The following is a 57671-nucleotide window of genomic DNA, read 5'->3' on the forward strand; positions in this document are numbered from 1 at the left end:
ACTCATCCCTTCACTCCCCCTTGAAATGCACACAGATACCCTTATATATGTAATATCTCGCGAGCGAATAAAAAGGTTTATAACGTGACTACGATTGTATCTGTACGCCGAAATAATAAAGTTGTCATCGCCGGTGACGGTCAGGTCTCCCTGGGCAACACTGTAATGAAAGGCAACGCTAAAAAAGTGCGTCGTCTTTATAACAATCAAGTTCTAGCAGGTTTCGCTGGCAGCACTGCCGACGCATTTACGCTATTTGAGCGATTCGAAAGCAAACTGCAAATGCATCAAGGCCATTTAACCAAGGCCGCTGTTGAACTGGCAAAAGATTGGCGTAGCGATCGCGCTCTGCGCAAACTCGAAGCTTTGTTGGCCGTTGCCGATGAAACCGCTTCACTTATCATTACTGGCAACGGCGACGTCGTTCAACCAGAACATGACCTCATAGCTATCGGATCGGGCGGCAACTTTGCGCAAGCTGCAGCCACTGCTATGCTAGAAAACACAGAATTAGATGCTCGTGAAATCGCCGAAAAGTCACTGAAGATTGCTGGTGATATTTGCGTATTTACCAATCACCACCATACGGTGGAAGAGCTTGATATCACAGCTAAGTAACGAAAGGAATTATCATGTCTGAAATGACTCCTCGTGAAATTGTTCACGAACTGAACCGCCACATCATTGGTCAAGATAAAGCCAAACGAGCTGTTGCTATCGCTCTGCGTAATCGCTGGCGTCGAATGCAATTAGAAGAAAGCTTGCGTGTGGAAGTGTCACCAAAAAATATCCTAATGATTGGCCCTACCGGTGTCGGAAAAACTGAAATTGCTCGCAGGTTAGCTAAATTGGCTAATGCACCATTCATGAAAGTGGAAGCAACTAAATTTACCGAAGTGGGTTACGTTGGCAAAGAAGTTGAAACCATTATTCGTGATCTCACGGATGTTGCGATTAAAATGACTCACCAGCAAGCAATGGAAAAAGTAAAATTCCGCGCTGAAGAGCAAGCAGAAGAGCGAATCCTCGATGCCTTGCTGCCCCCGCCGCGTGAAGGCTGGAGCCAAAACGATACCGGTGAAGAAAAATCCAATACGCGCCAGATTTTCCGAAAAAAACTACGCGAAGGTAAGCTAGACGATAAAGACATCGAAATTGATGTTGCCGCACCGCAAATGGGTGTTGAGATCATGGCGCCTCCTGGCATGGAAGAAATGACGAATCAACTGCAAGGTATGTTCCAGAACCTTGCTGGCGACACAAAGAAAAGTCGCAAAATGAAAATCAAAGATGCTTTCAAAGCCCTTGCGGAAGAAGAAGCCGCTAAGTTGGTTAATCAAGAAGAACTGAAAGAGCAAGCCATCTTCAACGTAGAAAATAACGGCATTGTTTTCTTAGATGAGATAGACAAGATCTGTAAGCGCGGTGAAAGCTCCGGTCCTGATGTTTCTCGTGAAGGTGTACAGCGTGATTTGCTCCCTCTGATCGAAGGCAGCACAGTATCAACGAAGCATGGCATGGTTAAGACTGACCATATCTTGTTTATTGCTTCTGGCGCATTCCAAGTGGCTAGACCTTCCGATCTCATTCCTGAGCTACAAGGTCGTTTGCCTATTCGTGTTGAACTTGAAGCATTAACCAGTGACGATTTTAAACGCATTCTTACTGAACCAAAAGCCTCGCTTACTGAGCAATACCAAGCGCTAATGGCAACGGAAGAAGTAAGTGTATCTTTCTCCGAAGATGGCATTTCTCAAATTGCCGATGCGGCATGGCGTGTTAATGAAACCACTGAAAATATTGGTGCTCGTCGACTGCATACCGTAATGGAACGTTTGATGGAAGAAGTCTCATTTGATGCAAGCGAAAAACCAGGCTCAAGCATCGAAATTGATGCCACCTTCGTCAATGACAAGTTAGGTGAGTTTATTGAAGATGAAGACTTAAGCCGCTTTATCTTATAACCGTATGCCTCTAGCCCACTTCTGTGGGCTTTTTTATACCAATATCTATTGTGATTGATATACTGATTCATAACGTTATTAACGAAATGAATAAACATGAGAGAATCCCTAGCCATTTGGCTTGATGCCGCGAGACCAAAAACACTTCCCCTCGCTTTAGCTTCTATTGCAACCGGCAGTAGCATGGCCTTTTTAACTGGTCATTTTTCCCTCCCCGTCATGCTGTTAGCACTACTGACGGCGGTATTACTGCAAATTCTCTCCAATCTAGCCAACGATTACGGTGATGCCTTAAAAGGAACCGATAATGAAGAACGCATCGGTCCGACAAGAGCGATTCAGTCTGGGGCAGTATCCACTTCAGCAATGAAGCACGCCATCATTATTAATATCGCTCTGACGCTCATTTCCGGGCTAGCACTTATTTTATATTCTTTACAATCTCCAACCAGTATTGCTGCCTTTCTTGGATTAGGGCTTCTCGCCATTTTCAGCGCTATCGCTTATACCGTTGGTAATAAACCCTATGGGTACGTAGGTCTTGGCGATTTATCCGTGTTTATTTTCTTTGGCTTACTTGGCGTAGCCGGCACCTACTTTCTTCATACTGGCACCATCAGCAGCGATGTATTCCTACCCGCCATTGGTTGCGGATTGCTCGCGGTGGCTGTTCTTAATATCAATAACATGCGAGACATCGACAACGATAAAGCCTGTGGTAAGAAAACCGTCGCAGTTCGACTTGGTTCCAATAAAGCCAAGCTTTATCACGTCGCTCTGTTAATTGGAGGAATTCTACCTTTCATCGCCTATTTAGCCTTAGTTCAAACACCGCTTACTTTAGAGGCCGCAATGCTGGTGGCTGGCTTGCTGCTATTTAAACACGGTCGGGATGTTCTACTCGCCCGTCAACCAATAGAGTTAGCCCCTATGATGCCGGTCATTGTAAAGTGTGCGCTTATCACCAACTTACTGTTTGCAATCGTGGTTACTGGTCAAACTCTCGTCAGTTAATTGCGCCTTGTCATTGCAATGACTTACAGGCGTTATATACTCGAAGACAGACCTCTGAATTAGAAGATGATGCGTATGGAATACAACACCTCAGCCTTATGTGATATTTACTTAGACCAAGTTGATGTCGTCGAGCCAATGTTTAGTAACTTTGGTGGCAGTGCCTCATTTGCAGGCCAAATCACAACCGTTAAGTGCTTTGAAGATAATGGCTTGATTCGCTCTGTTCTCGAACAAGAGGGAACTGGACGCATTCTACTGATCGATGGTGGGGGTTCACTTCGTCGCGCATTGATTGATTCTGAGTTAGCGACACTTGCTGAAGAAAATGAGTGGGAAGGCCTGGTTGTTTATGGCTGCGTTCGTGAAGTCGACGATCTTGAAGACATGAATATCGGCATTCAAGCACTCGCTTCCATCCCTGTCGGCGCAGCGTCACAAGATATCGGTGAAATCGATGTCGCGGTTAATTTTGGTGGCGTTACCTTCCTACCAGAAGATTACATCTACGCAGACAATACTGGCATCATCCTGTCTCAAGAGCCTCTTGAAGCAGAAATGGAAGATGATACAGGCGAAGAAGAGTTCATTGACGAAGAGTAACGAACATTCTGACCAATTTAAAAAAAGACAGCTAAGGCTGTCTTTTTTGTTTCCGGTACTTTGGTTACCCGCATAAAAAAAGGAGCTAACGCTCCTTTCTAAAACAGGTAATAAGAAGATTAAGCGCAAGTATGATTAGGTTCCTCTAGGAGAAACGAATCGTAACCAGCTTAAGTTCTTATTACTCTACGTCGTCCATTTTGCCGAGTAGATTGCGGATACGCTCCTGCCATGCAGTGTGCTCTTCACGCATTTGCTGGTTTTGCTGCTCTAGCTCTTCGCTATTGCCTTTTAGGCCGTTTGCTTCTGTTGCTAGCGTTTCGTTACGCTCTTTCAGCTCTTCCACTTCCATTTGAAGTAGCGCGATCGTGTCAACGGCTGTTTGTACTTTTGCTTCTAATTGTTCTAAAACTTCTAATGACATCTTTGGCCACCTTAATTTGATTCAGTGTGCGTGAAGGATTTCACAAAATATAACTCATTCTACTGGTCATGCTGGCTAGACTCACGCTCAATATTTACCTTATTTGTTCATTTGGTTAAAAAAAGTGCGATTTGTGGCAAGTTTTGACATATCGGTGCCGTAAAACCGCTCTTACGCCTTTTGAACATTGACGTTATTCGTGGTTGAGGCAAAAAAGCAAACGTTTACTCTGAACTATGATAGAATCGCGCCGAATTTATTCTTACCCATTCATTAGTTCTGGAGTCAGCATGAAACGCGATTTAGCGATGGCATTTTCTCGTGTCACCGAGGGTGCCGCATTAGCAGGTTACAAGTGGTTAGGACGTGGCGATAAAAACGCAGCCGATGGCGCTGCCGTTGAAGTAATGCGCTGCCTACTTAACAAAACCGATATTAGCGGTGAAATCGTAATTGGCGAAGGCGAGATTGATGACGCTCCGATGCTCTACATCGGCGAGCAAGTTGGTGTTGGTGGTGATGCTGTAGATATCGCAGTTGACCCAATTGAAGGAACTCGCATGACGGCTATGGGCCAGTCAAACGCACTTGCTGTTCTTGCTGCAGGTGAAAAAGGCAGTTTCCTTAAAGCACCAGATATGTACATGGAAAAATTAGTGGTTGGCCCAGGTGCTAAAGGGGCAATCGACCTTGAAAAACCGCTAAAAGAGAATTTAGAAAATGTCGCTAAAGCGCTAGGAAAAACACTCGATACCCTAGTCGTTACTACGCTTGCTAAGCCACGTCACGATAAGGTAATTGCAGAGATGCAAGCCATGGGCGTTCGTGTCTTTGCAGTGCCAGATGGCGACGTTGCTGCGTCTATCTTAACTTGCATGCCAGACAGCGAAGTAGACATGATGTACTGCATCGGTGGCGCACCTGAAGGTGTGGTTTCTGCGGCGGTTATTCGCGCACTTGATGGTGACATGCATGGTCGTTTACTTCCTCGTCATGAAGTAAAAGAAGACTCTGCGGAAAACCGCGCTCACGGCGAGCTTGAATTAGCACGTTGTAAAGAGATGGGCGTAGAAGCCGGTGTTGTACTAGCGATGGGTGACATGGCTCGTAGCGACAACGTCGTTTTCTCTGCAACAGGCATCACGAAAGGTGATTTACTTGAAGGCATCACTCGCACTGGTGATATCGCCACGTCAGAAACCTTACTGATTCGTGGACGCTGCCGTACGATCCGTCGTATTAAATCGATTCACTACCTAGAGCGTAAAGACGACGAGATACGCGATTTCATTCTGTAATCCTATCTAGCCTCCTCTTTCAAAACGCAGCTTCGGCTGCGTTTTTTGTTTTGCTTTATGATTAATCCCGCTGCAAGAAGTCACATTAATAGGTTTCTTTTATCAATATCTCATGCTTTATCAATTATTTGCTTTATTAACTCGATACTCCATAATAGTAGGGCGATAAGGATAAGGTAACGATGAAAACAACTGACCGAATATTACATAAAATCAAACGTGAAGGTGCTGTCACAGCTAAGCATCTCGCGGAAGACTTTTCTATGACCACCATGGGAGCAAGACAGCACCTACAAAGCCTAGAAGACGACGGTTATTTGGATTTTCACGATGTCCGCGTAAAAGTCGGTCGACCGACTCGCCACTGGAACTTAACAGGCAAAGGTCATGCGTTTTTTAGTGATCGCCACGGCGATCTTACCGTGCATGTTCTAGACGCCGTTGAAGATATCTTTGGTGTGCAAGGCCTTTTACAAGTTGCCAATGAGCGTGAGAAAAAAACCTTCTCTCACTACCAAAATGCCATGATCGATTGTGAATCGACCCAAGACAAATTGCAGGTTCTCACCGCATTACGTGAAGGTGAGGGCTATATGGCTGAACTTACCCAGTCTGAACAAGGCTATCTCCTGATTGAAAACCACTGCCCTATTTGCAAAGCCGCCACACGCTGCCCAAGTTTATGCCAGTCGGAGTTAAATATATTCCGCAAGCTGTTAGGTGAAACAGTCTCTGTTGAGCGTTCCGAGCATATTATTGACGGCCAGCGACGCTGTAGCTACTTAATTCAAGATTGCTAATACCGCACAGTAATACCACTTCGCCTAGTTCATCATAAGTTCTTCACCAGAAAATACGCATTTCTTCTTTTATTTGTTTACATCAAAATACGACAATAGATGCGGCATTGATTGTTCCTAATCATCTGTTCTTACTATATTTATCTATTTAAAAGCTCAATCCTTAGCATTTACAGCTCATACATGGATCTCACTGGTGCATATCTCAACATTGAGACTGCTCAAATATTGTTCGTTATTTAGTTTAAAATTGTCGTATGCTGAACATGTAAACGAAATGTAAACAATAGGAGAGTGGTATGGACCGTGCTCAAATTGACCAAACATTACCGCCATTTGATGAGCTTGTGGCGCTGGCTGAAAATGACCCAGCCGCGTTTGAAGAATACCGACGTCAGATGTGTGAAGAGATGATTACTTGTGCCTCGCAAGAGATGCAACCACGGTTGTGGGCTCAGCAAAGCCACATTGAACGAGTGATCACCAAGTGCAAAAATCCGGTACATACCAATGTGACGCTAATGAATGAATTATCGGTTCAAATGGGAAAATTTAGAGACGCTCTTGATGGCGATAATGACGCACAACCCACGGCACAAATACTGCCTTTTACTGCGCGCCAATAATTAAATGGACTTCATATTTCGGGTGCTAGTTTAAGATTGCGGTTTTCCATACCGGTTTTCCGCATCATCCCCTTTCAACAGGCCGCACTCAATAAACAACCACGCGCCACACGCTAATGCCGCCAAAGAGGCCACCGTTTGAATCATGGTCGGTTGAGCCACCATATCCGCCCCACCAACAGGCACAAACATACGGCCTAATATGAGCGGAATGTTTAACAGAAGAAACCAGTTAGATTTGTTTCTATCGTGCCAACGTTTTGCGGTAATCGCCAAGTCAGGCAACATCAAGAATGCCAGAAATGCCACACTGATGATTCCAGCTTGCGCGGGGAATAACACATTGATGCCCATGGTAAAGCCCATAATGGCAATGTAATAACACGCATTCCAAATCCAGAATACTTTACGGCCAACTCGGCCTTGAAATGAAAATAATAACTGCTTGATCGACATCTTACTGAAACTACCTTTTACTCAATTAAGAACTTTTTGAAAACACGATTTATCCATGTCTCTGATATTCACAGTTAAACTATGCACCGACATGGCCTGTTGTTGCAACACCGTAATCAATTGACGCGACAGCGCTCTTTTCTGCTCTTCACTTCGCCCAGAAAGTAATTCGAAACTAATATGGATAAAATCGACGCTGTCACCCTGATCACCCACAATCCAATGATGGCAGCGTAATGCGCGCGATTTGATCGAGTCAACATCAAACAGGCCACTCTCAACGGCAGCCTGATGTAAATCTTCCAATAGCCCCTGCACATTAACGCGCTGTTCCACTGAGTTCGAATATTCCATCACCAAATTGGGCATGCTACTTTCCTTGAATGATAAACCTCGCGCCATCGAGTCACGAGTGTTGAAATCTAGCTAACATACCTCAATTCATCACATTCGAAACCATGCTCTCGTGTTTTGGCGATCTGGATCACCTGCGACGTTTAAGCAAATAAAAACCCAATTGAAAGCAATGCAACAAATTTTGTTGCAACTCATCTGATCATTTCAGAAGAACGATGAAAGTAATGACACGAGTCATGTATTTGCCTTATTAATCTGTTATATTCTTTCGCCATAACGGAAGTTTTTTACATTAATCGACTTAAATTGGAGAGATCCTTATGCGTCATCCTGTAGTTATGGGTAACTGGAAACTGAACGGCAGCAAAGAAATGGTTACTGAGCTGTTAAATGGACTTAACGCTGAGCTTGAAGGCGTGAAAGGTGTGGACGTAGCAGTTGCTCCACCAGCACTTTACATCGACCTAGCTGAGCGCACTTTGACTGACGCGGGTAGCGCAATCATCCTTGGTGCTCAAAACACTGATGTAAACAACAAAGGTGCTTTCACTGGCGACATGTCTCCAGAAATGCTGAAAGACTTCGGTGCTACACACATCATCATCGGTCACTCTGAGCGTCGTGAATACCACGCTGAGTCTGACGAGTTCGTTGCTAAGAAATTCGCTTTCCTAAAAGAAAACGGCCTAACTCCTGTTCTATGTATCGGTGAGTCTGAAGCACAAAACGAAGCTGGCGAAACAGTAGCAGTATGTGCACGTCAACTTGACGCTGTAATCAAGACTCAAGGTGCTGAAGCTCTTAACGGCGCAATCATCGCGTACGAACCAATCTGGGCTATCGGTACTGGTAAAGCAGCAACAGCTGATGATGCACAACGCATCCACGCCGCTATCCGTGCTCACATTGCCGATCAAGATGCAGAAGTTGCTAAGAACGTTGTCATCCAATACGGCGGTTCTGTTAAGCCAGAAAATGCAGCAGCTTACTTCGCACAACCAGACATCGATGGTGCTCTAGTTGGCGGTGCAGCTCTAGACGCGAAAAGCTTTGCAGCTATCGCTAAAGCAGCAGCAGAAGCTAAAGCGTAATTTCACGCTTACCTGATTAATGAAGACCAGCCGAAAGGCTGGTCTTTTTTTTTGGGAAAAAGAAAAAGACGGAAAACGGAAACAGATGGCGCTTTGGGTTAATACATTTGTACTGGCATAAAAAAACCGCTGAACATCAGCGGCTTCTATCTCTAACTTACAATCGTTGATTTGGCTTAGAAAAGCTCTTCAGCAACTTTGTATAGGTCATTACGTACTGGACGTTTCATGTTCTCGATAGCATCAATGATGTCATGGTGAACAAGTTGCTCTTTCTGAATACCGACACAGCGACCACCGTGACCTTCTTGTAGAAGGTGTACAGCGTAGTTACCCATGCGAGAAGCGAGAACACGGTCAAACGCTGTTGGACGACCACCACGTTGAATGTGACCAAGAACCGTAGCACGAGTCTCACGACCGGTTGCTTCTTCGATATCTTTTGCTAGCTCGTTTGCATCCATCATTAGCTCAGTAAGCGCAATAATTGCGTGTTTCTTACCTTTGGTGATGCCTTCTTCGATGCTTGCAATCAACTCATCTTTGTTCAAGCCATTTTCAGGCGTGATGATGTACTCACAACCACCTGCAATCGCAGACATTAGTGTCAAATCACCACAGTGACGACCCATGATCTCTACAATAGAAATACGTTGATGTGAAGATGATGTATCACGTAAACGGTCAATCGCATCAATAACGGTGTTCAATGCTGTTAAGTAACCGATCGTGTAATCTGTACCTGCAATGTCATTATCGATTGTGCCAGGAAGTCCGATACATGGGTAACCCATCTCAGTTAACTTCTTCGCACCCATGTATGAACCATCACCACCGATAACCACAAGGGCATCGATACCGTGTTTCTGCAAGTTCTCAATGGCTTTTTCGCGCACTTCCACTTCTTTAAACTCAGGGAAACGTGCAGAACCTAGGAAAGTACCGCCTTTATTAATCACATCAGAAACACTAGAGCGATCCAGTTTTTCAATACGACCTTCATACAGACCTAAGTAACCATCATATACACCAAATACTTCAAGGCCTTGAGTAAGTGCTGTGCGAACCACACCACGTACTGCTGCATTCATACCTGGGGCATCGCCGCCACTTGTTAAAACACCGATCTTCTTAATCATGCTCACCCTCTGATCTCTGGGAATCTTAATTATTAATTCTAGCTGCCATCACTGGCGAAATCTTTTGCTTATTAACGCCGTGTTACAATTACATAATGAACAGTAAGCACGACGTATTTATGAAATTTTTTTACTTATGAAAGAGTATTACAACTATGCTAACAAACTTTGTTGATTCATATCACTAACAAATGGAGTTTATGTCATTTTAACAAAAGATGGTTAACTCTTTACCATTTATCTCAATTATTGGTGCTTTATTACGAACTACCAGTCACTTTGCTTCTGTTCTTTTTCAGTATTTAACACCACAGACAGTGGATCCTGGTGAATCAACACATCAGCCTGATCAAAATGATCCATCAAAATCACCTCAACCTGATCAGAAATACGATGAGCTTCGATCAAAGGAATCGTATCTTCAAGCTCGAGATGCAACTGAATAAAACGTACAGGGCCAGACATTCTCGTTCTCAATTGATGTACTCCGAGTACCCCGTCCACTGACAAAGAGAGCTCTTTAATTTTCGTTAGCTCTTCTTCCGGCAACTGCCTGTCCAACAATGACTGAATCGCCTCAGTGACCATTTTGTACGCGCTATAAAGAATAAATACCCCAATACCTATAGCAAAGACCGCATCCGCTTGACCAATCCCATACCAACTCAAGCCTAACGCAACCATAATGGCAACATTCATATAAAGGTCAGATTGGTAATGAAGTGAATCAGCGGCGATCGCTTGGCTGCCCGTTTTTCTAACTACGTGCTTTTGAAACGTCACTAACGCGCCGGTCAATACAATAGCGAACGCACTAACATAGATTCCGAGTTCAGGAGAATGCAGTTCATGAGGGCGGAAAAAGCGATCGATACCGTTCAATATCAAGAAGCAAGCGGATCCAGAAATAAACATCGCCTGTGCCAAAGCGGCTAACGATTCAGCTTTTCCGTGACCAAACGTATGCTCTTTATCCGCCGGTTGTAAGGCATAACGTAAAGCCAATAAGTTCACACCAGATGCTGCAATATCTAAAATAGAATCAATTAGCGATGCCAACAAACTCACTGAGCCCGTCACCCACCAAGCCATTACTTTCACTATTAACAAAATAGTTGCAACGGCTGTTGCTAGCCAAGCGGCCAATGTTACTAAGCGAGCATAAGAAGAATTCATAACGTCATAAGTTTCTAAAATTTGCAGTCATTATAACCCAAATCTTAGCGTATTTTATAGTCACGTGCGCAACAGGGCTTTAAGCGAAGCCAGCTCTAAAGGCATGCCTACTGGTAAAAATTTCACGAAATAGCACGCACTTCAAACTTGCCCGCTATAAGCCTTTATTTTCATATTGAATATTATATTTATAAGATACACTGCCAAGATCAAAAAATGAAAGAGTGTGCATATTATGTTCGTTAGTAATTTAAGCTTAAAATATAAGATCGCGCTGCCTGTCGCGCTGATCATTTCTCTATTTGCTGTCACGTTTACAGCGGCGATCATCGCTTTCAACAAACAGGCCAATTACAACCTAGACTACAGCGAACACATCAAACCGGTTCAACTCGCTCTAGACGACGCCTATCGCGATCTTTATCAGGCTGAAGTGGCCGTTTTAGGTTTAGCGAATACCACATCAGAAGACAAAGTAGCCAATTACATTGCCCTTTATAGAGACGAAACCAAAAAAACGTACAAGCGCATCGCTACCGCACAAATGGCAATCGATCGCGGATTCCTTGAGGCCTCTCATCAGACAAACCTTGATACTGCGCTCACGTTATTTAACCAATGGACAGCGTTGAATGAAAAAATTGTCACGAACCCGGCTCAGGCCAACAATACGCACCAAAAAATGAGCGACGACTTGCATCGAACATTCACACCCTTGGTGAAAAACCTAAAAACCATCAAAGACCAAATGGATGAAAATGCAAAAGCCTTAGAGGTACTGAAAATTAATGCTATTGACGATGCGAAAACCACAATGGAAGTCGGCGGTACATTAGCATTAGTCATTGCAGCAGCATTAACCATGCTATTAACTAAAAGCATCATGACACCAATCCGACGAATCAACGCGGTAATGGAAGATATTGCCAATGGTGACGGAGACCTCACAGCCCGGTTACCGATAGAGAGCAAAGATGAACTCGGCCAACTCGCAAGCACATTCAATCTGTTTACACAAAAAATCCAACACACGATCAGTGATGTGATCTCTGCATCCACGACCGTGCGTCTTGAAATGGACAAGTTCAATCAAATTACTCATCAGGTAATGGTAAAAGCCCAGAGCCAACAACATGAAAGCGATGCCGTTGCAACGGCGGTTAACGAACTCAGTGCCACCAGCGCCTTGGTCAGCGACAACGCAAATTCAGCATCCGAATCTAGCCAGCAAGCGAGTGGCGAAGCTGGGACCACCGATACGCTCATTCAACACACCATTGAATCTATTTCAGAGCAAGCTAATGAGCTTCAACAAGCATCGAACGTAGTGAACTCACTCGAAAATGACGTGACTAATATCGCTTCTATCTTAGATGTTATACGAGGGGTCGCGGAACAAACCAATTTATTGGCACTCAATGCGGCCATTGAAGCAGCACGAGCAGGTGAACAAGGCCGAGGTTTTGCGGTAGTAGCCGACGAGGTAAGAGCACTCGCCAGTAAAACACAACATAGTGCTGGCGAAATACAAAGCATGATTGAAAAGCTTCAAGTCGGCTCTCAGCAAGCAGTAAAAGTGATGGCGATTAGCCAAACCAACAGTGCTGAAATGGAAACTCAAGCTCAGGAAGTCGGCCTGTCACTGCAAACGATCATGGGTTCAATCACCACAATGAATGAGCTCAATATGCATATTGCTAGCGCGGCAGACGAACAACGCAGTGTGAGTGAAGACGTGAATAGTAACATTCAGTCTATTGCTGAAAGCAGCCACCAAATGGTAGGACTGGTCGCCAATGCGGAAACCGCCTATCACTCTTTATCTGAACAGTGTGAACGATTAGACCAACTGGTAGGGCAATTTAAAGTCTAGTGAGTAACACAAGGTGAGATCATAAATAAAAACAAGCGGCTTAATAAGCCGCTTGTTTATTACTTCGTTGTACTTTCTCGCTTACGAATCAGATTTACGATCTTGACGCTCTTCAAATCGTTCTTGGCAATCTTGCATACGCTCTGCTTGTAGCTCTTTAAACTTAGCTTTTTGCTCTGCGGTTAAAATGCTCATCGCTTTATGCTGCTTCTCTAACATGCTTACACGACGTTCAGCTTGTTTAGTGACCATTTCGTTTGCCAGCGTTTGCGCAGCTTGCTCATCAAAGGTATCCGCTAAAACAAGATCTTGTACTTTTTGTTGATGGGCTTGCATGTTGGCAAACATTTCTGAATTCTTACCTTTGCCCGCTTCACGACCTTGCTGGCGAAGTTCTTTAAACTGCTCTTTCTGATCGTCAGTTAAATCTAGTTGGCGCATTACTCGTTTATCCATACCACCACATTTTTTAGCGAAGTGGTTGCCGCCTTTGTGGTCGCCTCCTTTACCGCCACCGAAAGCAAATGCGCTTGCAGAACCGAAAGCAATAGGAAGTACAGCAGCTGCGATGACCATTTTTTTAGCTAGTTTCATAATCTTTTCCTCAGAAGTTTGATATCGACCTGCTGTCTTTACAGCGGTTGAGTATAGATTACGACTTTCAATGTAAAGTGGTGTTTAGGAATCGTAAAGATACGTAAAGAGCCCTAGAGCAGCGTTCTTTTATGAGTATTATTAATAATAGAAACGAGAAGAGGCGATTATGGCAAATATCCTATTGGTTGATGATGATGTAGAACTCACCAGCTTATTAAAAGACATTCTTAGTTATGAAGGTTTCAATGTTATGGAAGCCAATGACGGCATTGCCGGACTGGCCGCCGTCAATAATGACACCGACCTTATCTTACTTGATAACATGATGCCGAGAATGAACGGCATGGAAATGCTAAAAAAGCTGCGCGAAGATTGGCAAACTCCCGTACTCATGTTGACGGCTAAAGGCGAAGAAATCGATCGCGTTATAGGGCTAGAACTGGGAGCGGATGATTATTTGCCTAAGCCTTTTTCAGACCGAGAACTGCTGGCTCGTATACGCGCCATACTGCGCCGTACCCAGTCGATAACAGAATCAGACAAACAAACTGACCGCTTAAGCTACCAAGAAATTGTACTTTATCCAGGTAAACAAGAAGCGTACTACGCAGAAAATTTACTTGACCTCACCACCACAGAATTCGCTCTTCTGAGCCACTTCGTTGCTCACCCTGGCGAGATCATTACTAAAGAGAATCTCAGTTTAGATGTATTAGGTAAACGCCTTGCACCTTTCGATCGAGCTATTGATATGCATGTCTCCAACTTGAGAAAAAAATTGCCGCTTCGTAGTGATGACAAACCTCGTATCAAAACGTTAAGAGGCCGTGGTTATTTGTTAGTTGAGGGTGGCTAATGAAACTCCCAACGATATCTAGCTTATATGGGCGAATCTTCGCTATCTTTTGGTTTACCATGTTGCTGGTATTGTTCGCAGTGCTCGCTGTTCCACATTTAGATCCAAGGCAATCTCATCAAATAACTAAAGATCACCTACAGCGAATTGAAAAGATAACTAAAATCGTTGAACGACGTTATGGCGATGCCCCTAACCTAACCAGAACGCTTCAACAAATGAAAGAGCACAACAAGCACAAGCCTGGGCCAGAGTTCTACCTGACCGATTTGGAAGGTAATCTCATTACCCAAGAAAGAGGAAGGCAAAAACGCTACGTGCAAAACTTTATCTCTGACATCGACTTAACCAGCCAGCCCAAACAGAAGCTGTATGGCCGTATCATGTTAGCCGGGCCATTTCCTATCAAAATCGCCAAACAAGACTTACTGCTGTTTAGCGCCATCAAGTGGAACCAGCCCCCTTCTTTTTTAATTAAGCTTTTTGACCGACCATTCCAACTATTGTTGGTTGTAATGGCCGTTTCCACCCCACTGCTACTTTGGCTCGCTTGGGCTCTGAGTCAACCTGCACGCCGTTTAGAACAAGCCGCACAGCGAGTCGCAAAAGGCGAGTTTGTTGTTGATCCTAACCTTGAAAAAGGCCCCAGTGAATTTCGTCAAGCGGGTGCAAGTTTCAACCAAATGGTGCTGGCGGTAAATCAAATGATTTCGGGTCAACAGCGGCTACTATCCGACATTTCACATGAGCTCCGCTCACCATTAACACGTCTACGTATGGCTAATGCCTTAGCCACACGAAAACAAGGCAGCAGTAGTGAATTACAACGTATCGACACCGAAGCCGAACGTTTAGAGCAAATGATTAGCGAGCTTTTAAAACTGTCTCGAATGCAAGTCAACAGTCATCAAGAAAGGGAAACCCTCAGCGCACAAGCCCTATGGGGAGCATTGCTAGACGATGCGCAATTTGAAGCCGAGCAATGCAATAAAACACTGCAATACCAAGCTGTGCCTAATTGCCAGATTAGCGGCAACCCTAGCCTGCTAATGAGTGCGCTTGAGAATATTGTCCGTAATGCCATTCATTACAGCCAGCATTCGATTCAAATCAGCTTCAACCATACATCAGATAACATCACCATTGTTGTTGAAGATGATGGAAATGGTGTTCCGGAAGAAGAGCTTATCGACATATTTAGGCCATTTTATCGAGTATCGACCGCTCGAGACCGCCACTCTGGCGGCGCGGGACTGGGGCTTGCCATTACCGAAAGCGCTATTCGCCAGCATAATGGGCAAATTGTTGCGAGCAAGAGTCAACTCGGCGGCTTACAAGTGTCGATCACACTACCCACCACCTAAACCCTATTTTATCTGCCCCGCTAGCGCGAGTTTTCACCTTGCTTGCGCTCGGGGTTTGCTCCTATACTGACCGCACTTTCCCAACCAGATATGACATTCTCATGCTTGATATTGCTTTATTCGAACCAGAAATCGCACCCAATACAGGTAACATTATCCGCCTTAGTGCCAACTGCGGAGCAAACTTGCATCTTATTGAACCGCTAGGGTTTGATTTGGAAGAGAAGAAACTACGTAGAGCGGGTTTGGATTATCACGACCTTACTCACGTAAAACGCCACAAAGATTTTGCTGCGTTTGTTGATTATTTAGAACAACGAGACGGTGATTACCGCTTGTTTGCCTGCACCACCAAAACAACAGGCCATCATGTGGATGCTAAGTATCAAGAAGGCGATGTTTTACTGTTTGGCCCAGAAACCAGAGGCTTACCTGCAGACTTCATCGAAAGCCTTCCAATGGAACAGCGCATTCGCATCCCAATGATGCCTGATAGCCGCAGCTTAAACCTATCTAATGCGGTTGCCATCATTGCATTCGAAGCATGGCGTCAACTCGGATTTAAAGACGCCGTCTAGTTATAGACCAAAATTCACTGCGATCACAAAAATACAGAAACGGGTTACACACTAAGAATACAAAAAAAGCAGCCTCATCAATGGGCTGCTTTTTCGTTCTAGTGAACACGGTGAACTCTGTATTCTTTTAATTTAGACGATTTCTGTCGTTGTCATCGTCGTCTTTTTTCTGGTATTCACCTTCAAACGTATCACCCTCTTTATAGTTATCTTGACGATTAAACGGATCTTGTTCAAAAGGGTTGCCTTGCTGAAAGTGACTGTGAGACTGAAAACCACCCGCAGCCATGTTGTTTACTTTCACTTTGCTCATTAACTGCTTAGCAAGCCATGCACGTGGCGCTGGAAGTAAAACTGTCATGCCAAATACATCAGTCATGAATCCAGGAGTAAGCAGCAGGACTCCGGCAACCGCTAGCATCACGCCCTCAACAATTTGTTGAGCAGGCAACTCACCTTGCTGTAAACGGCTTTGCACAGACATCAGAGTTTGCAAACCTTGGCTGCGCACCAACGTGGCACCAAAAAATGCTGTAATAATCACTAGGCCAATGGTCGGCCACATACCTAAAACGCCACCGACTTGAATAAACAAACTGATTTCAATAATGGGTACGGCGATAAATAGTAATAATAGAATCGGGAACACGAGTCCTCCTTAGGTCATTGTAACCAGTGTATTGCTTTGCCCTTCAAACAACAAATTTTCGCCTTAAAAAAACGCGATGTGATCGTGTTTTGATTATCATGCAAATATTCACAAAATAAACTCAAAAAGGTGATCTAGCTACTATTTTTATGCCTCCAGTTCGTTATGATGAGCACCAGAAGTCAGGAGAGATTTTACCAGCCAAAAACTCTGACGAATGGATTCTTAAAAACAGAACTGGCTAATAATACTATTTATTATCAGAATAATATTCTAAGGATCCCAGTATGACTAAGACTCAAGATCTTAATCAAACTTCTCTAAATACTGCGACTCGCGTCGAAGAAGATCTACTAGGCCAACGTCACGTTCCCGCTGATGCGTATTACGGTATTCATACCCTACGCGCTATTGAAAACTTCAATATCTCCAACAGCACCATCTCTGATGTACCCGATTTCGTTCGCGGTATGGTCATGACGAAAAAAGCCGCAGCTCTAGCAAACAACGAACTCGGTGTACTGCCTAAAGACGTTGCTAAATACATCGTAGAAGCTTGTGATCTGATCCTAGATACAGGAAAGTGCATGGATCAATTCCCGTCAGATGTATTCCAAGGCGGCGCAGGCACTTCTGTAAACATGAATACCAATGAAGTGATCGCCAACGTTGCCCTTGAATTAATGGGTAAGGCAAAAGGCGAGTACGACTTCATTAATCCAAATGATCACGTCAATAAGAGCCAGTCGACTAACTGTGCTTACCCTACGGGTTTCCGTATTGCCGTTCACATTAGCCTTAGCAAGCTAATCGAAGCGATTGAATACCTTAAAGGTGCATTCGAACTCAAAGAACAAGAATTCGCGACAGTTTTAAAGATGGGCCGAACCCAGCTTCAAGACGCTGTTCCTATGACGGTAGGTCAAGAGTTCCGAGCATGGAAGGTTACGTTCAACGAAGAAGTTCGTAATTTAGAATACACAGCGAAATTACTGCTAGAAGTTAACCTTGGCGCAACCGCTATTGGTACCGGACTAAATGCCGCTGAAGGCTATCAACAACTTGCCGTTAAACATTTAACTCAAGTAACAGGCCTAGAGTGTGTGCCAGCTGAAGATTTAATCGAAGCAACCTCAGACTGTGGTGCTTACGTAATGGTTCACGGCGCACTTAAACGCCTTGCGGTTAAAATGTCGAAAATCTGTAACGACTTACGTCTGCTTTCATCGGGTCCACGCGCTGGCCTAAATGAGCTGAACTTACCTGAGCTTCAAGCGGGTTCTTCAATCATGCCGGCAAAAGTAAACCCTGTCGTTCCTGAAGTCGTTAACCAAGTGTGCTTTAAAGTTCTAGGCAACGACAATACTATCTCGTTTGCCGCAGAAGGTGGCCAATTACAACTGAATGTAATGGAACCTGTTATCGCACAAAGCATGTTTGAATCGATGACGATTCTTACTAATGCTTGTATTAACCTGCGTGACAAGTGCATCGACGGCATCACAGTAAACAAAGAAGTCTGTGAAGCGCACGTCTTCAACTCTATCGGTATTGTTACTTATCTTAATCCTTACATTGGCCACCACGAAGGTGACATCGTAGGTAAGATTTGTGCTGAAACAGGTAAAAGCGTTCGTGAAGTAGTACTTGAACGCGGCCTACTCACAGAAGAAGAGTTAGACGATATTTTCTCTGTTGAAAACCTAATGCATCCAAAATATAAAGCAAAACGCTACGAAGCATAGTCTGTTGATCAGGGTCCAATCGAATTGGGCCCTTTTTTAGATTCTTATTTGGCGTTAAACCTTTACCTTTCATTTATACCGCCTAGAATCTATCCAAATTTCGAGATGGGAGCCTCAGCGCTGTCATTTCAACAAGAATTAAAATCAAAATGTAGAAGACGAGGTAATTATGGTATTTGTTGAACTGTTTGTTGTTCTGCTCTTTATATTTTTAGGAGCCAGAATTGGCGGCATAGGTATTGGGTTTGCCGGTGGTGCTGGTGTTATCGCACTGTCTTTAATTATGGGCGTTCCGACTAGCCAAGCGTTTATTCCTGTCGATGTTATTCTGATCATTATGTCTGTGATCACGGCAATTGCTGCGATGCAAGTTGCAGGTGGTATGGATTGGTTAGTACAAATCGCCGAAAACTTTTTACGAAAGCACCCTGAACGTATTACGTTTTATGCTCCAATTGTCACCTTCTTTATGACCTTATTAGCCGGTACTGGGCACACTGCCTTTTCAACACTACCCGTTATTGCAGAAGTAGCAAAAGGCCAAGGTGTTCGTCCTTCTCGCCCTCGTTCTATTGCGGTTGTTGCTTCGCAAATCGCCATTACTGCTTCGCCTATCTCAGCGGCCGTTGTTGCTTTTGCTGCCATGCTTGCCCCATTTGGCGTTGACTACATCACCTTACTTGCTGTTTGTATCCCAACCACGTTTATCGCTTGTATGATAGGTGCGTTTGTCGCGAACTTCATGGGTGGCGAGCTTAAGGATGATCCAATCTATCAAGAACGTTTAGCGCAAGGTCTTATTAAATTAAACACTGACGAAAAGCGCGAGATTTTGCCTACCGCAAAACGGGCAACGTTTATCTTCATTGCCGCGATCATTTTTGTGGTTTGTTACGCAGCGGCGATTTCAGGTTCTGTTGGCCTTATTGAAAACCCAGCACTTGGCCGAAATGAAGCCATTATGTCGGTTATGTTAGCGGCAGCGGCGGCCATCGTATTGTTCACTAAAATCGATGCGGCAAAAATCCCAACAGCGGCAACTTTCCGCTCTGGTATGACAGCCTGTGTTTGTGTTCTTGGTGTTGCATGGCTTGGCTCAACCTTTGTTAACGCTCATGTAGACAGTATTAAAGATGTCGCGGGCGCACTATTGGCTGATTACCCATGGATGTTAGCGCTGGTATTGTTCTTCGCATCAATGCTGCTCTATTCACAAGGCGCTACAACCGTCGCTCTTATGCCTGCAGCACTAGCGATCGGTGTTGCACCGTTAACGGCGGTAGCATCTTTTGCCGCAGTAAGTGCCCTGTTCGTTCTACCGACTTACCCAACATTACTAGCAGCAGTAGAAATGGATGACACTGGTTCAACTCGCATAGGTAAGTACGTGTTTAACCACCCGTTCTTTATTCCAGGTGTCGTCACCATCGCTTCTTCCGTTACGCTAGGCTTTATTTTTGGCGGCATGGTTCTTTAATCGCTATCAGCCTTAGCGAATACCGGCTTAGGTGCTGGCATTAATAAAAGGGAGCTTCGGCTCCCTTTTTCGTTTTTCTGATATGTCGGTTGAAACTTATTGAGCAATTATTAGGTCTGATTGAGTTACACTAGCCTCAACTTAATCTGCGAAGCAATTGATATGCGCTCAATATTTTCGGTACTGATCATAGCCATGATCACGTGGTCTTCCCCTTCTTGGGCTTTATTTGGTAACAATGACCAACCAAGCTTCACACCAGACAGCAATCAGTTTGTAACGGTTTCTGAAGCCTTTCCTTTTAACTTCATCCAGCACTCAGACAAGGTTGAACTAGATTGGCAAGTCAAAGAAGGCTATTACCTTTATCAAGATAAAATCAGCATTAGTGCGTCTGGTGCAACCATTGACAGCATTGAAATGCGGGATGGCAAACCTTACCAAGATGAGTTCTTTGGCAAGGTTCAGATCTACACGACCCCACTTTTGGCAACGGTTTCACTTAGCGATGTAGCCGAAAATGGTGAACTGACCGTCCGATATCAAGGCTGCGCAAAAGCCGGATTTTGTTACCCACCAGAAATCATTAAGGTTCCACTTTCTTTAATCGGTAACGGTGAATCATTAAGTACTGAAAAACAACAAGTAGCCAAACCTGCGCAACAGGGTAAGCAGTCATCAACGCAGCTAAATGATGACAACAACAAACAAAGTCGCCCTCTTCAAACAGACACCTTTACCGATAAACTGGCCAATAATTGGTGGACGCCACTGTTGTTCTTTGGTCTGGGTATTGGTTTAGCTTTCACGCCATGTGTTCTCCCTATGTACCCTATTTTAACCAGTATTGTACTCGGCAGTGGCAAGCTCAATCATCGTAGAGCGCTGACGTTATCTTTTATTTATGTGCAAGGTATGGCGCTCACTTACACCTTACTGGGCTTAGTCGTGGCCTCTGCCGGTTTGCAGTTTCAGGCCGCCATGCAACACCCATATGTCTTAGTCGGATTAAGTGTTTTATTCGTGGTACTGGCGCTGTCAATGTTTGGCGTATACACCTTACAGCTACCAAGCACTCTGCAAACCAAGCTCAACCAGCTAAGTAACCAACAACAGGGTGGCAATAATGCGGGTGTGTTCGCTATGGGTGCAATTTCTGGATTGGTTTGCTCTCCATGCACAACGGCTCCCTTATCTGGTGCTTTGCTTTACGTTGCACAAAGTGGCGACATGCTCACAGGTGGGGTTGCTTTATATGCTCTCGCGATAGGGATGGGTGTCCCGCTCATTGCGGTTGCTGTTTTCGGGAATAAGCTCCTTCCTAAAGCTGGTGGCTGGATGGACAAAGTTAAAATTGTGTTCGGATTTATTCTGCTTGCCGCGCCAATTTTCTTATTAGAGCGCATTTTGCCCGAGTTGTGGTCTCAAATGTTATGGTCAGCCCTTGGCCTAGTGGCTTTTGGTTGGCTATACCATGCCAAAAACCCCTTACCCTTTGGTGGTTGGAAACAAAGCGTCATCGGCATCGTTGCGGTACTTGGTCTGGTTGCTTCTTCATTACCGATTCTCAATCACTGGATAGCGCCGCCCAAAGCTTCACACCAAGTCGCTCAACCACAATTTATCCGAGTGAATAACATTGCGGAGCTTGAAGCTGAACTGCTACGAGCTAAGCAAGTAGGTAAACCGGTTATGCTCGACTTTTATGCCGACTGGTGTGTCGCCTGCAAGGAGTTTGAAAAATACACCTTTCATGACGAAAAGGTTTCTCTAAAACTGGCCGACTTTATTTTACTTCAAGCCGATGTCACCAAAAATCAAAGCCAAGACATACAATTGCTGAAAGAGCTCAAGGTACTTGGCTTACCGACGATCGATTTTTGGGACGCCAATGGAAATTACATGGCGGAAAAAAGGCTAACCGGATTTATGAAAGCAGAGCCGTTTCTAGAACACATAAATACGTTCTAGTTCCTCCTTCAAGAAAGAGACCGAATGGCGGTCTCTTTCTTGTCTTATTAATGAATATCCAACCTATAAAAATGCATGGCTATCGCGCGCCTCATTTCATCGAATACACTCTACCCATTCACATTTTAGAAAGAAAAATCAACCAATAGCCCCATAGTAGTTGTTGCTTATGCTGGCGAATGTTTATACTCAATTTAACTAATATTTAAAGAGTGTATAACGTCATGGATTCGACCTACACCATCATCATTGCCGACGATCATCCGCTTTTTCGCAATGCTTTATTTCAGTCTGTGCACATGGCGATCAGTGGTGCAAACTTGTTGGAAGCCGATTCACTCGATGCATTACTTTCACTCCTTAAAAAAGATCAGGAACCCGATCTATTGCTTCTCGATCTTAAAATGCCTGGCGCAAATGGGCTATCGGGCTTAATTCACTTGCGAGCAGAATACCCCGACTTACCTATTGTTGTGGTGTCAGCCAGTGAAGATGCCAGTGTGGTAACGCAAGTTAAAAGCCATGGTGCATTTGGCTTTATCCCGAAATCTAGCGACATGCGAGAGCTCGTCGCCGCACTTAATCAAGTACTTGGAGGAGAACCCTTCTTCCCTGAAGGCATGATCACCAACAATCAAGCATGCAACGATTTATCACAAAAAATAGCAGCCCTGACACCTCAGCAATACCGCGTGCTTGGCATGCTTTCCGATGGCTTGCTGAACAAGCAAATTGCTTATGAACTGCATGTCTCTGAAGCGACGATCAAAGCCCATATGACTGCCATATTTCGTAAACTTGACGTTAAAAATCGCACTCAAGCCGTCATATTGTTGCAGCAACTAGAACCTGAGCAATAAGCGCTTACATTGCTCTTACACACGATACTCAGTTAAGTGGTAAACTCACCGATTACTTAACTGACGTATTTAATGTTAGTTAATTATCCCTCTGTTAATTCAAACTCTGGGAGGCCCTTGTGCTCAGTATTATCATTACCCAATTTATCGTCCTATGGGCAGTTATTGACCCGATTGGATCCGTTCCAGTTTATCTTTCTCAAACCCACCACCTCACACAAAAACAGCGCCGATTAGTGGCATTAAAAGCCATTGCTATCTCTGCTGGTGTATTACTATTTTTCTTAGTCGCCGGACAACTTGTGTTAGAAGCAATGCAGATCCCGTTACCAGCCTTCCAAGCCGCTGGCGGTTTAGTTTTGCTACTTTTTGCCCTGTCTATGATTTTTGGGGAAAGCAAACCTGAACAAGAACAGAAAATGGCAGAAGAGATAACTCGATCCGATTTAGCCAATCTCGCGGTTTATCCATTGGCGATTCCATCCATTGCCTCACCCGGTGCCATGATGGCAATTGTCATGCTAACCGACAACAATCGCTACGCCTTAGTCGAACAGTCCATCACCGCCGCTGTAATGCTTGGTGTTCTGCTCATAACGCTATTACTGCTATTGGGCGCAACGCATATACAAAAAGTCATCGGAAATGTAGGGGCAGCGATCATCAGTAGAGTGATGGGGCTAATACTTGCGGCTGTCGCGGTCAACAATTTACTGCTAGGGATCAAAGATTTCTACATGTAATCTTAGACCTTTGGCTAAGTTAACATTAAATTAACATCACACTTCACAGACCTAACCCCTCTAAACGCCCATTTTACGGGCGTTTTTTGTTTTTGACGCCCCGACTAAAGTTGAAAAGATCTCTAGACACAAGCCTGATAGTGTTAATCATGTAACATCTGATTAACACGACCTATAGCGAAAGGAGAATGCAATGGCGTTCGAATCAACGGAACATGCACAGGCGTACTGGAAAGAAAATCTAGGGATCATGGGCTCACTATTAGCAGTCTGGTTCATCGTCTCGTACGGGGCAGGCATTTTATTTGTCGACGCACTGAATACGATTCAGTTTGGTGGTTTCAAACTGGGATTCTGGTTTGCACAGCAAGGCTCGATATACACCTTCGTTGCCCTGATCTTTATTTACGTTGCTCGCATGAATGCGCTCGACAAAAAATACAACGTACAGGAAGATTAAGAGGCTAAAGAAATGGATATTCAAACTTGGACGTTTATTCTCGTCGGTATTACATTTGCACTGTATATCGGCATCGCAATCTGGGCTCGTGCTGGATCAACCAGTGAATTCTATGTTGCAGGCGGTGGTGTTCACCCTGTCGCCAATGGCATGGCAACCGCTGCTGACTGGATGTCGGCGGCTTCTTTCATCTCCATGGCCGGTATCATCTCATTCGTTGGTTACGACGGTGCGGTATACCTAATGGGTTGGACGGGCGGTTATGTACTGCTTGCTCTTTGTTTAGCACCTTACTTACGTAAATTTGGCCAATTCACCGTGCCAGATTTTATCGGTGAGCGTTACTACTCCCGAACAGCACGTATGGTTGCGGTATTCTGTGCGATCTTCGTCTCGTTCACATACGTTGCCGGCCAAATGCGTGGTGTTGGTGTTGTATTCTCTCGCTTCCTAGAAGTCGACATTAACCTCGGCATCATCATTGGTATGGGTATTGTGTTCTTCTACGCAGTGCTTGGTGGCATGAAAGGCATCACTTATACGCAGGTAGCTCAATTCTGTGTTCTCATTTTCGCTTTCCTTGTACCAGCAATCTTTACCTCTATCATGATGACAGGTAACCCACTTCCACAAGTTGGCATGGGTTCAACCCTAACGGGCACCGATGTCTATCTACTGGATAAACTTGATGGTTTAACCGAAGAACTTGGATTCACCGCCTATACCGAAGGTAACAAGAGCATGGTGGATGTCTTCTTCATCTGTGCCGCTCTTATGGTTGGTACTGCGGGTCTGCCACACGTAATTATTCGTTTCTTCACGGTACCACGTGTACGTGATGCTCGTATCTCAGCGGGTTGGGCACTGCTGTTCATCTCTTTGCTATACACAACAGCACCTGGTGTTGCAGCGTTTGCTCGAGTGAATATGATTGAAACCATCAACGGACCAGACATGAAAGGTGTGTCTGCTGAAAACGCACCAAGCTGGTACCAGAACTGGGAAAGCACCGGTCTTGTTGGCTGGGAAGATAAAAACGGCGATGGCAAGATGTTCTACTCTGGCGATGAACGCAATGAGATGAAAATCAACCGTGACATCATCGTACTGGCATCACCTGAGCTTGCGAAACTTCCTAACTGGGTAGTTGCTCTATTGGCAGCCGGTGGCTTAGCTGCTGCACTATCAACAGCGGCAGGTCTTCTATTGGTAATCTCAACCTCTATTTCTCATGACTTACTGAAGAAAGGCTTCAGACCGAACATGACAGATAAACAAGAACTGCTAGCCGCACGTTTGGCTGCGATGGTTGCGATTGTTGGTGCGGGTTACTTAGGTATCAACCCTCCAGGCTTTGTAGCACAAGTGGTGGCGTTTGCCTTCGGCTTAGCCGCAGCATCCTTCTTCCCCGCTATCATCCTCGGTATCTTCTATAAGAAGATGAACAAGGAAGGTGCAATTGCCGGTATGTTGAGTGGTATTGCCTTCACAGCAAGTTACATCATCTACTTCAAGTTCATTAACCCAGCAGCAAGCTCACCTGAAAACTGGTGGTTTGGTATCAGCCCAGAAGGCATTGGTACACTAGGTATGTGTTTGAACTTTGTAGTATCGATTGTTGTGAACAAATTTACTGCTGAAGTACCAGAAGACGTACAAGAGATGGTTGAGTCTATTCGTTACCCTAAAGGTTCGGGCGAAGCTCACGACCATTAATAGTGCGGATTAGTTGTAGGGATTAACCCTCACATCGAGTAGGGTGAGGCGTCTCCGCCTCATCCCTCTCACAGAACCGTACGTACGGACCTCGTATACGGCTCATGCACATTTCCATTCAGCATAATGGCTGAACACATATCCTGTCCTAACGTGTTCAAGATTCACTAATCCAAGGTCGTTAAACCATTGATTTGGCATCGAGTAACTGGCTAATGGACTCGCAGCATTTCTCCAACTATCCATACAGATATACCTGAATGACCCTTCGTAACCTAGCTGTCTTAGCCTGCGGTGGAGTCGGGTCGGTTTTTTCCATAATCGTAATTGGACGCTGCGAAGTCTTCGCCTTAACCACGCGGCCAGTTTCTTAAACTCCCTGTTGGCATTCGCTATTCGAAAGTACTGGCTGAACCCTCTCAGAAGTGGATTCAGTTGTTTAATGACTTCTAACAATGGCTTACCGCCATTGCGTCTTGTCACTCGCTTCAACTTTCCTTTGAACGTCGACATTTTCTTTGGCTGAATACGGCTATAATGGCTACCGATTTCTATTCCAAGGAATTTCACACCTTCGCCGCTGTGCGCTATGTGTGATTTGGTTTCGTTCACCGTTAACTTGAGCTGTTTTTCCAGGACCTTCGTTGCCTGTACTTGCGCATTTTCTGCACCTTTACGGCTGCGACAGAAGATCAGTATGTCGTCGGCATAACGGACTATTCGATGTCCTCGCTTTCGCATCTCTTGATCAAACGCATCCAGATAGATGTTCGCTATCAGTGGGCTTATTACTCCACCTTGCGGACTACCTATCTCGGTATGCTGCCACTCTCCATCAACCATTACGCCACTTTTCAGGAACTGTTTGATGAGCTCCAGTACGCTACTGTCTGTGACTCGTTTCTTAATGCTTTTTAGAATAAGCTCATGATCGAGCTTATCGAAGCACTTCGATAAGTCCATATCTACGACGTGTTGCATTCCGTATCGACGGATGAACATCGTCGCTTTGTTTATAGCATCGTGACAACTTCGATTCGGTCTATACCCAAAGCTGGATGGGTGAAACTGCTCTTCGAAGATTGGGGTTAATAGATCATTTAGAGCTTGTTGGACAACTCTATCCCGTACTGTTGGGATCCCAAGTAATCGCACCCCACCATCATCTTTCGGTATTTCTACCCGTCTGACGGGTTGAGGGGTGTATCGCTTGGTTTTGAGTTCCAGAAGAAGTTGATCTAGGTTATCACTCAGATTTTGGGCGTAGTCGCTTAGGCTCTGCCTATCTATTCCGGCCGCGCCTTTCGCTTCCCACACTTTTTTAAATCCTTTATAGAGTCGCTCTTTGTGGAGCAAGTGACCATATAAACTGTAGTAAACTCTCAACTTTTTCCTTTAGATTGTGTGCCGTGTGGGGACAAATGCTCTCTCACAGTGTTGGTGTATTTCACTCCACTCTCTAGCCTTCTAGCTCAATGGCAATTTACTAGAGTGAGTCAGAGTTACTCCCTTGTACGGTTTCTCGCTTCAGTGCTTTGCTTTCACAAAGACCGAGACGGAATACCTCGATAGCTAATCAACTTGTATACCACTGAAAAAAAAACATCTGCTCATCACAGACTTAAAATGTACTTCATCCCTTCGCAACACCAGATTGCTTTTGGCAAAATGTTGTCCCATCAGACGTGTTACTGATGGTCAGCTCAGTTTTATCCTCCACACCATTACTGGGCTTCACCGGCCGAGCTTTACTCACTACTACGGATTCATCTGCCACCTCGCACCAACATAGATCTTGGCTCTCGCCTTGAGTTTATGCTTCCGACGTTTGCTCGGATGTGGTGTCAGGCTTCCCCAGTTACTGCACTGGCTCCCTGTTAACAATGCCACCCTCAAGCACAATCTAGGTCTGATTGAGTATCGGGCTTCACGCTATTTTGCACGCTTACCCACCTAAATTGCCGAATCAGGTTCACTTTCGTTGTGTACTGTTAACTTCCTATCGCTTCCTTCAAACCCTGCCGTTGGCCAGCAACGCCCTTGCGATTCGGATTATCTTCCCCTCAATCAGGGTGATTTAGGCTTCTTTCAGCCTAATGGGTTTGCCAGCTTCGCTGGGCAAACAAAAAAGCCGATGCGATAAGCATCGGCTTTTCTTTTTTTAGAGGTTGTTTTTTACTCACCAAACGATAATAATTATCATTACAATGCGTAAAAGGTGATTTATGGAAGAACAACAAACTCTCTATTCAATGTTTTATAAAGCACAGGATCGATTTTTAGCTCTTTCCCTTTCTGTAGGTTCGGAACCCGATGTCATTCAAGAATACATCCATTGCGGACTTACACTAGCTTCATATTTTGAACATCAAGCAAAAAATGAAAATCTTCTTCTATGCGAATTGCACTTGCGCCAAGTTTTCTTTCATTTGATTAACGCTATTGAAACGCCTAACCGCAGTCTAATTTTTAGGCAAATATGCTTAAACTCAATTCACTCACCTCTATTTCATTTAAAGCGCCATTATTACCAACAGGTTGATGGTCCAGAGAAATTTCTTAACGTGCAACAAGCACTACAACTCGTCCAAGCACCATTTGGCGATTAAATAGGAAGCAACATGAAACAAAAATTCAGACTAGAAAAAGACAGTATGGGTGATGTCCATGTACCTAAAAATGCCCTCTACCAAGCCCAGACACAGCGGGCCATCGACAATTTTTCATTTAGCTCGCACACAATGCCAATAAGCTTTATTAAAGCACTGGCTTACATTAAACAAGCCGCAGCAAGCACCAATGCAGAGCTCGGATTATTAGAAGGTGATATTGCTGAAGCCATTTTTGATGCCAGCCAAGAAATTATTGATGGCAATCACTTAGAACACTTTCCAATTGATGTATTTCAAACAGGTTCTGGTACCAGTTCCAACATGAACATCAATGAAGTAATTGCAACTCTTGCTTCCGTTCAACTCGGAGGTGAAGTCAACCCCAATGATCATGTCAATATGGGACAAAGTAGTAATGACGTTGTGCCAACCGCCATTCAACTCAGTGTGGTTATGACCGCTGAATCATCATTACTACCAGCCTTAGATCATTTATCTCAGGTATTAGAGGAAAAAAAATCGTCACTCTCTGACGTAGTCAAAACGGGCCGTACTCATCTAATGGATGCCATGCCTATCACATTCTCGCAAGAACTGGGTGGGTGGCAGTACCAAATTGAGCACGCAAAACGCGGAATTGAACATAGCCTTCATTCTGTACGAGCGCTCGCCCAAGGCGGAACCGCGGTCGGAACTGGAATCAACGCAGATCCTCGCTTCGCTAACAAATTTGCAGATAATTTGTCACAAGTAACGAAACTTCGTTTATCAGCCAGTGACAACTTCTTTTTTAACCTAAGTAGTCAAGATTCAATCGTCGCTCTTTCGGGTCAACTAAAAACCGCCGCAGTAGCCATAATGAAAATCTCAAACGATCTTCGTTGGATGAACTCAGGGCCACTCGCGGGGCTTGGTGAGATCGAACTGCAGCCCTTGCAGCCAGGATCATCTATTATGCCTGGCAAAGTAAACCCGGTGATCCCCGAAGCGGCAGCAATGGCTGCAGCACAAGTAATTGGCAATGACATGACCATTACTATCGCTGGTCAATCAGGCAACTTCCAGCTAAACGTAATGCTACCTGTCATTGCTCACAATATATTAGAAAGTATTGAGTTGCTTTCTAATAGCTCAACCGCACTGGCGGATAAAGCAATAGCAACCTTCAAGGTAAAACAAGATAACTTAAATTTGGCGTTATCAAAGAACCCCATCTTAGTTACCGCACTGAACCCTGTGATTGGCTATTTAAAAGCGGCAGAAATTGCTAAGAAAGCTTATAAAGAAGGCAGGCCTGTTCTCGATGTTGCAATAGAAGAAACCACCCTATCTAGAGAAGAATTATCTCACCTTCTTGACCCAACGAAGCTAACTCTAGGAGGCATTGCTGACTAAATAATGGCCTCCTAGAGGCCATTGTTACCATTCAAAAAAACCGATAATGAGTTGGCTAAAGCGCCCTATTTAAGATTGCCCTAAGCTTAAGCGGCTTAACGGGCTTCGCGATAAAACTAAAGCCGTTGGTTCTAATCGTTTCCAGTAAGTCATCGGTTCTATCTGCACTAATGATGACCCCTGCGAAACTGTCTCCCAACCTCAAGCGGCACTGTTGAAGTACTTCCAAACCAGTACGGTCATGATCTAAGCGATAATCCGAGAATATCACTTCAGGAGACCAGTCTTCTTCCAGCGCTTTTAAACTACCAATAAGGTCTTCTGCAACTTTCACCTCGCAGCCCCAACGCTCCAATAAGGTTCTCATGCCAGTCAAAATTTCTGGTTCATTATCCACACAAAGCACTCGAATTCCGGCGACATCACTGACTACTGGCGTGAGCGGCGCTTTTAATTTCACTTCAGCAATATCTGCACGGTTTAACGCAACCGAGAACACGGTTCCTTCACCAAGCCAAGAGCGTAATGAGATAGAGTGATCTAACACTCTTGCGATGCCCTTTGCGATCGCCAACCCCAAACCCAGACCTTGATCGGCTCGACCAGCATCCACCCGAGTAAACTCTTCAAAAATCATGGCTTGTTTTTCTTTCGCAATCCCGACCCCGTTATCCCACACTTCGATTCTGATTTGCTTACCCACTCTACGCGCACCCAGTAATACCTTTCCCTTTGGGTTATAGCGAAATGCGTTAGTCAAAAAGTTTTGTAGCACCCGGCGCAATAATCTTGGATCGGATCGCACCAACAAATTTGAAGGCACCATAGTAAAGAGAATGCCCTGCTCTTTCGCTAGTGCGCTGAATTCAGCATTTAGGTTATCCAATACATCGTTAAGTGAAAACGCATGAACGTTAGATTCAAGCTTGCCTGATTCCAAACGGGAAATATCCAATAAATCGCCAATCAAGTCTTCTGCGGCTTCCAACGCACTTTCAATATGATGGGACAAACGCTGAGTTTCTCCATCTTTGGCCGTTTCAGTTAGAGAAGATGCAAAAAGCCGAGCAGCATTAAGTGGCTGCATTAAATCGTGACTTACTGCTGCTAAGAAACGACTTTTTGAATGCGATTCTGACTCTGCGCTTTGAGTCGCCACGACTAATCGCTTATTCAAACGTTCCAATTCATGAGTACGAGTTCGCACCCGTGATTCTAGATTTTCGTTTGCTTCTTTCAGAGCTTTTTCCGTTTCATGGAAAACCGTGATATCGGTGAAGCTCATAACAAAGCCTCCGCCCGGCATTGGGTTACCCTGCACTTCAATAAAGCGACCATCAGGCCGAATTCGAGATGACGTATGCTTCGTGCCACGTTCTAAGTGATCGACCCGCCGTTGTACCAGCGCCTCCGGATCACCCGGACCACACAAACCGAGTTCTGCGTTATGACGGATTACATCAGCAATAGGCCTTCCGACTTGAATTAAACCGGCTGGAAACTCAAATAACTCTAAATAACGCTGGTTCCATGCCACCAGCCGAAGCTGCTTATCCACTACCGTGATACCTTGGCTAATGTGCTCAATCGAGCCTTGCAGCAATCCACGACTAAAGTCATACAATTCAGATGCTTCATCTACAATGGTAGCCACATCTTCCAGCTGCATGTTTCGGCCTTGAAGTGCGGAAGTAAGCACTAACCTCGCCGACGAAGCACCAAAAACCCCAGCTAACACCCTTTCGGTGTGGCGGATCAGCGCTGAAGACGCCTGCTGGTTAGGCATAAGCTGACCACCGTGGTGATGCCAAAATTGACTGAACGCACTGCGAACTCGAGTACGCCCAACAAATCGAGACGCCAGCATCTCCAATTCAGCAACCGTTACACGGCTTTGGTACAGACTTACATTTTCACTTTCTGGCAGTGGTGCGCCAACAAATGCGGCCGACTGTAAGCGCTCACTTAGGCTCGCCCTTGTCACCAATGAAACCCCGATGTAACACAAAGAATTGGCAACAAGGCTGAGTACCATCCCCCAATCTGAGTTCGCCAAATTGAGTTCAGATAACCACTTCGGGGGTTCAATCAACCAAAGTAAAACGTTGGTACCACTGCTACCAGCAAGCATCGATGTTTGACTCATTAAGGTAATTAACCAAATAGTAAAGCCGACTAATAGCCCAACATACACTCCTTTTCGATTACCAATACGCCAATACATACCCCCGATCAATGCAGGGGCAAATTGCGCAATAGCAGCAAAAGACAGTAAACCAATAACCGAAAGTGAGCTGATGCTGCCTAGGATCTGATAAAACCCCCACGCCCCACCCAACAAAATCAAGATCAGAGTGCGACGAATATTAAGCAATAACCCTGAAAAGTGATGATGGGTTCGTTCGTTCAAGCGCATTCGACGTAACAATAACGGCAAAACCAAGTCGTTAGACACCATAATAGCCAGTGCAATCGTTGAGACAATCACCATGCCAGAAGCCGCAGATGTCCCCCCTAAGAATGCCAACAACGCAACGCTGTCTGCCCCCATAGAAAGCGGTAAGCTAATGACAAAAGAATCGGCACTCGCTCCGGACAGTAAGCCTTGGCCCGCCCAGGCTATGGGTAAAACAAACAGCCCCATTAACACCAAATACGCAGGAAACAACCAGCGAGCGGTATGCAAATCTTGGGGTTTTTCATTCTCCACCACCATCGTATGAAATTGACGAGGCAAACAAATGATCGCCGCCATCGTCAAAATAGTATGAATGAGCAATGTGGGAATGTTGGGGGATTGGTAGGTCTGTTTTGCAACATCAATTAAATTAATGTCTTCAGAATTCAAGGCGATGTACGTAATAAAGCACCCTACAACAAGGAAAGCAAACAGCTTAACAATAGACTCAAATGCGACAGCCATCATCATACCGCGGTGATGCTCAGTGTTGTCGATGTGACGAGTACCAAAAAGCATGGTGAATACAGCAAGAGCGACAACGACGAACCAAGATATACTGCTATCTTGATAACCAAAGTCTGTCATCAAGCTAGGTGCAACAAGCTCCAGTCCCATCGTAATACCGCGCAACTGCAATGCGATATATGGCAATATTCCGGCCACAGCAATCAATGTGATGGTAACCGCTAGCCCTTGAGACTTACCGTATCGGGCAGCAATAAAATCTGCAATTGAGGTAATGTGCTCTCTTTTTGCAATCAAGATTAGTCGAGCTAACAAACGCCAGCCAAGAGTAAAGACTAAAATCGGTGCTACATAGATGGGAATAAATGACCAAGGGTTAGCACTGGCCTGTCCGACGGTGCCATAGAATGTCCACGAGGTACAATAAACAGCAATAGAAAGACTGTAAATCCAAGGTCGCCAACGGGATAACCATTTGGTTTGTCTATCACCATACCAAGCAATTAGAAACAACACGCCTAAATAGGCTAACGATACTGGTACTACAGTCCAACCTTGCATTGATGCCATCCTTGCGTCAATTCCGGGGCCTAACCTGCATAAAAGATGAATCAGATCAGAGCAATAAAAAAAGGCCAGAGATTAACTCTGACCTTTAGTGTACCTGCGACTAATTTTTAAGCTCAATTTATTCAGTCTGAATTTGTGGCTTAGGCACTGATTTCTTTGCATCAACTCGGACAAACAAAGCGAGAACACCCATCGCCGCCATTACCCAGAAAACATCGGCTCCCCAAGTTGAGTAGCCCCATCCACTGAATGCGGTCATCGCAGCGATAAATGCCCCAAGCGGGATCGCATTGTACAATGACTGCAATGCGACCATTTTATTTTCACTCTGGCTTTGAATAAATTGAATAGCAGCAATATGAGCCATCGCAAACGTAACGCCATGCAGCATCTGAACCACGACAAGCGCCCAAATATCAACCGTAGAAGCGGTTAAGCCCCAGCGAGCAATCACACCACAAGATGCAACCACAAAAAGCGCTCGTAAACTCCAACCAGCAAACAATTTAGCACTTAACGCGAACACGCCGATTTCAGCAATCACCCCTAAGCTCCAAAGATAACCAATCACGTCCTCGCCAATACCAGATTCCTTCCAATAAATAGAACTGAAACCGTAATATGCGGCGTGACTACCCTGGATTAGTGAAACCAACACCAAGAAACGTACAATAGGCATCTCTTTTAGTAGACTCATTAGCTTTGGCCTAACGACATCTTTCGGTTGTTCTGATACCGGCATTAAGTTTGGATTGCGCATCACCAATACCATGGATAGCACCACACCAAATAACGCGGTATATAAAATCATGTCAGTACCGTATTGAGCCACCAAAAAACCGACAACGGTAGAGCCTGCAACAAAAGCAATGGATCCCCATAATCGAGTTCGCCCATAATCAAGCAACTTTAACTTACTATAATAGTTCGCCATTGCGTCAGACAACGGCACTATGGGCCCACAACAGAGGTTAAACAGAATAGTCGCCACCGCCAATAGCCAAAAATTAGCTCCAGTAAAGAAGTGCACCCCGACAGCGAAGACACACGCAACACTTAACCAACGAAGAGCCGGAATTAGTTGTTCAACTCGATGAAGACGTGGGGTAATAACCAAGTTGGCAAAGCAGCGAGTGGCAAAGCCTAAGCCCATTAATAAGCCCACATCCGTTGCTGAAACACCTCGGTCTTCAAACCAAAGCGCCCAAAAAGGCAAATACACGCCGTAGGCAAAAAAGAAACCGGTGAAATATTGAGAAATCCACCCAAACGGTGAAGGTTTAACAAACATAAGAAGTGGCCGCTAATCTAACAAGATAATTTGGCGCTATTATGACCTCAGTTGTGCCATTGAAAAAGAGAAGAAAACGATTTCTTTTTTTTCCCCCTTGAGCGGCTCTATTCAATTGTCTCATTAGACCAAAGTCGTCTGGAGCTTCTGCTAATCAATGTCAAACTAGAGTTAGGGTCACTCACACAAGTCTGCCGCCATGCCAGAAAAATTTAATATGAATGTGCCTCCTTTTGACAAACTGTCGGCACCACAGCAAGACACACTCAGAGGGTCACTTGATGTTGCCTACTATCGAGAGCGAGACATCATTCTGCACCCTGCTCAAGAGAGTCAATATCTACACGTTTTGATTAAAGGCACCGTTGAAGAGCGAGCGGCCGATGATTCCGAAATCTTTGCATACTATGCCCATGACGACCTGTTCGATGTACGCTCATTATTTGACAATCACACCAAACACAAATATTTGGCTCTAGAAGATACCCTAAGTTACTTGCTGCCAAAACGTGTGTTCCTCGACCTTTATCATCAAAATGGCCAGTTTTCCGCCTACTTTGATAGTAACCTCGCCAAACGTCAGCAGCTATTAGAAACCGCGCAACAACAGCAGAATTTAGCTGAATTCATTCTCACAAAAGTAGACGACAGCATTTATCACCCGGCGATTATTTTACACTCTGGCCAACCATTGAATCAGGCAACAAAACTCATGAAAGAAAAAGGCATAGACAGCGCCTTGGTTCAATTAGATGTCAATGACCCACGTCTGAGCTCTGGCAACAGCCCATACCCTTTTGGCATCATCACACGAACCAATATGTTGCATGCTGTTATGCTCGAAGATAAGCCTTTAGATACTCCTGTCGGACATATTGCCACCTATCCTGTTTACTACGTAAAACAAGACGATTTTTTGTTTAATGCCATGATAACCATGACTCGTCAAAAAATGAAAAGAGTCATGGTATGCGACGAAACCAAACCGCTCGGTATGCTCGATATGACCCAAATATTATCGAGCTTTTCTACTCATTCTCATGTTTTATCCTTAGCGATTGCTCGTTCTGAGTCTATTGAAGAGCTAGCAATTTCAGCCAATCGCCAACGGAATTTAGTAGAAAGTCTACTCAACAATGGCATTCGCACACGATTTATTATGGAGCTAATTTCAGCCGTTAATGAGCAGATCATAGAGAAAGCATTTGAGATAATAGTGCCGAGCCCATTGCATGACCAATTATGCTTTGTCGTATTAGGTTCCGAAGGACGCGGTGAGCAAATTCTGAAAACCGATCAAGACAATGCACTGATCGTTAATGACGGTCTTGAGTGGCATCAATGCTCAAAAATAATGGACACCTTAACTCATACCTTATTGCAGCTAGGTTATCCATTGTGTCCAGGTAAAGTCATGGTCAACAACCCTGATTGGGTAAAAAGCCAAACCGAGTGGAAAAAAACCATTTCATCATGGGTCAACAAAGCGCAGCCAGAGCAAGTCATGAAAATTGCGATCATGGCGGATGCCAGCGCCATCGCGGGTAATAAACAACTACTAGCCCCAATTAGCGAACACTTAAGTACATTAATGGCCGATCAAGAACTGATTTTGACCGAGTTCACTCGCCCAGCATTGCGCTTTTCTTCCCCTTTATCTTTATTTGGTAACGTAAAAGCCTCTAAAAAAGGGCTCGATATTAAACAAGGAGGCATATTCCCAATCGTGCATGGTATTCGTGCCCTAAGCCTTGAATACGCACTTACAGAAAAAAACACCTTTGATCGGATAAGAGCACTGCAAAGCAAAAAAGTATTAGAACAACAAACCGCCGATAACCTTAATGAAGCCTTAAAGCTCTTCTTTAAATTACGTTTAAGCCAACAGCTTCATGATGATCATTCAAGCAATCACATCTCGCTAAATAAACTTGACCGCTCAGAGCGAGATATTTTACGCCACAGCTTACACGTCGTGAAAAAATTCAAGCAATGGCTTGGCTATCATTACCAGATCAGAGATTAAGGCGAAAAACATTAACTGAGTCGTAAGATCCAAGGAGGCTTATGAATACACTACGCAGGCTATGGTGGCACTACAAACTGAAAGGGCATCCCTATCAGTGGCTTTTTAATGCCTCTAGCAAAAATGAATTCGTCTCTCTCGACTGCGAAACCACCAGCCTTGACCCTAAGCGAGCAGAGCTTGTGACCATCGCTGCGACCAAAATCGTTGGTAACAAAATAATTACGAGTAAGCCTTTTCATGTCCGCTTGCAAGCGCCTCAGTCTCTCGACTCTAATTCAATTCGCATCCATAGAATTCGTCATCGTGACTTAAAAGATGGTTTGAGCGAAAAACAGGCGTTAATAGAACTTATTGCCTTCATTGGTAATTGCACCATAGTCGGGTATCACATTCGCTACGACAAAGCGATCCTCGATTTAGCCTGTAAAAGACAATTGGGATTCCCCTTGCCTAATCCTTTAGTGGAAGTCAGCCAGATCTACCAGCAAAAATTGGAACGTCACCTACCCAATGCTTATTTCGATCTTAGTCTCGACGCAATATGCAAACACCTCGGCCTCCCGTTGCAAGATAAACACGATGCCTTGCAGGACGCTATATCCGCCGCATTAGTTTACGTACGGCTCACCTATGGAGACCTACCGGCACTGACTTCTGCATCAGTGCGCTAATCCTTACCTAAAGAGCACCAAAATATCCGCTTTACCTCTCCAACTCATCGTCGAATTTTTGCGTCAGATCGAAAAATTGATAATTAAATTCAAACAGCTACCACGCAAATCCAGCATTCTCATCCTAAAGTCTAATTGTAGAAAACTCGGGAGTAGCAGAAAGTGAATACAAACCATTGGAATTAAAAATGGAACAGCCCAATTCAAGGAGAGCACGATGAGTGAAGGAAACGTTTATCCAGTAAAGCAGAATATTAAAGCCACGACTCATGCAGATGAAGATACTTACCTAGCAATGTACCAGCAGTCTGTCTCTGATCCTGAAAAATTTTGGGGCGAACATGGAAAGATCGTAGACTGGATAAAACCTTACACCCAAGTTAAACAGACTTCATTTGATACAGGCCACGTCGATATACGCTGGTTTGAAGACGGAACTCTCAACGTTTCAGCGAACTGTATCGACCGTCACCTAGCTGAACGTGGCGACGAAGTTGCCATCATTTGGGAAGGTGATGACCCAGCAGATGATAAAACGCTCACCTTCAATGAACTTCACCAAGAAGTATGTCGTTTTTCCAACGTTTTAAAAGAACAAGGCGTACACAAAGGTGATGTGGTTTGTCTCTACATGCCTATGGTGCCAGAAGCAGCAGTTGCCATGCTTGCTTGTACTCGCATCGGCGCCGTTCATACGGTGGTATTTGGTGGCTTCTCACCAGAGGCACTGTCTGGCAGAATCATCGACTCCAACGCTAAAGTTGTCGTTACAGCAGATGAAGGCGTCCGTGGTGGCCGCGCTGTGCCACTGAAAAAGAATGTAGATGAAGCTCTAACTAACCCAGAAGTTAAAAATATCAGTAAAGTACTGGTACTTAAACGTACTGGCGGTGATGTTGAATGGCATGAACACCGTGACGTTTGGTGGCACGAGGCGACCGCTAAGGTATCTGACCACTGCCCACCTGAAGAAATGAAAGCTGAAGATCCTCTCTTTATTCTTTACACATCCGGTTCAACTGGCAAGCCAAAAGGTGTGCTGCATACCACCGGTGGTTATTTAGTTTATGCCACCATGACGTTCAAATACGTATTTGATTATCAACAAGGCGAGACATTCTGGTGTACTGCGGATGTAGGCTGGATCACAGGCCACACTTATCTTGTTTACGGCCCACTTGCGAACGGGGCTAAAACCATCCTATTTGAAGGTGTACCTAATTACCCTAAAACCAATCGCATGAGCGAGGTTGTCGACAAACACCAAGTTAATATTCTTTATACGGCACCAACAGCTATCCGTGCATTGATGGCGAAAGGTAAAGAAGCGATCGAAGGCACATCTCGAGACAGCTTACGCATTATGGGCTCAGTAGGTGAACCTATTAACCCAGAAGCTTGGGAGTGGTACTACAAAACCATCGGTGACGAAAAATCACCAATTGTAGATACATGGTGGCAAACTGAAACCGGTGGCATTTTGATTGCACCACTACCAGGCGCTACGGATCTTAAACCAGGCTCAGCGACTCGTCCATTCTTTGGTGTACAACCTGCATTGGTCGACAATATGGGTAACATCATCGAAGGTGCAGCAGACGGCAACTTGGTTATTCTCGATTCTTGGCCGGGGCAAATGCGTACCGTTCACGGTGATCACGAGCGCTTCGAACAAACCTACTTCTCTACCTTTAAAGGCATGTACTTCACCAGTGACGGAGCTCGCCGCGATGAAGATGGCTACTACTGGATCACTGGTCGAGTAGACGACGTTTTAAATGTGTCAGGCCACCGTATGGGCACCGCTGAAATAGAATCGGCACTCGTCGCATTTGATAAAATAGCTGAAGCCGCAATTGTCGGCGTCCCTCATGATATTAAGGGCCAAGCGATATACGCGTACATCACACTCAATGATGGAGAGTTCCCAACCGCAGAACTGCATAAAGAGGTCAAAGATTGGGTCCGAAAAGAAATTGGACCAATTGCCACTCCAGACGTGCTGCACTGGACCGACTCTCTACCTAAAACACGTTCAGGAAAAATTATGCGTCGAATTTTGCGAAAAATCGCAACTGGAGACACAAGCAACCTAGGCGACACATCTACTCTGGCAGACCCTAGTGTGGTTGAGAAACTGATCGAAGAAAATCACAGCCTAGCATAATCAACAGGCCTCAAGAAAAGCCAAGCAGTTGCTTGGCTTTTTTCTCTAATCTCCTTAAAAGCACCATTGATATAGAAAATTATTTCAAATACCCCGCCCCACTAGATAGTTTTTCTACCATTCACTCATTTAGACTAATAAATAACAATTTATTCCTGTTGATTGAATGTAAAACTACGCTCACTTTCCTCTTACTCTATGGCAACAATGAACAAACAAATTATCATCTCCATTACTTTCCTTTCGGTTTGTCTTATCTGGGGAACCACGTGGATGGCCATGAAGATTGCGGTTGAGTCGATCCCACCGATCACAGCAACAGGACTGCGTTTCCTACTCTCTGCACCATTAGTGATTTTGATTGCTAAGGCAATGAAACAACCACTTATGTTTCCAAAAGGTCAACGGGGCTTTATGGGAGCGGTGGCGTTGTTGTACTTTGCTATTCCATTCACATTGATGATCGTCGGTGAGCAATACATTTCTTCTGGATTGGCTTCCATCATTTTTGCCAACATGCCTATCGCGGTTATGGCCATTTCAATGATCAGCCTGTCTCTTCGACTGGCTCCACATCAAATTATAGGGCTAGCTACCGCTGTTATCTCATTGTGTTTCATTCTGTCAGGGGAATTAGAGATTGGCGACAATAACGATCAAGTCGGCACCTTGGCTCTGATCACAGCCGTTTTAATACACGCGGTGATGTATGTAATGACCCAAAAACACGGTAAGGGCATTCATGTCGTCACTTACAATGCGCTGCCATCCGCTATAGCCGCCGGATTATTGCTCATCACCGGTTGGCTATTTGAACAACCGACCACTGCCACTTTTTCAGCCGATTCTATTTATGCCGTCATCTATCTCGGTGTGGTTGCGAGTGTTGTTGGAATCATTGCCTATTTCACACTAAACCAAATCACTTCTCCGTTCACCGCATCCCTTTGTTTCTTGATTTTCCCTATTGTGGCGCTACTGCTCGATGCCTGGGTAAACGGCAACCATTTATCTGTATTTTCACAGCAACTGCTGTTTCCATTGTTGATCGGTATTGTTGTCGCTAAAACAACTAAGCTTCCGTCTTGGTTGATCGCACGAGTCGACAAGCCTTAGTGTCATAATTCCTGCCCAAGTGATCCTCCTTCACTTGGGCATCTTTATTTAACCTTCCTCACAAATTTCCATTCCCCTGACATTAACTTAGGGAGATTAGACCAGTATTTTGCTGCTAATTGCGCTGAATTGTCTATAATCGACAGTTAATCTCTGCCGAAGTCCATATTCAGATAAAATGTGAGACTTTGGGTTAAGAAAAATGGAAAGGCGGATTTTACGTCCTAGATAACGGAAGATAGGCTCAAGATGTCAGCGAAATCGAGAATTCTGGTACTTAACGGCCCAAATTTAAATTTGCTTGGTTTGAGAGAACCTGCGCACTACGGTTCGCAAACGCTTGAACAGATTGTCCACAACTTGCATCAACAAGCTGAAAATATCGATGTAGAGCTAACGCATCTGCAGTCAAATCGTGAGTATGAGCTTATTGAAGCCATTCACGCAGCGTACGATTGTGTGGATTTCATCATTATCAATCCGGCCGCATTTACCCATACAAGTGTCGCTTTACGTGACGCACTACTTGGGGTTGCGATTCCATTTATTGAAGTGCACCTATCTAATGTGCACAGCCGAGAACCTTTCCGCCACCACTCTTATCTTTCAGATAAAGCAGTCGGTGTGATTTGCGGTTTAGGGGCGCAAGGATACCAATTTGCTTTGACCGCTGCGGTAAACCACCTGCAGTCAAAGTAGTTACTGATCGCTATGTGATGCCTTAAAGGCAAGTCATTAAACAGATAAAGAGAAAGACAACATGGATATTCGTAAAATTAAGAAGCTGATTGAGTTGGTTGAAGAATCTGGCATTGCTGAACTAGAAATCTCTGAAGGTGAAGAGTCAGTACGCATCAGCCGTCACAGCCCAGCACCAGTTGCTGCTCCAATACAATATGCAGCAGCACCTGCGCCAGTTGCGGCTCCAGTAGCAGCGGCTCCGGCAGCACCAGTAGAAGCGGCGCCAGTAGTACCTGCTGGCCATCAAGTACTTTCTCCAATGGTTGGTACTTTCTACCGCTCTCCAACACCTGAAGCGAAATCATTCATTGAAGTCGGTCAAAGCATCAATGCTGGCGATACACTATGTATCGTTGAAGCGATGAAAATGATGAACCAAATCGAAGCGGATAAGTCTGGTGTTGTAACCGCTATCCTAGTTGAAGACGGCCAAGCTGTTGAATTCGATCAGCCACTTGTTGTTATCGAATAATCGAGGCTACTCCTATGCTAGATAAATTAGTCATCGCGAACCGAGGTGAAATTGCACTTCGTATTCTTCGCGCATGTAAAGAACTCGGCATCAAAACCGTAGCGGTTCACTCAACTGCCGATCGCGATTTAAAGCACGTTTTACTTGCTGATGAATCAATCTGTATTGGTCCTGCTCGCGGCATCGATAGCTACTTAAATATTCCTCGCATCATTTCTGCTGCAGAAGTGACAGGCGCGGTAGCGATTCACCCAGGTTACGGCTTCCTTTCTGAGAATGCCGACTTTGCTGAACAAGTAGAGCGCTCTGGTTTTATTTTTGTTGGTCCAAAAGCTGAAACCATCCGTATGATGGGTGACAAAGTTTCTGCCATTACGTCAATGAAAAAAGCCGGTGTTCCTTGTGTACCTGGTTCTGACGGCCCACTCGACGACGACACAGCAAAAAACAAAAACCATGCTAAACGCATTGGCTACCCAGTCATCATCAAAGCCTCTGGCGGCGGCGGTGGTCGTGGTATGCGTGTGGTTCGCTCTGAAGCTGACCTTGAAGAAGCCATTCTGATGACGCGTGCTGAAGCAAAATCTTGCTTTAACAACGACATGGTTTACATGGAAAAATTCCTTGAAAACCCTCGTCACGTTGAAGTACAGATCATCGCTGATGGCCAAGGTGGCGCCATTCACCTAGGTGAGCGTGACTGTTCAATGCAACGTCGCCACCAAAAAGTGGTTGAAGAAGCTCCAGCTCCAGGTATCACTGAAGAAATGCGTAAGTACATTGGTGAACGTTGTACTCGTGCATGTCTTGAAATTGGTTACCGTGGTGCAGGTACATTCGAATTCCTATACGAAAACGGCGAGTTCTACTTCATTGAAATGAACACTCGTATTCAAGTAGAGCACCCAGTGACTGAAATGGTAACGGGCGTTGACCTGATCAAAGAGCAACTTCGTGTTGCTGCAGGCCAGCCTTTGTCGTTCACTCAAGATGAAATCAAGATCAGCGGTCATGCGATTGAATGTCGTATTAACGCCGAAGATCCTGAACGTTTCCTACCTTGCCCAGGCAAGATTGAACGTTTCCATGCGCCAGGCGGCATGGGTGTTCGTTGGGAATCTCACATCTACACGGGTTACACAGTCCCACCACATTACGACTCAATGATTGGTAAGCTAATCACATTCGGTGAAAACCGCGATGTCGCCATTGCTCGTATGAAGAATGCATTAGGTGAGATGATCGTAGAAGGCATCAAAACCAATACTTCTCTTCAAGAAGCGATCATGGCCGATGAAAACTTCCAACACGGTGGAGCAAACATCCACTACCTTGAGAAGAAGCTTGGTCTGCAATAAGCGCCTTTGATTGAATAAAAAACACTCCCACTGAGGAGTGTTTTTTTTGTCCAAATTTTCTAAATTCTGCTAGAATCCCCTCCAATTTCCACTCAAGCAAGAAGATACATCCCATGCCTTGGATTCAAATTAAACTCAACGCAAGCGACAAAAATGCGGAACAAATTGGCGACATGCTAATGGAAGTCACTGGTGCGTTATCCGTTACTTTCCTAGATGCGAAAGACACGCCGGTATTTGAACCTGCACCCGGTGAAACTCGCCTTTGGGGTGAAACCGATGTCGTTGCACTTTACGATGCAGAAATCGATACAGACTTGGTGATCAAGCAAATCAAAGCAAGCAACCTGCTTGAAGATGGTTTCGCCTTTAAAGTCGAGCAACTTGAAGACAAAGACTGGGAACGTGAATGGATGGAAAACTTTCACCCAATGAAATTTGGTGAACGTTTATGGATCTGCCCAAGCTGGCGCGATATTCCAGAACCAGACGCTGTTAACGTCATGCTCGACCCTGGACTTGCATTTGGCACAGGCACACACCCAACAACATCTCTATGCCTAGAGTGGCTAGAAGGCTTAGATCTGACGGGTAAAACTGTGGTCGACTTTGGTTGTGGTTCTGGCATCCTTGCCATCGCAGCCTTAAAGCTTGGCGCAGCAAAAGTCATCGGTATTGATATCGACCCTCAAGCCATTTTAGCCTCAACAGACAATGCTGAGCGCAATGGTGTTGCTGGTCAAATCGAACTCTATTTACCACAAGATCAACCTGAAGGTTTAGTAGCGGACGTTGTGGTTGCTAACATTCTGGCAGGTCCACTACGTGAACTCTCTGGCGTGATCAAAGGATTAATCAAACCAAACGGCCTTCTTGCTATGTCTGGTGTACTTGATAGCCAAGCCGAAGATGTTGCAGAATACTACCGCGATGAACTTTTAGTCGATCCAATCGTCGAAATGAGCGAATGGTGCAGAATTTCAGGCCAAAAATCTGCGTAATTGCAAGCTTAATTGGTACTGGGTGCGCTAATTGCCTGAAAATCGGGCAATTTCAAAAACAAATTGTAAATGCTCAAAAATTAAGCTTTTCTCTTTGCTAAAAAATGCGTAAAATGCGCGCCCTTACTGGTATAGAACTGTGTAGCTGTTTTGAAGATTGGAAACCATCAACTTAAGAATAATCTTATCGTCGCGCCGATGGCTGGCGTTACCGACAGACCGTTTCGAGAGTTGTGTCTTCGCTATGGTGCGGGGATGGCCGTCAGTGAAATGATGTCCTCTAACCCTAAAGTATGGAATACAGCTAAATCCCAACAACGCATGGTACATGAGGGTGAATCGGGCATTCGCTCAGTACAGATTGCGGGCGCAGATCCTCAGTTAATGGCAGAAGCAGCACAAGTGAGTGTTGAGAACGGTGCGCAAATCATCGATATCAATATGGGCTGCCCTGCTAAAAAGGTAAACAAGAAGCTTGCTGGCTCTGCATTACTTCAACACCCTGACATCATCAAAAAGATTTTGACAGCGGTGGTAGATGCAGTAGACGTTCCTGTAACCTTAAAAACCAGAACTGGCTGGAACACAGAAAATAAAAACTGTGTTGAAGTCGCTAAAATGGCCGAAGACTGCGGCATACAAGCCTTGGCGCTCCATGGACGCACCAAAACATGTATGTACAAAGGCGAGGCAGAATACGACAGCATCAGAGCGGTAAAACAAGCCATTTCAATACCGGTTATCGCTAACGGTGATATCGATAGCCCAGAAAAGGCGAAGTTTGTACTGGATTATACCGGTGCAGACGCTTTGATGATTGGACGCCCTGCCCAAGGACGTCCTTGGATTTTTAACGAAATCCTACACTACTTGGAAAACGGCACCACGATGCCCGAACTTCCGTATTCGGAAGTAAAAGGCATTCTGCTTGGTCATGTTGACGCTCTTCATGAATTCTATGGGGAGTATTTAGGCCCTCGCATTGCTCGTAAGCATGTGGGTTGGTACTTAAAAGAACATGAACAAGCGAGTGAGTTTCGCCGTACCTTTAATGCCATTGAAGCAGCTCCGCTGCAGATTGAGGCATTACAAGGTTATTTTGATAACGTTGCATCATAATTACGAGAAGAGCTAGACCTAATATGTTCGAACAAAACCTGACTTCAGAAGCATTGACAGTAACTACCGTTACATCTCAAGACCAAATTACACAGAAACCACTACGTGACTCTGTAAAGGCATCTTTGAAAAATTATCTTGCTCAGCTAAATGGTCAAGACGTCAGCGAATTATACGAACTAGTATTGGCAGAAGTTGAACAACCACTACTAGACACCATCATGCAATACACTCGCGGTAACCAAACTCGCGCAGCAACCATGATGGGTATTAACCGTGGTACTTTGCGTAAGAAACTAAAAAAATACGGCATGAACTAATTAAAATTAGTTAAGCTTATGCTTTTAAAGCCCTGACCAATAAATTGGTTGGGGCTTTTTTTATGTCAAAATAGCCTTCATTAACGTCTATTTTATTTGATAATTCATCACTAAATTCATCGCATCCAAGTATTGGTATAAGCCATTGCCATCGAGTTGGAGTAGGTCTATTGGGTCGCCTTCTAGCTTGCACCCATTAGCAATAGCTTTGTCTTCAAGACCTTCTTGTCTTAACAACTCAAACAATAAGCCACCAGCCAATTCCTCTTCTCGCACAATCACCTCTCTTAGCTGACGATTAAATTCAAACAACTCGCTACGCTCGGATGGCAAATCAATTTCTGGAGAAAATAGGTTATGGCATAGATTCGCGACAAAATAAGCGGCAAAGAGGCCAACGACAGTAAAAATGTTCATCAACTCAAAGGCTGAACTTATCAACACAACAACGGAAGATATCAATACGACCCAACTGAGTCGAAATGCGGTTTGCTTCCTCATTTCTTTTTGTTCACTTTTCAGCGTTTTTTGATTCAGCCGTAATAGATACTCACACCCTGGCTTTAAGTGCTGCTTATATAGGTAAGTAGCCGCCTGCTGGCGAGTCACTTGAATCGACGACGTTTTGATTTCAGAGGCACTGGTTTCATTTATGGCGCTGTTCATTGAATTATCTCTCGGTAAAACACATCACTTTTCAGAGTAACGATTTCGAGTTCACTAATTCATGATAGTTTAATCAATCCACCGTGCTTCTTATCGAGTAATTGATTTTTATGACCTAAACCCTTTCTTATAACTAAAAATCAGATCCACTCACCCCCCAATTAAGTGACGTTTTCTCACAATATCATCCATAACAGTCACACTTTTTGTATGTATTTTAAACAGCTCACAGTCACAACACTATACTGAATGCATAACAACAAGGCGCGACAATTCTTGCAGATCTGCTTTACCATAATCAGTAACAGTAGTGAGATAAGGAAGAAAAATAAGCGCCTAGATAAACGCCCACAGAGCGGCCCTCTGCAATACAAAGGAATGTTTTACTATGACTGGTCTTAACTTGCGCTTCATTTCCATCAAAAAACGGCTGTACCTACTCACCCTATGCATTACTGTGTTAATGCTTATACCGTTGGGCCTATTAGCCCTTGACTATAAACAAGACCTACTTGAAGCGAAGCAAATAAAAACTCGTCATTTAGTTGAAACGGCGAATAGCCTTACAGCCCACTTTCACCAGCTACAAGTCAATGGCGTGTTAAGCGAAAAACAGGCTCAAGAGCAAGCAGCACAAGCACTGTCCAACTTACGTTACGAACAAAACGACTATTTTTGGGTGAATGATACGCAGCCCAAAATGGTCATGCATCCAATGAAGCCTCAACTGAATGGTAAAGACCTTTCTAATGTCAAAGATCCAACCGGAAAAAAATTATTCGTTGAGTTTGTTCAGGTCACCAATAAATCACAGCAAGGCTTTGTGTATTACATGTGGCCTAAACCAGGCTCCGACGTTGATGTAGAGAAGCTATCTTACGTGAAACTGTTCAAGCCTTGGGGTTGGATTATTGGCAGTGGTGTCTACATCGATGATATTGAAGATCTATTCTGGCAACGTGTTCAATCTTCTTCCACATTGATTGCTATCAGCTTACTGTTTATGTTGTTGGTTTCTAGGACCCTGAGCAAAAGCATCATTACACCCTGTGAGCAACTCGATACAGCGCTCAATGATATTGCTCAAGGTGAGGGAGACTTAACCCAGCAACTCGCTCATAAAGGAAATGATGAACTGAGCCACATCGCGAAAGCATTTAACCTGTTTACCTCAAAGATTCGGACGATTGTCGGCCAAATGCTGCCCGTAAGTCAGTGCATTACTTCAACCGCAACCCAGCTTAATCAACTTGCCGCACAAACATCTCGACAAGCACAGCAACAACATGAATCGGTCGATACTGTTGCATCAGCCATGAGACAACTGCATGCCAGTAATCAAGAGGTGGCCACCTCCGCAACATCCGCAGCAGAAGCGGCGCAATTGGCCACCAGCCGAGGGCAAGATGGCGCGCTCATTATGGATGAAGCCGCCATTCAAATGAACGCCCTCTCTGAATTACTCAAGCAAACAGAACAGAGCACCATTCAGTTAGCAGCAGATTCAGCGGCCGTTTCTACCGTGCTAGAAGTCATTAGGGGCGTAGCTGAGCAAACGAACCTACTAGCACTCAATGCCGCCATTGAAGCTGCTCGCGCTGGGGAACAAGGTCGAGGATTTGCCGTTGTTGCTGATGAAGTACGAACGCTGGCAACGCGCACGCAATCAAGTACCGATGAAATCGAACAGATCATCAATAACTTGCAGCAAAGAGCCGACAGCGTGACTAAAGCGATGGAAAAAACACAGAGCCAGTCTGTATCGACTCAACAACAAGCAGAAGAAGCCAAACTGGCTTTGGCTGCGATTGACCATCAAGTCAGCATTATTCTTGAATTAAATCAGCATATTGCTCAATCTAGTCAGCAGCAAAGCACGGCCGCGGAAGAAATCAGTCACAACTTAACGAATATTGCACAAAACAGCGACCAGTCGGCTTCTCAGGCTACCGAGGTGGCTCAAGCGAGTCAGGAACTCCTGTCCAACGGCGAACAGTTGCAACAAACCATCAATCAATTCAAAGTTTAGCTTTTCTAGGGACGTAAAATCACAGCGCAAACACTCTCGTTTGCGCTGTTTGTTGTTTTACTGCAATGCCGCCAAAATAGAACAGTGACTGGCATTGTCTTCAACATGACCGCAGCAATTATCATTTATCTTTTTTAAAGCAACTCGAATCTTAGTCAGCTCATGAATTTTTTCGTCAATGACCAGTAACTTTGATGACGTAATGGCTTTAACTTCTGCGCAACTATGAGCTGTAGCCTCTAACCGAATCGTCAGTAACTCTCGTATTTCGTCTAGGCTTAATCCCAACGATTTCGATTTCAAAATAAACAATACCTGGCGTTGATTCTCTTCATCATACAAGCGATAACCCGAGTCACTCCGACCAGCAGGTTGAATCAAAGCATTTTTCTCATAGAAACGTAATGTGTCTGTACTCACACCGCAGCGCTTCGCTAACTCTCCAATCTGAAACATGTTTTTTTAGCCCTGTTATAAGTAATTAGGGACAAAATGACCCAAATAGATTAAAAAAATTGTGATACCAATCGATTGCGCGAGCTTTTTTATAATTAATTGGTTAGAATACGCGCCATCAAATTTGGGAGATGCTCTAATGAGCTCGCAGCCAAAGGTCTTTACCAAAACGGTCTGCTATCGTGCCTTTTTAGTCACAATAGCGTCATTTTTGGCAAATATCTTTAGTTTGTTTAACACATATTAACTCCGTGAATTTGAGGAAGATGGTAGCATGAATAACGCACGTCCAATCCGCCGCGCTCTGATCAGCGTATCAGACAAAACTGGCATCGTTGAGTTTGCAAAAGCTCTAGCTGAACGCAATGTAGACATCCTTTCTACAGGTGGCACTGCACGCCTACTTGCTGAACAAGGCATTTCTGTTACTGAAGTATCCGATTACACTGGCTTCCCAGAAATGATGGACGGTCGTGTTAAGACTCTTCACCCTAAAGTTCACGGTGGTGTACTAGGTCGTCGTGGTCAAGATGACGACATCATGGCAACTCACGGCATCAACCCTATTGATATGGTTGTAGTGAACCTTTACCCGTTCGCAGAAACCGTAGCAAAAGAAGGTTGCACTCTGGCAGATGCCGTTGAGAACATCGACATCGGCGGCCCTACTATGGTTCGCTCTGCTGCAAAAAATCACAAAGACGTCACTATCGTCGTAAACGCACACGACTATAGCCGTGTTATCACTGAAATGGACGCAAACGACAAGTCTCTGACTCTTGAAACTCGTTTCGACCTAGCCATTGCTGCATTTGAGCACACGGCTTCTTACGACGGCATGATCGCTAACTACTTTGGTACTATGGTGCCATCTTACGGTGAAAACAAAGACGGAGACCAAGAGTCTAAATTCCCTCGTACGTTCAACCAACAGTTCGAGAAAAAGCAAGACATGCGCTATGGCGAAAACAGTCATCAAGCGGCCGCTTTCTACGTAGAAGCAAACCCTGAAGAAGCGTCGGTTTCTACCGCTCGCCAAATTCAAGGTAAAGCACTTTCTTACAACAACATTGCAGATACTGACGCCGCTCTTGAATGTGTGAAAGAGTTCGACGAACCAGCATGTGTCATCGTTAAGCACGCAAACCCATGTGGTGTTGCACTAGGTGAAAGCATCCTTGAAGCTTACGACCGCGCGTTCAAAACAGACCCAACGTCTGCATTTGGCGGCATCATCGCATTCAACCGTGAATTAGACGCAGCAACAGCAACGGCTATCACTGAACGTCAATTCGTAGAAGTTATCATTGCCCCTTCTGTTTCTGCTGAAGCGGTAGAAATCGTAGCGGCTAAGAAAAATCTTCGCCTACTTGAATGTGGCGAGTGGACAGCTAAAACAACTGGCTTTGACGTGAAGCGCGTTAATGGCGGCTTGCTAGTTCAAGACCGCGACCAAGGCATGGTTTCTGAAGATGACCTAAAAGTGGTTTCTAAGCGCCAACCAACAGCGGAAGAGCTAAAAGACGCCCTATTCTGCTGGAAAGTAGCGAAGTACGTTAAATCTAACGCTATCGTATACTCAAAAGGCGACATGACCATTGGTGTCGGCGCAGGCCAAATGAGCCGTGTTTACTCAGCGAAGATCGCAGGCATCAAAGCAGCAGACGAAGGTTTGGTTGTTGAAGGTTGTGCTATGGCATCTGATGCGTTCTTCCCATTCCGTGACGGTATCGATGCGGCAGCTGAAGCGGGCATTAAATGCGTTATCCAACCAGGTGGTTCTATGCGTGATGATGAAGTCATTGCCGCAGCTGACGAACATGGTATGGCGATGATCTTTACTGGCATGCGTCACTTCCGTCACTAATCACTAGGTTAAACCTAAACGATTAGACGAATATCGAGCCTCTCACTTTGAGGGGCTTTTAAGAATTTAAAACTTAGGATTTAAACATGAACGTATTGATCATCGGTGCTGGCGGCAGAGAACATGCTTTGGGTTGGAAAGCAGCTCAAAACCCAAACGTTGAAACTGTTTTTATTGCTCCAGGTAATGCAGGCACTGCACTTGAGCCAAAATTAGAGAACGTTCAGATTGGCGTTGAAGATATCGCAGGTTTGGTTTCATTCGCACAAGACAAAAAAATCGAACTCACCATTGTTGGCCCAGAAGCCCCCCTTGTTATTGGTGTGGTTGATGCTTTCCGTGAAGCAGGCTTGCCGATCTTTGGCCCAACCGAAGCCGCTGCGCAACTTGAAGGCTCAAAAGCATTCACCAAGGATTTCTTGGCTCGCCACGACATCCCAACAGGTTACTACTCAAACTTCACTGAAATTGAGCCTGCGTTGGCATATGTACGTGAGCAAGGTGCTCCTATCGTGGTTAAAGCCGACGGCCTTGCCGCAGGTAAAGGCGTTATCGTTGCGATGACTCTGACTGAAGCAGAAGACGCGATCAAAGACATGCTAGCGGGCAACGTATTTGGTGAAGCCGGTAGCCGTGTTGTGATTGAAGAATTTCTAGATGGCGAAGAAGCAAGCTTCATCGTTATGGTTGATGGCAAGAATGTTTTGCCAATGGCCACCAGCCAAGATCATAAACGTGTTGGCGACAAAGATACGGGGCCTAACACTGGCGGCATGGGTGCATACTCTCCGGCCCCTGTTGTGACTCCTGAAATCCACAACCGCATCATGGAAGAAGTTATTTACCCGACTGTGCGCGGTATGGAAGCGGAAGGTAACCCATACACAGGTTTCCTTTACGCAGGCCTAATGATCGATGCGGATGGTACGCCAAAAGTGATCGAATACAACTGCCGTTTTGGTGACCCTGAAACGCAGCCTATCATGATGCGTATGGAGTCTGACTTAGTTGAGTTATGTCTTGCGGCCATCGATGAGAAGCTAGACACAGTAGAATCTAAGTGGGACCCACGCGCATCTATCGGTGTTGTTCTTGCTGCCGGTGGTTACCCTGCAGATTATGCAAAAGGTGATGTGATTTCTTTGCGTAACGCTGAAGTTGAAGGTCAAAAGATCTTCCACGCAGGCACCGCAAACAATGAAGCAGGCGACGTCGTTACAAACGGTGGCCGCGTACTGTGTGCTACTGCGCTTGGTCACAGTGTTTCAGAAGCTCAAGAACGTGCTTACGCACTAACAAAACAAGTTAGCTGGAATGGCATGTTCCACCGCAACGACATTGGCTACCGTGCCATTGCTCGTGAGCAAGAAAAGTAAATTATTGGTAATTAGCCTCTAAGCAATTTGGCTAATACAACCGAAGTAATAAAAAGGCGCTCAATACAAGATTGAGCGCCTTTTTTATTCTAAGATTGATGAATACTGAAAGGGTTACTCCGTTTCAATCCACGACGGTCGTTTCACACAGTCATAGTTATCATCAGATAGCATCAGTAATTCAGACACCGATACTTTTTTCGCTTCCTTAGTGCCTAAGAGCGCGACGTAATTATCTACCGACGATAAACGGTTCACCACAAAGCTTGGCAATGTTTGATTAAACTCCAGCTGCTGAAATTCACGTCCATTGCAAGTTTCGAAGGTTTCACCATCCCAGTAGCCTTGAATTAACTCTAGATTGTCGTCATGTTGGTCATTGACGATATCGTATAACGATAGAGCTTCTTGCTGATAACGAGTAATGTTATTGGTGCTCAAAGGCCTAACCTTACCATCCAACCGATACTGCTGGTACACAGCCTCACCAGAAGCACTAAAACGAATATGTACCCGATACGGGATTAGCGGATTGTTTTCACTGCCAACAGGAGACTGTAATCGGAAGCCCTGACGAACCAACTCTCTCAATACACCATCATCCCAACGGTAATCAGTAGAATAAGAGCCATAATCACCAGAGGTGACAAAGTCGGCCGCGGTATGCGGTTTGCCTAGTTTTTTTGTTAACCAATAGAAACTGGTTGAGTCACCAGCAGACTGGCCACCAGATAAGTTTGAATATTGTGAGGCACTAGCAATCGGATCGCTAGAGGAGCAACCGGCGATGGCTGCAAGTAACGCGGATATAAGCAGTAGACGTTTCATAAAAAACTACGCCGAGTAATGAACTCGGCGTAGTATAGATTATTTCAGTGAATCTTTCAGTGCTTTACCTGCAACAAATGCTGGAACATTCGCAGCTGCAATTTGGATTTCATCACCAGTTTTTGGGTTACGGCCAGTGCGAGCTGCACGGTGATTTACTTTAAATGTACCAAAACCGATAAGTTGAACTTGATCACCCTCTTTAAGTGCATCAGTTACACCACCAAGCAATGCTTCTAGAGCTGCTTTTGCTTGTGCTTTAGAAAGATCGGCTTTTTCAGCGATAGAGTCGATTAGTTGGGTCTTGTTCATTAGGTTTCCCTTCTTGTAGATAATTCGAAAACTGACTCACTGTAAATCATAAATACCTGTTCTGGCAAAGGTTTGTCGCACCATATCTGCCCTTATGTTGCGTTTTTAACCATTTTGTGGGTTCTGCTTCACATATTGTTACTAGTTTTTATGGGCTACTGCTTGTTTTTAGCTCAATGAAGACCAAGATCTAAGGGAACCATCTGGCCACTACAACGTGTAGCTGGCACCTTTTCTGATGGCATTCCATCACTATTTCAGTAGGAAAATATGTTACTGCTAACATTTTACGTCTCCATTGCAATCGGAGTTTCGTTTGTTTGTTCGGTACTAGAAGCTGTGCTTTTAAGTATCTCCCCAAGTTATATCGCTCAATTGCGTCAGCAAGGACACCCAGCGGCCAGCGGCCTTTTGGCTCTAAAAGAAGATATAGATCGTCCACTGGCTTCAATCCTGACTTTAAATACCATCGCCCATACGATTGGTGCCGCAACGGCAGGTGCACAAGCTGCTGTGGTATTTGGCAGCCAATGGCTCGGTGTTTTCTCAGCGGTTCTAACGCTCGGAATTCTAGTTCTATCTGAAATTGTTCCAAAAACTATTGGTGCTACGTACTGGCGTCAACTGGCTCCAGCAACCGCAGGGGTTTTACGCTGGATGGTTTTCGCTCTTAAGCCGTTCGTTTGGTTTTCAGAACAAATCACGAAACGATTGGCTCGCGGCCATCAACCACCCAAAATGCGTGATGAACTATCAGCGATGGCTATGCTTGCAAGAGAGTCGGGTGAATTTGCAGAAGGCGAATCAAAAATACTAAGTAACCTGTTAAACATTCAAGATGTACCGGTTACCAACATCATGACTCCACGTACTGTGGTATTCCGAGTGGATGCAGAAACCACAATTGATGAATTTCTAGCAGAACATAAAGAAACGCCATTTTCTCGACCACTGATCTACAGCGAGCAAAGCGACAATATCATTGGTTTCGTGCATCGATTGGAGTTATTCAAACTTCAACAATCTGGTTCTGGCGCAAAGCAACTGGGTACGGTAATGCGACCAATTCATGTGCTGCTCAACAATATGCCTCTGCCTAAGGCATTCGACCAGATGATGGCTTTACGTTTGCAGCTATCTTTGATTGTCGATGAATACGGCACCATTCAGGGCCTATTAACCTTAGAGGATATTTTCGAATATCTACTCGGTGAGGAAATCATCGATGAAGCCGATAAAACCAATGACATGCAAGAGCTTGCTTACCAACGTTGGGAGCAATGGAAACGAGTGCACGGGGTAATCGAAAACAAAGACGATGATGAATAAGCTGCTCGCTTAATCTTTATTAAGATAAACAAAAAAAGGCAGTGATGCCTTTTTTTGTTTTTGTCGCTCAAGCCGCCCAATACTGCCTTTGAATCTGACTAAACCGCCGAACTCACAAAGCGATGTTTACGGCTCATTACGACACCACCAACAAGTGAGATTAACGTTGGCAGTAACCACGCCGCATGAAAATCATAAAGCGGCATGTATTGCTCACATAACAGACTCAAACTCTCTGGTACTTCTCCTAAAATATGACAAGCATCCAACAGGCCAAATAACGCCGCAACAGCAACCACAATCATGACCCACGCTTGGCTCAAATAATGGCGGCATAATGCCGTAAGCAATAGGGCAATCGCGATCGGGTGAAGTGCCACAACCGCAGGTAAAGTAATAGTTAATAGCTGACTCAACCCTATGGTTGCGACCAAACTCGCCAGAATCATCGTACTACAAATCGAGGTACGGTATTTAAACCAAGGAAAAGTCTTAGCATGGAACTCACCCGCAGCAGTTGTTACACCGATAGCGGTTGTCAGGCAAGCCAGCAACATAACAGCACCCAACAAGATCGTTCCGGTATAACCAAAATGAAACTGAGTAAAGGCCGTTAAAATTTCTCCACCATTTTGAAAGTCATAACCCAAACTTGGGCTCGTTAAACCGATATACGCTAGCGTTAAGTAAACCAATGTAATACCAGCAGCATAAATACCTGCCGCCATTAAGGTATATCGAGTAATGTCTTTGGGCTCACTCACCCCCATACCTTGAATCGCTCTGAAAATAATCCAACCAAAGCCGATAGATCCTAGAGCATCCATCGTCATGTAACCTTGAGTCAAACCTTGCGATAATGCACCATCAACGTAGTCGCCTTGAGCAACCGAAAAGTCCCCTGACGGAAACAAAAAAGCGGCACCAGCTAGAATGGTTAGAATAACCACCAGCAAAGGTGTGAGTAGCTTCCCTAAGCTAGAAACCAACTTTCCAGGGTACATAGAAAATAGTATTGCAACCAAACAGAATGCGGCAGAAAACCACACTAGACCAGCATCGCCAATAAAAGGGGAAAATGTAAATTGGTAGGCGACCGTAATAGCACGAGGAATGGCAAATGCAGGGCCAATAACGATAAATAACATCACCCAAAAACCAATAGCAATCTTACGTGGGAAGGCCTTAGTCAAATTGTCAGAGCCGTTGACCAATGCAATTACTACCAAAGCAAGCGCTGGAAGCCCAACTCCTGTAATCAAAAAACCCACCATACTAATGGCCAAGTTTTCACCCGCCAGGTAGCCCAACAAAGGTGGAAATATTAAATTACCTGCCCCTAGATACATAGCAAAGGTCATAAAGCCTAATGCTGCGATGTCTTTACCCGCCAATTTCATTTTTTCTACCAATTATTTGATGTCGAATAATGTTTTATAAACCGATGTACGACACGGAGCAAGGCTGACAAATTAAATAAGTAACTATGTTCAACATTAAATCGGATAGTGGTATTTTTCACTAGTTCCATTGAATTAGTTAGTTTAAATCACTAGTGCTTTGTGACGGACATAAAAAAGGGAGCGTTAGCTCCCATTCATAAAATATGTGCCATCCATTGGATAGACGTTAATCTAAAGCGAGACCGATATTACTTACGCCTTCATCACGCAATTCCATACGTAAGTCTTTAATCAAATCGATATCACGTGCTTCGCATTCTCTCAAAGGCCTGAAGATAGCCCATTGCGCGTCCCACTCTTCACAAACTGCTTCGTTTTCTTTTTGGTTTTCGTTCGTGATCTCAGTCCCTGACTTCGCTTCTTCTAACATCGCCACTGTCTCTACTGACTTTTGACTCACTTTGATCAAAGATTCAAATAGATAATCTCGGTCTAACAAACCATGAAGTAACGTCGACAAACCAAAACAGGCATCAATGGCAGGGTGAACGCCATAGAAATCAAAATCTTCAGAAGATGGAATTAGCTCTTCCAATTTTTCTAATTGGCGCTCAAAATTCACTTTTGCAGTTTTTACCGTCAAAATTTCCCAAACACTGTCTAGAATATCTTTATAGATACGGGCTTCTGCAAATTCCGTATTATCACAAAACACAGCGTAATTTGGGTACATACGCTCACATAGCGAAGCCATAAATGTAATCTGTTGCCATGGCTCAAGCTTTTCAAGCCTAACTTGAATTGGATTCTGTAACATAGAGACTCAAAGGTTGTAGAAAAAGACAGCGGAAGTGTACTTGATAACCACTCAGGAAAAAAGCAAGCCTATGAATAATTTCACCAATAAACTCTATATTCTTTCTAAAGATCGCAGTGAATACATTGAGCTGATCAAGCAATCATCATTAGAAGAACTCGAGATCACAGAAGATCCGAGTCAAGCTGAGATAATACTCGCCGATCCCCCTATGATTGCCTCTCAGCTAGAGCATTTCCCTAAACTTAATTGGTTGCAGTCCACTTTCGCAGGTATTGATAGCTTAGTATCACCAGAGCTACGCACTGATTATAGTCTAACCAATGTAAAAGGCATTTTTGGCCAACAGATTTCAGAATACGTGATCGGTCAAAGTCTTAACTATTATCGCCATTTTGCTCGTTATCAACAGCAGCAAACGGACGGTCAATGGCTACCCCATCAATACCAATCTCTCAATGAAAAGTCGATTCTGATTTTAGGTTGTGGCGATATTGGCAGTCATTTAGGTCGCGTATGTAATGTGTTCGGCATGAAAACGGGCGGAGTCAACAGCTCGGGTATCCCACCAAAAACATCTCCATTCAAGCACACCTTCCATATTAGTGAACTTCACTCCGTCATCGCTGATGCCGATATTATTGTAAACACCCTGCCCAACACACCTCAGACCGAAAACATATTGAACAAAGATGTATTATCTCAAGCTCAACAGGCACTGTTATTCAATGTAGGTCGTGGAGAGGCCATCGACGATCAAGCACTTGTTGATGCCATTGAATCCGGCTACGTTGCTCACGCCTACTTAGATGTGTTCCGTCAAGAGCCGTTACCTGCTGATTCAGCGCTATGGCACAACCCTAAGATAACCCTAACGCCGCACATTGCTGCGCTTAGTTTTCCAAGCCAAGTATTTGAGCAATTTACCGACAACTACAATCGTTGGAGAGATGGCTTTAGACT

52 protein-coding genes (1 of these 52 running past the window's edge) are annotated in these 57671 nt (G+C 44.6%); 36 read left to right on the top strand and 16 right to left on the bottom strand.

What is annotated here, in order from left to right; all coding sequences use genetic code 11:
- Positions 1-84: 84 nt before the first annotated feature.
- From hslV to rraA, 4 genes are all read left to right on the top strand, one after another.
- Positions 85-618 (top strand): ATP-dependent protease subunit HslV, encoded by a 534-nt coding sequence (gene hslV, locus VTAP4600_RS13395; RefSeq protein ID WP_102523248.1) that lies wholly within the window; start codon positions 85-87, stop codon positions 616-618.
- A gap of 14 nt (positions 619-632) precedes the next feature.
- On the top strand, positions 633-1964 hold the full coding sequence (gene hslU / locus VTAP4600_RS13400; protein ID WP_102523249.1) for an ATP-dependent protease ATPase subunit HslU: 1332 nt from the start codon (positions 633-635) through the stop codon (positions 1962-1964).
- Positions 1965-2060: 96 nt separating this feature from the next.
- The gene (locus VTAP4600_RS13405; protein WP_102523250.1) at positions 2061-2978 is read left to right on the top strand and encodes a 1,4-dihydroxy-2-naphthoate polyprenyltransferase; all 918 of its coding nucleotides are present in this window, start codon (positions 2061-2063) and stop codon (positions 2976-2978) included.
- Positions 2979-3053: 75 nt separating this feature from the next.
- Entirely contained in the window at positions 3054-3581 is a 528-nt protein-coding gene (gene rraA, locus VTAP4600_RS13410; RefSeq protein WP_102523992.1) for a ribonuclease E activity regulator RraA, read from the top strand.
- 181 nt (positions 3582-3762) lie between these two features.
- Here the strand turns inward: rraA and zapB are convergent, their stop codons facing one another.
- Positions 3763-4005 (bottom strand): cell division protein ZapB, encoded by a 243-nt coding sequence (gene zapB / locus VTAP4600_RS13415; RefSeq protein ID WP_102523251.1) that lies wholly within the window; start codon positions 4003-4005, stop codon positions 3763-3765.
- A 290-nt stretch (positions 4006-4295) separates the two neighbouring features.
- Between zapB and glpX the strand changes: the two genes are divergently transcribed.
- From glpX to VTAP4600_RS13430, 3 genes are all read left to right on the top strand, one after another.
- Positions 4296-5303 carry a class II fructose-bisphosphatase gene (gene glpX, locus VTAP4600_RS13420; protein ID WP_102523252.1) on the top strand — a complete coding sequence of 336 codons (1008 nt, stop codon included), beginning with the start codon at positions 4296-4298 and terminating at the stop codon, positions 5301-5303.
- A gap of 182 nt (positions 5304-5485) precedes the next feature.
- Positions 5486-6103: a helix-turn-helix transcriptional regulator gene (locus tag VTAP4600_RS13425; RefSeq protein WP_102523253.1), complete on the top strand. Its 618-nt coding sequence runs from the start codon at positions 5486-5488 to the stop codon at positions 6101-6103.
- Positions 6104-6402: 299 nt separating this feature from the next.
- Positions 6403-6729, top strand: a complete 327-nt coding sequence (locus VTAP4600_RS13430) for a DUF3135 domain-containing protein (RefSeq protein WP_102523254.1) — start codon at positions 6403-6405, stop codon at positions 6727-6729.
- Positions 6730-6759: 30 nt separating this feature from the next.
- Here VTAP4600_RS13430 and VTAP4600_RS13435 read toward each other — a convergent pair whose 3' ends face one another.
- Complete coding sequence (locus VTAP4600_RS13435) at positions 6760-7185, bottom strand: DUF805 domain-containing protein (protein ID WP_102523255.1); 426 nt, start codon at positions 7183-7185, stop codon at positions 6760-6762.
- Positions 7186-7206: 21 nt separating this feature from the next.
- On the bottom strand, positions 7207-7554 hold the full coding sequence (locus VTAP4600_RS13440) for a 5-carboxymethyl-2-hydroxymuconate Delta-isomerase (RefSeq protein ID WP_102523256.1): 348 nt from the start codon (positions 7552-7554) through the stop codon (positions 7207-7209).
- Positions 7555-7862: 308 nt separating this feature from the next.
- Here VTAP4600_RS13440 and tpiA point away from each other — a divergent pair, with 308 nt between their 5' ends.
- Complete coding sequence (gene tpiA, locus VTAP4600_RS13445) at positions 7863-8633, top strand: triose-phosphate isomerase (RefSeq protein ID WP_102523257.1); 771 nt, start codon at positions 7863-7865, stop codon at positions 8631-8633.
- Positions 8634-8809: 176 nt separating this feature from the next.
- On the opposite strand, the gene pfkA is transcribed toward tpiA, so the two are convergent.
- Together pfkA and fieF are read right to left on the bottom strand one after the other, a co-directional pair.
- Positions 8810-9772: a 6-phosphofructokinase gene (gene pfkA / locus VTAP4600_RS13450; RefSeq protein WP_102523258.1), complete on the bottom strand. Its 963-nt coding sequence runs from the start codon at positions 9770-9772 to the stop codon at positions 8810-8812.
- 267 nt (positions 9773-10039) lie between these two features.
- Positions 10040-10948, bottom strand: coding sequence for a CDF family cation-efflux transporter FieF (gene fieF / locus VTAP4600_RS13455; protein WP_102523259.1), 909 nt, complete (start codon positions 10946-10948; stop codon positions 10040-10042).
- 235 nt (positions 10949-11183) lie between these two features.
- Here fieF and VTAP4600_RS13460 point away from each other — a divergent pair, with 235 nt between their 5' ends.
- Positions 11184-12821 carry a methyl-accepting chemotaxis protein gene (locus tag VTAP4600_RS13460; protein ID WP_102523260.1) on the top strand — a complete coding sequence of 546 codons (1638 nt, stop codon included), beginning with the start codon at positions 11184-11186 and terminating at the stop codon, positions 12819-12821.
- An 81-nt stretch (positions 12822-12902) separates the two neighbouring features.
- Here the strand turns inward: VTAP4600_RS13460 and VTAP4600_RS13465 are convergent, their stop codons facing one another.
- Positions 12903-13415, bottom strand: a complete 513-nt coding sequence (locus tag VTAP4600_RS13465; RefSeq protein WP_102523261.1) for a CpxP family protein — start codon at positions 13413-13415, stop codon at positions 12903-12905.
- A 169-nt stretch (positions 13416-13584) separates the two neighbouring features.
- Here VTAP4600_RS13465 and VTAP4600_RS13470 point away from each other — a divergent pair, with 169 nt between their 5' ends.
- From VTAP4600_RS13470 to VTAP4600_RS13480, 3 genes are all read left to right on the top strand, one after another.
- On the top strand, positions 13585-14274 hold the full coding sequence (locus VTAP4600_RS13470) for a response regulator (protein ID WP_102523262.1): 690 nt from the start codon (positions 13585-13587) through the stop codon (positions 14272-14274).
- The gene (cpxA, locus tag VTAP4600_RS13475; RefSeq protein ID WP_102523263.1) at positions 14274-15638 is read left to right on the top strand and encodes an envelope stress sensor histidine kinase CpxA; all 1365 of its coding nucleotides are present in this window, start codon (positions 14274-14276) and stop codon (positions 15636-15638) included. The genes VTAP4600_RS13470 and cpxA overlap by 1 nt, the downstream gene beginning before the upstream one ends.
- Positions 15639-15739: 101 nt before the next feature.
- Complete coding sequence (locus VTAP4600_RS13480; protein WP_102523264.1) at positions 15740-16216, top strand: tRNA (cytidine(34)-2'-O)-methyltransferase; 477 nt, start codon at positions 15740-15742, stop codon at positions 16214-16216.
- A 127-nt stretch (positions 16217-16343) separates the two neighbouring features.
- Here the strand turns inward: VTAP4600_RS13480 and VTAP4600_RS13485 are convergent, their stop codons facing one another.
- The gene (locus VTAP4600_RS13485) at positions 16344-16865 is read right to left on the bottom strand and encodes an FxsA family protein (protein WP_102523265.1); all 522 of its coding nucleotides are present in this window, start codon (positions 16863-16865) and stop codon (positions 16344-16346) included.
- A 287-nt stretch (positions 16866-17152) separates the two neighbouring features.
- Between VTAP4600_RS13485 and aspA the strand changes: the two genes are divergently transcribed.
- The 7 genes from aspA (at position 17153) to VTAP4600_RS13520 (ending at position 25837) form a co-directional block, all read left to right on the top strand.
- Positions 17153-18610, top strand: a complete 1458-nt coding sequence (gene aspA / locus VTAP4600_RS13490; protein ID WP_102523266.1) for an aspartate ammonia-lyase — start codon at positions 17153-17155, stop codon at positions 18608-18610.
- Positions 18611-18779: 169 nt separating this feature from the next.
- On the top strand, positions 18780-20087 hold the full coding sequence (locus VTAP4600_RS13495; protein ID WP_102523267.1) for an anaerobic C4-dicarboxylate transporter: 1308 nt from the start codon (positions 18780-18782) through the stop codon (positions 20085-20087).
- Between the two features lie 162 nt (positions 20088-20249).
- Positions 20250-22058 carry a protein-disulfide reductase DsbD gene (locus tag VTAP4600_RS13500; protein WP_102523268.1) on the top strand — a complete coding sequence of 603 codons (1809 nt, stop codon included), beginning with the start codon at positions 20250-20252 and terminating at the stop codon, positions 22056-22058.
- 224 nt (positions 22059-22282) lie between these two features.
- A complete protein-coding gene (locus VTAP4600_RS13505) occupies positions 22283-22918 on the top strand; it encodes a response regulator (protein WP_102523269.1) in 636 nt (211 codons plus the stop codon).
- Positions 22919-23037: 119 nt separating this feature from the next.
- Complete coding sequence (locus tag VTAP4600_RS13510) at positions 23038-23661, top strand: MarC family protein (RefSeq protein WP_102523270.1); 624 nt, start codon at positions 23038-23040, stop codon at positions 23659-23661.
- Positions 23662-23854: 193 nt separating this feature from the next.
- A complete protein-coding gene (locus tag VTAP4600_RS13515; protein WP_102523271.1) occupies positions 23855-24121 on the top strand; it encodes a DUF4212 domain-containing protein in 267 nt (88 codons plus the stop codon).
- Positions 24122-24133: 12 nt separating this feature from the next.
- The gene (locus VTAP4600_RS13520; RefSeq protein WP_102523272.1) at positions 24134-25837 is read left to right on the top strand and encodes a sodium:solute symporter family protein; all 1704 of its coding nucleotides are present in this window, start codon (positions 24134-24136) and stop codon (positions 25835-25837) included.
- A gap of 102 nt (positions 25838-25939) precedes the next feature.
- Here VTAP4600_RS13520 and ltrA read toward each other — a convergent pair whose 3' ends face one another.
- On the bottom strand, positions 25940-27223 hold the full coding sequence (ltrA, locus tag VTAP4600_RS13525; RefSeq protein WP_102523165.1) for a group II intron reverse transcriptase/maturase: 1284 nt from the start codon (positions 27221-27223) through the stop codon (positions 25940-25942).
- Between the two features lie 839 nt (positions 27224-28062).
- Here ltrA and VTAP4600_RS13530 point away from each other — a divergent pair.
- On the top strand, positions 28063-28446 hold the full coding sequence (locus VTAP4600_RS13530; protein ID WP_102523273.1) for a hypothetical protein: 384 nt from the start codon (positions 28063-28065) through the stop codon (positions 28444-28446).
- A 12-nt stretch (positions 28447-28458) separates the two neighbouring features.
- The gene (locus tag VTAP4600_RS13535; protein ID WP_102523274.1) at positions 28459-29844 is read left to right on the top strand and encodes a class II fumarate hydratase; all 1386 of its coding nucleotides are present in this window, start codon (positions 28459-28461) and stop codon (positions 29842-29844) included.
- A gap of 55 nt (positions 29845-29899) precedes the next feature.
- On the opposite strand, the gene VTAP4600_RS13540 is transcribed toward VTAP4600_RS13535, so the two are convergent.
- Together VTAP4600_RS13540 and VTAP4600_RS13545 are read right to left on the bottom strand one after the other, a co-directional pair.
- Positions 29900-33331, bottom strand: coding sequence for a PAS domain-containing hybrid sensor histidine kinase/response regulator (locus tag VTAP4600_RS13540; RefSeq protein ID WP_102523275.1), 3432 nt, complete (start codon positions 33329-33331; stop codon positions 29900-29902).
- 127 nt (positions 33332-33458) lie between these two features.
- A complete protein-coding gene (locus VTAP4600_RS13545; RefSeq protein ID WP_102523276.1) occupies positions 33459-34631 on the bottom strand; it encodes a 3-phenylpropionate MFS transporter in 1173 nt (390 codons plus the stop codon).
- Positions 34632-34830: 199 nt separating this feature from the next.
- On the opposite strand from VTAP4600_RS13545, the gene VTAP4600_RS13550 reads away from it, so the two are divergent.
- The 10 genes from VTAP4600_RS13550 to fis all read left to right on the top strand — a co-directional run bounded on the left by VTAP4600_RS13550 (position 34831) and on the right by fis (position 45625).
- A complete protein-coding gene (locus VTAP4600_RS13550) occupies positions 34831-36657 on the top strand; it encodes a DUF294 nucleotidyltransferase-like domain-containing protein (RefSeq protein ID WP_102523277.1) in 1827 nt (608 codons plus the stop codon).
- Positions 36658-36698: 41 nt separating this feature from the next.
- Positions 36699-37331, top strand: a complete 633-nt coding sequence (locus tag VTAP4600_RS13555; RefSeq protein ID WP_102523278.1) for a 3'-5' exonuclease — start codon at positions 36699-36701, stop codon at positions 37329-37331.
- Between the two features lie 217 nt (positions 37332-37548).
- Positions 37549-39498: an acetate--CoA ligase gene (gene acs / locus VTAP4600_RS13560; protein ID WP_102523279.1), complete on the top strand. Its 1950-nt coding sequence runs from the start codon at positions 37549-37551 to the stop codon at positions 39496-39498.
- Between the two features lie 207 nt (positions 39499-39705).
- Positions 39706-40614 carry a DMT family transporter gene (locus VTAP4600_RS13565; RefSeq protein WP_102523993.1) on the top strand — a complete coding sequence of 303 codons (909 nt, stop codon included), beginning with the start codon at positions 39706-39708 and terminating at the stop codon, positions 40612-40614.
- A 249-nt stretch (positions 40615-40863) separates the two neighbouring features.
- Positions 40864-41313, top strand: coding sequence for a type II 3-dehydroquinate dehydratase (gene aroQ / locus VTAP4600_RS13570; RefSeq protein ID WP_102523280.1), 450 nt, complete (start codon positions 40864-40866; stop codon positions 41311-41313).
- Between the two features lie 61 nt (positions 41314-41374).
- On the top strand, positions 41375-41827 hold the full coding sequence (accB, locus tag VTAP4600_RS13575; protein ID WP_102523281.1) for an acetyl-CoA carboxylase biotin carboxyl carrier protein: 453 nt from the start codon (positions 41375-41377) through the stop codon (positions 41825-41827).
- A 14-nt stretch (positions 41828-41841) separates the two neighbouring features.
- The gene (accC, locus tag VTAP4600_RS13580) at positions 41842-43185 is read left to right on the top strand and encodes an acetyl-CoA carboxylase biotin carboxylase subunit (protein WP_102523282.1); all 1344 of its coding nucleotides are present in this window, start codon (positions 41842-41844) and stop codon (positions 43183-43185) included.
- 113 nt (positions 43186-43298) lie between these two features.
- Positions 43299-44186, top strand: coding sequence for a 50S ribosomal protein L11 methyltransferase (gene prmA, locus VTAP4600_RS13585; protein WP_102523283.1), 888 nt, complete (start codon positions 43299-43301; stop codon positions 44184-44186).
- Between the two features lie 150 nt (positions 44187-44336).
- Entirely contained in the window at positions 44337-45305 is a 969-nt protein-coding gene (gene dusB, locus VTAP4600_RS13590) for a tRNA dihydrouridine synthase DusB (RefSeq protein ID WP_102523284.1), read from the top strand.
- A 23-nt stretch (positions 45306-45328) separates the two neighbouring features.
- A complete protein-coding gene (fis, locus tag VTAP4600_RS13595) occupies positions 45329-45625 on the top strand; it encodes a DNA-binding transcriptional regulator Fis (RefSeq protein WP_102523285.1) in 297 nt (98 codons plus the stop codon).
- Between the two features lie 87 nt (positions 45626-45712).
- On the opposite strand, the gene VTAP4600_RS13600 is transcribed toward fis, so the two are convergent.
- Positions 45713-46291 carry a hypothetical protein gene (locus tag VTAP4600_RS13600; protein ID WP_102523286.1) on the bottom strand — a complete coding sequence of 193 codons (579 nt, stop codon included), beginning with the start codon at positions 46289-46291 and terminating at the stop codon, positions 45713-45715.
- Positions 46292-46679: 388 nt separating this feature from the next.
- Here VTAP4600_RS13600 and VTAP4600_RS13605 point away from each other — a divergent pair, with 388 nt between their 5' ends.
- The gene (locus VTAP4600_RS13605) at positions 46680-48320 is read left to right on the top strand and encodes a methyl-accepting chemotaxis protein (RefSeq protein ID WP_102523287.1); all 1641 of its coding nucleotides are present in this window, start codon (positions 46680-46682) and stop codon (positions 48318-48320) included.
- Between the two features lie 57 nt (positions 48321-48377).
- Here VTAP4600_RS13605 and zntR read toward each other — a convergent pair whose 3' ends face one another.
- Positions 48378-48776 carry a Zn(2+)-responsive transcriptional regulator gene (gene zntR, locus VTAP4600_RS13610; RefSeq protein WP_102523288.1) on the bottom strand — a complete coding sequence of 133 codons (399 nt, stop codon included), beginning with the start codon at positions 48774-48776 and terminating at the stop codon, positions 48378-48380.
- A gap of 274 nt (positions 48777-49050) precedes the next feature.
- Between zntR and purH the strand changes: the two genes are divergently transcribed.
- The gene (gene purH, locus VTAP4600_RS13615; RefSeq protein ID WP_102523289.1) at positions 49051-50643 is read left to right on the top strand and encodes a bifunctional phosphoribosylaminoimidazolecarboxamide formyltransferase/IMP cyclohydrolase; all 1593 of its coding nucleotides are present in this window, start codon (positions 49051-49053) and stop codon (positions 50641-50643) included.
- A gap of 86 nt (positions 50644-50729) precedes the next feature.
- Positions 50730-52019, top strand: a complete 1290-nt coding sequence (purD, locus tag VTAP4600_RS13620; protein WP_102523290.1) for a phosphoribosylamine--glycine ligase — start codon at positions 50730-50732, stop codon at positions 52017-52019.
- A gap of 114 nt (positions 52020-52133) precedes the next feature.
- Here purD and VTAP4600_RS13625 read toward each other — a convergent pair whose 3' ends face one another.
- Positions 52134-52847, bottom strand: a complete 714-nt coding sequence (locus VTAP4600_RS13625) for a DUF1481 domain-containing protein (RefSeq protein ID WP_102523291.1) — start codon at positions 52845-52847, stop codon at positions 52134-52136.
- Positions 52848-52886: 39 nt separating this feature from the next.
- Positions 52887-53159 carry a nucleoid-associated protein HU-alpha gene (hupA, locus tag VTAP4600_RS13630; protein WP_102523292.1) on the bottom strand — a complete coding sequence of 91 codons (273 nt, stop codon included), beginning with the start codon at positions 53157-53159 and terminating at the stop codon, positions 52887-52889.
- A gap of 270 nt (positions 53160-53429) precedes the next feature.
- Between hupA and VTAP4600_RS13635 the strand changes: the two genes are divergently transcribed.
- Positions 53430-54488, top strand: a complete 1059-nt coding sequence (locus tag VTAP4600_RS13635; protein ID WP_102523293.1) for a CNNM domain-containing protein — start codon at positions 53430-53432, stop codon at positions 54486-54488.
- 98 nt (positions 54489-54586) lie between these two features.
- Here VTAP4600_RS13635 and brnQ read toward each other — a convergent pair whose 3' ends face one another.
- Both brnQ and VTAP4600_RS13645 read right to left on the bottom strand, forming a co-directional pair.
- Positions 54587-55888, bottom strand: a complete 1302-nt coding sequence (brnQ, locus tag VTAP4600_RS13640) for a branched-chain amino acid transport system II carrier protein (protein WP_102523294.1) — start codon at positions 55886-55888, stop codon at positions 54587-54589.
- A 229-nt stretch (positions 55889-56117) separates the two neighbouring features.
- Entirely contained in the window at positions 56118-56708 is a 591-nt protein-coding gene (locus tag VTAP4600_RS13645) for a YjaG family protein (protein ID WP_102523295.1), read from the bottom strand.
- A gap of 70 nt (positions 56709-56778) precedes the next feature.
- Between VTAP4600_RS13645 and VTAP4600_RS13650 the strand changes: the two genes are divergently transcribed.
- On the top strand, positions 56779-57671 hold the 5' portion of the coding sequence (locus tag VTAP4600_RS13650) for a D-2-hydroxyacid dehydrogenase (RefSeq protein WP_102523296.1). The gene runs 34 nt beyond the window's last position; only the first 893 of its 927 coding nucleotides appear in the window; it begins with the start codon at positions 56779-56781; its stop codon lies off the right edge, out of view.

It is taken from the genome of Vibrio tapetis subsp. tapetis (genome assembly GCF_900233005.1).
GTDB lineage: Bacteria > Pseudomonadota > Gammaproteobacteria > Enterobacterales > Vibrionaceae > Vibrio > Vibrio tapetis.

Coding starts and splice junctions, on each gene's coding strand:
- hslU (WP_102523249.1), top strand. CDS start 633: ATGTCTGAAATGACTCCTCGTGAAATTGTTCACGAACTGAACCGCCAC.
- VTAP4600_RS13405 (WP_102523250.1), top strand. CDS start 2,061: ATGAGAGAATCCCTAGCCATTTGGCTTGATGCCGCGAGACCAAAAACA.
- rraA (WP_102523992.1), top strand. CDS start 3,054: ATGGAATACAACACCTCAGCCTTATGTGATATTTACTTAGACCAAGTT.
- zapB (WP_102523251.1), bottom strand. CDS start 4,005: ATGTCATTAGAAGTTTTAGAACAATTAGAAGCAAAAGTACAAACAGCC.
- glpX (WP_102523252.1), top strand. CDS start 4,296: ATGAAACGCGATTTAGCGATGGCATTTTCTCGTGTCACCGAGGGTGCC.
- VTAP4600_RS13425 (WP_102523253.1), top strand. CDS start 5,486: ATGAAAACAACTGACCGAATATTACATAAAATCAAACGTGAAGGTGCT.
- VTAP4600_RS13430 (WP_102523254.1), top strand. CDS start 6,403: ATGGACCGTGCTCAAATTGACCAAACATTACCGCCATTTGATGAGCTT.
- VTAP4600_RS13435 (WP_102523255.1), bottom strand. CDS start 7,185: ATGTCGATCAAGCAGTTATTATTTTCATTTCAAGGCCGAGTTGGCCGT.
- VTAP4600_RS13440 (WP_102523256.1), bottom strand. CDS start 7,554: ATGCCCAATTTGGTGATGGAATATTCGAACTCAGTGGAACAGCGCGTT.
- tpiA (WP_102523257.1), top strand. CDS start 7,863: ATGCGTCATCCTGTAGTTATGGGTAACTGGAAACTGAACGGCAGCAAA.
- pfkA (WP_102523258.1), bottom strand. CDS start 9,772: ATGATTAAGAAGATCGGTGTTTTAACAAGTGGCGGCGATGCCCCAGGT.
- fieF (WP_102523259.1), bottom strand. CDS start 10,948: ATGAATTCTTCTTATGCTCGCTTAGTAACATTGGCCGCTTGGCTAGCA.
- VTAP4600_RS13460 (WP_102523260.1), top strand. CDS start 11,184: ATGTTCGTTAGTAATTTAAGCTTAAAATATAAGATCGCGCTGCCTGTC.
- VTAP4600_RS13465 (WP_102523261.1), bottom strand. CDS start 13,415: ATGAAACTAGCTAAAAAAATGGTCATCGCAGCTGCTGTACTTCCTATT.
- VTAP4600_RS13470 (WP_102523262.1), top strand. CDS start 13,585: ATGGCAAATATCCTATTGGTTGATGATGATGTAGAACTCACCAGCTTA.
- cpxA (WP_102523263.1), top strand. CDS start 14,274: ATGAAACTCCCAACGATATCTAGCTTATATGGGCGAATCTTCGCTATC.
- VTAP4600_RS13480 (WP_102523264.1), top strand. CDS start 15,740: ATGCTTGATATTGCTTTATTCGAACCAGAAATCGCACCCAATACAGGT.
- aspA (WP_102523266.1), top strand. CDS start 17,153: ATGACTAAGACTCAAGATCTTAATCAAACTTCTCTAAATACTGCGACT.
- VTAP4600_RS13495 (WP_102523267.1), top strand. CDS start 18,780: ATGGTATTTGTTGAACTGTTTGTTGTTCTGCTCTTTATATTTTTAGGA.
- VTAP4600_RS13500 (WP_102523268.1), top strand. CDS start 20,250: ATGCGCTCAATATTTTCGGTACTGATCATAGCCATGATCACGTGGTCT.
- VTAP4600_RS13505 (WP_102523269.1), top strand. CDS start 22,283: ATGGATTCGACCTACACCATCATCATTGCCGACGATCATCCGCTTTTT.
- VTAP4600_RS13515 (WP_102523271.1), top strand. CDS start 23,855: ATGGCGTTCGAATCAACGGAACATGCACAGGCGTACTGGAAAGAAAAT.
- VTAP4600_RS13520 (WP_102523272.1), top strand. CDS start 24,134: ATGGATATTCAAACTTGGACGTTTATTCTCGTCGGTATTACATTTGCA.
- VTAP4600_RS13530 (WP_102523273.1), top strand. CDS start 28,063: ATGGAAGAACAACAAACTCTCTATTCAATGTTTTATAAAGCACAGGAT.
- VTAP4600_RS13535 (WP_102523274.1), top strand. CDS start 28,459: ATGAAACAAAAATTCAGACTAGAAAAAGACAGTATGGGTGATGTCCAT.
- VTAP4600_RS13540 (WP_102523275.1), bottom strand. CDS start 33,331: ATGCAAGGTTGGACTGTAGTACCAGTATCGTTAGCCTATTTAGGCGTG.
- VTAP4600_RS13545 (WP_102523276.1), bottom strand. CDS start 34,631: ATGTTTGTTAAACCTTCACCGTTTGGGTGGATTTCTCAATATTTCACC.
- VTAP4600_RS13550 (WP_102523277.1), top strand. CDS start 34,831: ATGCCAGAAAAATTTAATATGAATGTGCCTCCTTTTGACAAACTGTCG.
- VTAP4600_RS13555 (WP_102523278.1), top strand. CDS start 36,699: ATGAATACACTACGCAGGCTATGGTGGCACTACAAACTGAAAGGGCAT.
- acs (WP_102523279.1), top strand. CDS start 37,549: ATGAGTGAAGGAAACGTTTATCCAGTAAAGCAGAATATTAAAGCCACG.
- VTAP4600_RS13565 (WP_102523993.1), top strand. CDS start 39,706: ATGAACAAACAAATTATCATCTCCATTACTTTCCTTTCGGTTTGTCTT.
- aroQ (WP_102523280.1), top strand. CDS start 40,864: ATGTCAGCGAAATCGAGAATTCTGGTACTTAACGGCCCAAATTTAAAT.
- accB (WP_102523281.1), top strand. CDS start 41,375: ATGGATATTCGTAAAATTAAGAAGCTGATTGAGTTGGTTGAAGAATCT.
- accC (WP_102523282.1), top strand. CDS start 41,842: ATGCTAGATAAATTAGTCATCGCGAACCGAGGTGAAATTGCACTTCGT.
- prmA (WP_102523283.1), top strand. CDS start 43,299: ATGCCTTGGATTCAAATTAAACTCAACGCAAGCGACAAAAATGCGGAA.
- fis (WP_102523285.1), top strand. CDS start 45,329: ATGTTCGAACAAAACCTGACTTCAGAAGCATTGACAGTAACTACCGTT.
- VTAP4600_RS13600 (WP_102523286.1), bottom strand. CDS start 46,291: ATGAACAGCGCCATAAATGAAACCAGTGCCTCTGAAATCAAAACGTCG.
- VTAP4600_RS13605 (WP_102523287.1), top strand. CDS start 46,680: ATGACTGGTCTTAACTTGCGCTTCATTTCCATCAAAAAACGGCTGTAC.
- zntR (WP_102523288.1), bottom strand. CDS start 48,776: ATGTTTCAGATTGGAGAGTTAGCGAAGCGCTGCGGTGTGAGTACAGAC.
- purH (WP_102523289.1), top strand. CDS start 49,051: ATGAATAACGCACGTCCAATCCGCCGCGCTCTGATCAGCGTATCAGAC.
- purD (WP_102523290.1), top strand. CDS start 50,730: ATGAACGTATTGATCATCGGTGCTGGCGGCAGAGAACATGCTTTGGGT.
- VTAP4600_RS13625 (WP_102523291.1), bottom strand. CDS start 52,847: ATGAAACGTCTACTGCTTATATCCGCGTTACTTGCAGCCATCGCCGGT.
- hupA (WP_102523292.1), bottom strand. CDS start 53,159: ATGAACAAGACCCAACTAATCGACTCTATCGCTGAAAAAGCCGATCTT.
- VTAP4600_RS13635 (WP_102523293.1), top strand. CDS start 53,430: ATGTTACTGCTAACATTTTACGTCTCCATTGCAATCGGAGTTTCGTTT.
- brnQ (WP_102523294.1), bottom strand. CDS start 55,888: ATGAAATTGGCGGGTAAAGACATCGCAGCATTAGGCTTTATGACCTTT.
- VTAP4600_RS13645 (WP_102523295.1), bottom strand. CDS start 56,708: ATGTTACAGAATCCAATTCAAGTTAGGCTTGAAAAGCTTGAGCCATGG.